Origin of the sequence: Maricaulis maris, from assembly GCF_049116555.1 — a bacterium.
Taxonomy (GTDB): Bacteria; Pseudomonadota; Alphaproteobacteria; order Caulobacterales; family Maricaulaceae; genus Maricaulis; species Maricaulis maris_C.
In genome coordinates this window covers 1-57,671 of sequence record NZ_JAGDYT010000001.1, presented here as the reverse complement: position 1 = coordinate 57,671, position 57,671 = coordinate 1, and the positions used below count along the sequence as shown (strand labels likewise).

The following is a 57,671-nucleotide window of genomic DNA, read 5'->3' as shown; positions in this document are numbered from 1 at the left end:
AGGCCACCCGCCTTGAGCGCCCGTGCGAGGGGCGCGGCCTTTTCAACATCACCCACGGTCAGAACCGGGATGACGCTGGCAGCGCGGACGAGAGTTTCAAGCGTGATGGGGGTCATGACAGACGATTGCCCTGTTCTGCCAGCGCTGCGGCACCGCGCAGGGCGGCCCCGTCCGACTGGATGAGACGAATTGGAATATCGGAGACATATCGCGTCATCGGGCCACGGCCCAGAAAGCGCGACTTGAAGGCGCTAGCCTCGAGGAGGCTGCGAATACGGGGCAGGATACCGCCACCGAGATAAATCCCGGCGCGCGAACCCGTCAGAACAGCGACATCACCGGTATAGCCCCCCAGCGCCGCACAGAAGAATTCCACCACCTGGGCGCCCATCGATTCCGGATCGGCGAGTGCTTCACGGGTGATGTCTTCCGGACGATAGCCCGGCCAGTTTTCGCCTTCGATCTGGCACAGGGCACGATGGATATTGACCAGACCGCGACCCGACAGGATGCGCTCCCAGGACACAAATCCGTATTCGCGCGCCAGGACACGACCGACTTCAATTTCCAGATCCGTGCGCGGCGCAAAACCCGCATGTCCGCCCTCGGTTGCGATGACCTTGACCGCATCCCCGTCCGGAACCAGCAAGCCCAGACCCAGTCCGGTGCCCGGACCGAGGACGGCAATCGGCGTACCATCGACGGGTCGTCCGTCGGAAATCTCGACAATGTCGGCGGTCGGTGTCAGCGGTGCGCCGCGGGCCTGGGCCTCGAAATCATTGACCGCCATCAGGGTCGCCATACCCAGCTCTCCGCCCAGCTCCTCCGGCCGGAAGCTCCAGGTCGCATTGGTCAGCTGGACACGGCCGGCACGGATTGGCGAGGCGACCGCGAAACAGGCTCGGTCCGGACGATCGCCATCGCAACTTTCCAGATAGGCCATGGCGGCATCGCGCAGATGCTCGAAATCCTCATTCTTGAGACGACGCACCTGGTCGAGCTCAAACCCCTGCGTCACGTTTCCGCGCGCAATGGCGAAACGGGCATTCGTGCCGCCGATATCGGCGACCAGATAGCGCGGTTCATTGCTCATTGCCGGCACGTTTCGTCCCCGAAGTCTTTGTTTTCGCCCTTGTGCCCGGATCAAGGGGCGACACGTTCAGCGTCACTATAACGTCTATACACGACACATGTTACCCCTAACATACCCCTTGTCATCAGCCTTGCTGGCGGCGCACCCTTTTCAGCCCGCGCGGAACAGGCCAGACAGGTGAGAAGAGACGGGAGGTGCGACATGACTGAGCTTGCAGGCAAGACAATCGCCATCACGGGCGCTTCCAGCGGGCTGGGCCGCCATTTCGCAGGCCTGCTGGCCGGAAAAGGGGCGAAACTGGCCCTGATGGCGCGACGGACCGAACGGCTTGATACTGAAGTGGCAAAGCTGCGCGAGAAAGGGGCCGAGGCGATCGCCCTGTCGCTTGATGTGACCGATGTCGCTGCGATAGGCCCTGCGCTTGATGAGGTTGAGGCGAGGCTGGGGCCGCTCTCAGTCATGATCAACAATGCCGGTATTGGCGGTGAAGGCATGGCGCTGGACATCACGCCGGAGCACTTCGACCAGACCTTCGCGGTCAATACGCGCGCGGTCTATTTCGGCGCCCGCGAAGCGGCCAAGCGCATGCTCGCCAACGGCTCAGCCGCCGCCCAGGATGCCCGCATCATCAATATCGCCTCGATTGCCGGCCTGACGGTGCTGCCAGGCCTGACGGCCTATTGCGCGTCGAAAGCTGCGGTCATCTCGATGACCAAGGGCCTGGCCCGCGAGTGGGCGCGCCAGCATGTTGCCGTCAATGCGATCTGCCCGGGCTATATCGAGACCGAGATCAATGCCCACTGGTTCGCGACCGAGGGCGGCCAGAAGCAGATTGCTCGCCTGCCACGCAAGCGCTTGATGGACATCACCGCGCTCGACGACGCCCTCCTCATGCTGGCGGGCCCGACCGCCGGTCAGATCACCGGAACCGCCATCACGATTGATGACGGTCAGGTGCTCTGACCGACGTGGTCGCACTGTCGCCTACTCAAACACTTTCAGCAGATCTCCCGTTGAACCGCCTTCCTTGATCTCGCGCAGGCGCGCATAGACCAGGCCGGAAGCGATAAGACCGATTGGAAGGACCACGGCCTGAAGTGCCGAGGAGAGGATATTCATCCATACGGGCGTGACAGGGTCCGAGGCCTCCTGCACGACATTCGGGTCGACGGCAAAACTCACGATCGCGATCAGGATTCCGGCGCCAAACATGACGGCGATATTGATCAGGGCGAGCAGAATGATGAGGCCGATAATGGCCCAGCGATATCCCTTGGTCAGCGTCTCGCTGCGCCCCAGAGCCGAGAAGCCCGCGCCTTCGAATACGATCGCAGGGATATAGACATAAATGATCGCGACGACATAAAGCCCCGGCACGATCAGAAAGAGGAAGGCAATCCCCGACGCAAGGCCGGCCAGGACGCCCAGCACAAGCATGGGCAGCAGTCCGAAAACAGCGGCCTTGATCGCGGCGCCGATCTGGGCACCCAGCTGCGTGTGGAGCGAGATCGACATGCGAACGATCACGGCCTGCAACAAGATGAAGAAGACCATCGACGCAGCGAGATAGGTCAGGAATGGCGCGACCACGGATGCCGCGTCCCCACTCATCCCAGCCTCCGCGACTGCCGTCTGGAACGGCGTGACAATGAGACTCGAGTAGATCAGATAGGGAATGAATACGACGCCGAAGAAGAGCGGGAAATTCTTGAAGTACAGGTCAAACGCACCGCCTATGATGCGCCCGACGCCGAGCTCGGCCTTCATGGCCGGTGTAGGATTGGTGTCAGTCATGTGCCCCCCTTGTGGCGTTGAAGGTGATGGCGACGCTGAACGCTAGTCGTCATCACGGTGATGCTTGTCATCACGCACGTCCCCGAACATGCGCTTTTGCTCCAGAAATGCCCGCTGCGCCGTATAGAAGGCGTGCAGGAATTCGCGGGCCCTGCTGTCCGGAACCGGTTCCTCATAGCCGATCTTGCGCCGGATCTGGGCCGCGACCTGAACCAGGCTGTCCACCCGACGCACGTTGGAGCTACGCGTTTCGGACCGGGTTCGCAGCAGGCTCTCCAAGGTCTGCAGTTCAAACCGACCATAATGCTCCATCTGTGCGGGCGTGAAGTCAAAATCCAACCTCGGCGCGGAGTCCGACAAGTCCGGCAGAAGAACGGATTTCGGCCGCGCCGTGACATAGGTGTTGGCGATGAGATCACCGAGACGTTGACGCTTGGCATTGGTCAGCGGGATGATCAGAACAATCACGATCCAGAGCAGAAGAACCAGATTCCAGAATGTGCCGACGCTGCCGGAGACCAGCAACATGGTGCCCGGCATGAAAATCTCGACTTCCTTCATCAGGTTCCGCGCGACGACGGCATGCGTTGTCAGGCCCCGGCCGTCCGCCCCAAGAACCCGGAGACCCGTGGCGCGTTTCCCGACGGTCTGACCATTCCAGAACAGCTCGGTGAGGATGTAATAGGGCGCACGGATCATCAGCATCAGGATGGCCGCAAGGGACGAGACAAGCGGCTCAATCGAGAACGGCAGAACCGCGAGCAGAAGTATGATCGAGATCATCACCACGACGGTGATGAGAATATCCAGCAATTGAGCGCCGAACCGGGCCGCGAGGCCCGCCACTTCAAAGCGGATAGGCACCCCTTCCGGCGGGATCAGTTCAAACCAGCGCCGGGAGTTTTCCAGTTTGCGAGCCAGTTCGGCCGGTGTCTGCCGACGGGCCATCAGCGCGCCCTCCGACCGGCGAGGATGAACCAGGCGAGCCACATCAAGCCAATCCCCCAGCCGATCACAATGCGCAAGGTCGTATCGGTGACCAGCTGCCGTGCAAAGCCTTCCAGAAGACCCGCCACGAACAACATCAATGCCGCCACCAAGGCCAGTTTGACCGCATCCTTCGAGGCTGCCCGCAGCGAGTCCTTGCGGGTCAGCCCGCCCGGAAAGAGAACAGCGAGACCGAGCCGAAAGCCACCCGCCGCAGCGAGCGCCAGCGCGCTGAGCTCGGTCACCCCATGAATCGACAGCCAGCCAAACAATTCCGTGCCCAGGCCGCGATCGGCATAGAGAGCCCAGAAAGCTCCGAGGATAAGACCGTTATAGATCGTCAGGAGCAGGCTCGGGACACAGGCAAAAACCCCCAGCGCAAAGGAGAAGAGAGCGACCCGCGTATTGTGCGAGAAGAGGAAGGCGGCAAAGGCCCCTAGCTGGGCCAGGAGGTTACCCTCGGTATCGAACAGGACTGCGCGCAGGGTTTCCGTGCTGGCCCCTGGCCCACGCTCGCCGGCCAGTTCCGCCGGGACGAATGTGTAATACCAGGCCGGATCCTGATTGAAGAGCAAGGCTGCCACCCAGCTGCCGAGGAAGAGCGCGGCAAAGGCCATCAGGATGGCCCAGCCAGACCGGCGCACGGCCGCGGACGCGGAGCCGCCGAAGAAGCGACCGATGACACCGGACAGGCGTTCCTGCGGCGCATAAACCGCCAGAAAGGCACGCGCCACGAGCGACTCCAGGTAAATGAGCAGGCTCTTGTCGAGCGATATGTCGCGCGCAACCGACAATGATGTGGTCGCCTTGCGGTAGAGCTCCGCGAGTGATCGGGATTCCTGGAAATCGAGCTGACCGGTACCGCCGGACTCCACACGTTTGACCAAGGTCTCGAGCGCAAGCCAGTCGGCCTCTCGTTCAGCCCGGAAGCGGGTCGAGCGGATCGGTTGGCTGTCACTCATGCGACCTCCCTCGCCTTGAGGTCGAGATAAGTCGAGACCAGGCGTGGCGTGAGCTGGTCAGGTCGGACATCCAGCACCATCACGCCGAGCTGACCGAGACGCTCGATCACAATCCGGCGATCGCGCAGCAAGTCCGCGGCCGACACGGCTTCCGCGGCGGCGTCAAGCGACGGCACCGGTACGCGCGCCATGTCCTCGGTCTCGGGATCGCGCAAGGCGATGAAAATAACCAGATGGTCGCGCGACAGGCGCCCGAGATGCTCGACCATGAGTTCAGACGTGGTGGTGTCGACAAAGTCCGAGAAGATGATCACCAGGCTGCGCCGGCGCAGCCGAGTCTGAAGCGTGGCCAGGGCCAGAGTCGGATTGCTTTCCGCGCTCTCATAGCTCAACCCGGCCAGCGCCCGGCGCAGCTTGGGGAAAATCTGGCGCCCTGGCTCCGGCGGCATCCAGCTGTGCGGCCTTGCGTGATAGGTATAGAGGCCGACCTGATCACCCCCGACCGCGGCAGCCCAGGCCGTCGCAAGTGCGGCATTGATGGCATGGTCGATCTTGGGCAGTCCGGCGATTGTCTCTCGCATCAGATAGCCATGGTCGAGCGCGATAATGATGTTGTGATTGCGTTCAGCCCGCGTCTCCTTGGAAAGCATGCGGCGCTGGCGGGCCGAGCGTTTCCAGTCCACCCGCCGCAGACTGTCGCCGGGAACGTATTCGCGCAGCTGGTGGAATTCGGAACCCTCGCCCTCGGCGAAGGACTCCTTCTGACCATGCAGGCTGGCGTGTACGGCCAGGTCAATCTGGCCCTGGGTCACCGGCCGTATATCCGGCATCACCGTGACGGAATGGCTCAGCGCTGCACGGGGAATGAAGTCAAACAGCCCGAAGCGCGAGGGCCAGTTCAGCCAGACATATCCGAGGGCCCATTCGCCGCGAACGCAACCCTCCAGCGTCAGCTCCAGGATCGCCTCACCGGCTTCAGCACTGAGATCCGCCGGGCCGCGAATGCCCTCCGGCCAGTCGAAGTGCGCGATCAGTCCGCGCGGGGCGTCCGGCTTGATAAACAGGCGAAAGCCCGCGCTCTGCCCGGCAAAGATCGCCGAGGGCCCCTCAAGCTCGAGACGGCGTCGACGGCGCACACTGCCGGCCAGATCGAGCACGAGGATCGAGCCGAGCACCAGCCACGGCATGGCCAGCAGACTGCCGTCATCGGTCGAGAATGGGAGCAGGACAAGCGTCACACCCAGGGCGATCAGGGCCGCCCACAGCAATCGCCGAGTGGGTCGCATCAGCGCGGCACCTCGATCCGGGTCAGAATGGCGCCGAGAACATCATCCGGTGTCCGGCCCTCGATCTCGGCCGTCGGGCCAAGCTGGATACGATGGCGCAGCGCCGGCAGGACCAGGGACTGGACATCATCGGGGATGGCATAGTCCCGGCCGGCCAGGGCCGCACTCGCACGCACTGCCGCGGCGACGGCATCGGCGGCGCGGGTCGAGGCACCCTCGCGGACATCGCCGTCGACGCGCGTCGCACGGACAATATCGAGGATGTAGGCAAGGATTTTCTCGTCCAGCCGGATGGCGTCGATCAGGGCGTGTGCCCCTTCGATATCCGCTGCCGTGATCACCGATTCGATGGCGGCGGTCCGGGCATCGAAATCAAGCGGCTGCAGCGCGTGACGGCGCAGGATTTCCAACTCGTCCTCGCGTTCAGGGAAATCAAGGACCAGCTTGAACATGAATCGGTCATTCTGCGCTTCCGGAAGCGGGTAGGTCCCCTGCTGTTCGATCGGATTCTGGGTGGCGATGACGTGAAAATGCCCGCCCAGCGCGTGATCCGTGCCGTCAATCGTGACCGTCCGCTCATTCATCGCCTGCAACAGGGCCGCCTGGGTCTTGGGCGGCGCGCGGTTGATCTCGTCAGCCAGCAGGATGTCGGTGAAGACCGGCCCCTTCACCAGCCGGAATGTATTGGAGCTGAAATCGAACAGATTGGCGCCCAGGACATCGCCCGGCATCAGGTCCGGCGTGAACTGGACACGCCCGAAATCGAGCGAAAGAGCCGACGCAAAACTGCGCGCGAGGAGGGTCTTCGCCGTTCCCGGCGGCCCTTCCAGGAGCACGTGGCCGCGCGCGAAGACGGCGACCAGCAACTGGTCAATAACCCGGTCCTGGCCATGGATCGTCTTACGGATTTCCGAGCGTAGCGTCTCGGCGCGCTCGGCGAATTGTTCAAGGGTGAGGGTCATGCGAGCTCCAGGGCGAGTTTGTAGACGTCTTCCACATCGGCGAGCGCGTCGACGGCGACTTCGGTCCGGATGCGATCCGGCAAGGCGTCGGCGCGGTCGAAAATATCGGTCAGGCGGTCAGCAAGGCCGGCATCCTTCAGCCGCAGCAGGGCAATCGCGTGCTCGAAGGCGCGACCGGCCTTGCGATCACGGCCGAGCCAGGCTTCAGCCAGCGCCTGGCGGCGACTGGCCACTAGGGTGCGGACCAGTGCACCATCGGCATGGGCATTGCGCATCAGACGGGCCTGCGCCTTCAGCGCGACCCGTCGGGCTGCGCCGTGGCCCTGCCCGAAAATGGACAGGAGCGGGCGCCCGCGAATGCCGGCACGCCACAGCAAAAGCGCCAGCAATCCGCCAGCGGCAAGCCAGAGCCAGGTGAAGGGCGGCTCGAACATGCGGGCGATGTCTGACCAACTGCGCTGATGCTCGTCCGGGCGCGCGACGAGGTAAATGGCGGTCGAATAGTCCAGCAGGACGTCCCCATCACCGGCAAGTTCACGGACCAGTTCGCGGGCGATCTCAGCGTTCTGCCCGTTCGCAAGGCCATGATTATTCATCAGGTCAGGATCGGAAAGGACCCAATATTCATGATCTTCCATCTGGCAATTGGCTAGCAGGGCACGGGTGGTATCACCGACAATCGGCGTACACCCTTCCGGCAATTCCATCCATTGCGGCGCGCGCAGACGGGCGAAGCCGGGCAGAAAGTCGGCCAAGGACACATCCGACCAATCCGTGTCGAGAACGGGCAGGACATCCGGCGCTATAAAAACCGGGTTCGACTGGCCGCTGGACTCATCCACTTGATCCGCGCCCTCCGGTGGTGCGACCACGATCCGCTCTGCCGACGGGTCGGACCCATCCGGTTCGGCGCTCTCGGGCACGGAGCCAGGTTGATGGATCAGGAATTCGGGATGCGTCACGCCCAGCCTGCGGACACCGCCCCGCCATTTGGGCAGAATCACCAGAGTCGGCAGGGTCGTGACTTTCGAGGAGACAACATATTCGGGAATGGGGCGCAGAGTGGGCGTCAGATAGGGCGCTTCCGGACCGAGCCCCATGCCCCCAAAGCCAGACCCCAGGTCAGGATCATAGAGCGGCAGGATGCGCAGCCCGACACGCTCGCCAGAGAGCGGGCCCTGCCCCATGAAGCGGCGTGTCTCGATCTCGTCCGCATTCAGCCAGGTAACAAGCCCGTCGAAACCGAGAGCGCTGCGCTCGATCGGCGGCACCCGGTCACGCTGGACCAAAATCCAGGCGGCCAGGACCGACAGGGCGGCCATCACGATAACGACCAGCCAGGTCAGGATATTACTGTCTCCGGTCCGCGAACTCATGAGGTTGCCGCCTTGGCCGCCAGAACCGTCCGTGCATCTTCGACCAGGCTGGCAAGCCCGCCCTCCTCGAGTGGCTGACCGGCATAGCGGACATGTTCCGCAATCCGGACCAGTCGGGCCACCCGCTCGTAATGCGCCCAATCCCGCGGAAGGCGGCGCAGGGCTTCGCGCGCGGTTTCGCTGCGGCGGAGCACCGAACCGGTCGCCTCGGCTGCCGCGCTCAGCACCAGGCGCTGCAAGGCTCCTAGCGCCCTGGCGGCATCTGTCAGGCGCGAGATCTCATCGAGCGTGAGGACCGGCAGATCAGCAGCAGCCATTGCCCGGCCCCCCTTGCCTTTGGCCGTGTAATCGCCTGCCTTCGGCGCCTGGCGCATCTCGACCCGAAGGCCCGCGCCATGCCGGACTGCGAGGTAGATCAGGAAAACAAGAACCCCGACGGCCAGCGCCACGAAGAGCCAGAAAATCAACCGCGCAAGGGTGAGCCAGGCAAGCAGATTACCACCGCGATCAGGGACGTCGGCGATATCGGCGAGGGCGCGCCAGTCATCCTCGGACTCCAGCGTTTCGACATCGATCTGAAGACCGCGTTGCGCCGCCATTTCGGTATAATCGCTTGGCGCGATCTCGGCCTCACCGGGCCGGTCATTTCTCATCAGGCCCGATAACCCGACCGCAAGGAGACTCCCGAGCACGAGAACCGCCACCAACCACATCCAGGGTCGCAGGGCAGACGCTTTTCGCGACGCCGGATCGGGGCGGGGCGAAGACGCCATCAAACTCAGACTCCGAAGGGTTGTACACAGCCACGAACGCAGCCGCAGGGCAGGTTAGACAGCACCGTCACGCCGAGCAAGTCTGGTTGGCCCGCAAAATTTCGGACAAGGCAGGCTCGGCGGCACTCGCGAACCCGAAGGCCGAAACCGGATTGTCGAGCTCGGCATAGCATTGTTCGAAACCGCCCGGTCCCCGCGCCGAAAGGACTGGAGCAAAATCCGTCTCACCCTCTCCCAGGGCTGCCATACTGCCATCCTCGGCGCGGTCCTTGATATGGCAGAGCGGAAACCGGTCCGGGTCGCGCGCCACCAAAACAGCCGGATCGGTGCCCGCCTGCAGTGCCCAATAGGTGTCAACCTCAAAAGCGACGAGGGAAGGATCACATCGTTCCAGGAGCACATCCCAGGGGGTAACCCGCCCGTCCATGTCCGGGTCATCAACAGGAAGAAACTCGAAATCATGATTGTGGTAGGCGCCGCGCAAGCCCGCCATATGGCAGGCCTCACCGAAGCGGTTCAGGCTGTCCGCCCAACCCTGCCAGTCCGCCAGGCTCGACCGGTCCTCGGGCGGGATCCAGCCGATGACAAGATACTGATGACCGGCGCGCGCCCCCTCGGCCACGACACGCCCGGGGTCGGCCCGACTTGCCCGCGCGTCGACATGCGCGCTGGGCGACACCAGTCCAGAAGCCGCCAATTGCGTCGCAATCTCGGCAGGAGCCTGGTCGAAATAGCCGGCAAACTCGACGGCGCCATAACCAAGCCCGGCGACCCGTTCCAGCGTGCGAGGCACTGAAATCGCCATCGCCTGACGAACAGAATAGAGCTGAAGACCGGTTCGCACAGGCGGGCAGGCCGCTCCGCCCGGCTGACATGCGGCCAGACCGAGCGCACCGGCCTGCAGCAGGATATCGCGCCGCGATAGCCGTCTTCTTGGTTGATCTGGCATGGCATCTCTCCCCATCACCATGTTTCACCAAGCGCAGGGCCGCCGGCAAGCGTGAATGGGGGCCTTCCCCCGCGCACCCGGTCAGGCGCGCGGTGTGATCAACATCCCGATCAGGATCAGCGCGGCGTGCTGACCGCGGGAATGCCCGTGAACGGCACGATCCCGAATTCGGGGTAGATTTCCGTCGGGTAGTAGAAAGTCCCGTTGGCAGATACCAGCGCGATCGTTTTCAACGCCTTGAAATCCTGGGTGGGATCACCCGGCACCAGGAAGAAGTCGGCCAACATGCCCGGCGCGATCGTGCCCAGCTCATCATCGACGCCCAGATACTCCGCCATGCCATGGCTGCCCCAGGCAATGATCTCGGCCGGGGTCATGCCGATATTCTGATAGAGCTCCAGCTCGCGATGGTAGGCGAAGGACCCGCCCAGATCGGTTCCCGGCACCATGAAGATACCCGCCTCGTGCATGCGACGCAGGGTCTCGGTGATCTGGTCAAAGGCGCCGCGATAATTGGCGTCATCTTCCGGCGTGGCGATATCGGCCCAGGCGCTACGGGCGCTGCGCTGGGTATCGACCGGCATGTTGTCGATATAGTCGACAACACCCGGCGACAGCTCACCATTGCGCGACAGCAGCAGCGCTTCATGGATGGCATAGGTCGGATCGACGGCCACGCCATTGGCGACCATGGCATCAATCGTTTCCTGCACGGCGGCGCTGTCGAGATCGAGACCCGGCAGACGGCGCAGGGCAGTCAGGCGCAGGAGCGAGCGGGTATCCTCGCCCTCCTCAAGGACCCAACCGAGCATGATCTGGTTGATATGGGTCATCTCATCATAGCCGGCAGCAATCATCGCATTGGCATTGGTGAAGGCGGGCACATGGCCAGCCACGCGCAAGCCGTTGGCATGCGCCGCCTCGATGACAGCCGGGATCCAGTCCGGATTCATCGAGTTGTAGACCTTGACCTGGATGTAATCGCCGCTTGCCGCATAGGTCTCGACAGCCGCGACAGCCTCGGCCTCGCTGCTGACCAGAATGCCATTGTTCGAGCTGAACGGGCTTTGCCCTTCGATAAAGCCGCTGCGATGCATGCGCGGCCCGGCAACTTCACCCGCCTCGATACGGTCGATCAGGGCGCCAAGAACTTCGTTATTATTGCCCATGTCCCGAACGCTGGTGACCCCAGCAGCGATATTGAGGAAGGCGCTGGTTTCACCCATGTGGCCGTGCATTTCGAACATGCCAGGAATGAGCGAGCCGCCTGCCCCGTCAATCTCGGTCTCGCCGTCACGGGTGGCAACATCAAGCGCGTCGATGGCAGTAATGCGCTCGCCCTCGACGACCACCGAAACCGGCTCGCCAAGGCTCAGCGTCGACGGATCGAAGACGCGCACATTGCGAATACGGACAGGCCCGTCATAGTCGTGGGCCACACGGGACTGGATTTCGGCAAAACGACTGGCACCATAACCGGCGGCCAGGCCGCGCAGACGCTCATCCTCACCCTCATAACCGGCTTCCAGAATGGCAAAGCCAGGCGTGATCAGGCCAAAGAAAGCGCGATCATCCATCAGGAAATAGGTCGGGTTCACGCTCGTGCCGGAGAGACCGTAGGCGATCAGGTCGCGGCTCGCCTCGCCATTGGTGACCGTCACCGTATCGACTTCGGCCAGACGCAGCTCGCCACCGGGCAGGGCCGGAATGGTCATGTCGTCGCGATCCATCAAGGCCCGCGCGGCAATCGCCAGCCAATAGGGGCTGGCATCCTGAGGCACGTAGAAGGCGTCGCCATCGGGAATGGCCTGGTCGCTTCCGGTCGCATCACGCCAGCGCGCCTCGCTATCGGCATAGCTGAATTCTTCATCGATCGGATTGCCGAAGGTCGAGGCACCGGAAATCGTCCAGCTTGTCGGCAAGCCCTGCTCGTCCAGCGAGATTGTCTCGGTCACGGTCGGACCGCGGCCATTATTGCGATACTCGAATTCGACCCCGAAACCGTCCTCGGACGGGCTGATATCCAGCGCCCCGATCTCGGTTCCGCCGACGAGAACAGTGAAGTTCTGCGCCTCCGGTGCGGGCGCAGCAGACGCATCAGCGCTTGCCGGGTCGTCCTGAGGCGCAGGCTGGCTGCACGCCGCCAGCGTGGCCAAGGCCAGGCTGGCCCAGATCGGTTTCATGGATGCGGACATGTTTCTCTCTCCCGAGGCAAGTCTCCGAGCCGAGGGTTAGCACCGTTTTCGGAGCCTGTCTTCAGCACGGGCCCTGTCTCCGGCACGGGCTCCGGCACCGGCTCATGCGCCGGCGGCGGCATCCCCCGGCCCTTCGAACCAGCCCGGCTGGAGAGCGTGGCCAACACTGCCGATTCCACCTCGCCGGTTCATGGCGCCAGGATCTGAAATGAGGGCTCGCGGTAATTGATCCGCAATCCCGGCATTCGTCCGAGCACATTCCTGCCAGGGATAATGGCCGGTGTGCCGGCCAGATCAAAGACCTGGAAGATCGGACTCTCCGTGAAGCTGACGGGCGCGGAATCCACACGATACCCATTGAAATCATAGCCGCCGCGAAAGCTGATCAGTCGCTCGCTCGCTTGCTGCGTCATCCCGCGGGTGGACCGCTCGACCTCGACACCGTTCCGGCCGCCTCGAGTCCGGGAATTCGGTACATGTCCAGCTCCTGCACGCCGGCGGCACCCGGCTGAGCGAGCGCGAGCGTAACCGGCCCACCCGGACAGCCCCAATCAACTCGGAGAAAGGGCGGTTGAGCACAAACAACTGGTTTGAAATGCAAAAGACGACACAATAACGTCCGGAAATCACGAAATGGCGAACCGGGCCGCCTGTCGACACCGGACCTCGCATCGACGACCCGCTCCCTGACCACAGGACATGTCCGTGCCCGAATCCACAACCAATCCCGCGGCTCCGCCCTCAATCGGCCTAGGCCAGCGCATGGGTTACGGAATAGGCGATTTCGCCTTCGTCGCGCTTTGGCAGGCTTGCGCGCTCTTCCTGCTCTACTTCTATACCGACGTGCTGGGCCTGCCGCCCATGCTGGCGGGTCTGATCTATCTGGTCGGTATGGCCTGGGACGCAGTGTCTGACCCGATCGTGTCGACATGGTCGGAACGACGCGCCCATCGCGGAGCGGGATACGGACGCCAGATACTGGTCGCTGCACTGCCGGCAGGCATCGCCTTTGCCCTGGTCTTCACCAATCCCTTCAATGACATGTTGGCCATGACGGGTTGGGCCCTGTTCACTCACCTTCTCTTCCGCACCGCCTTCACCTTCGCCAGCATGCCGTACAACGCGCTGCCGGCACGTTTGACCACGGACGGTGATGAACGCAGCGCCCTGTCAGCCATCCGCGTCATATTCGCCGCCCTGGGTGGGCTGATGACCGCCATACTCCTGCCGGTCCTGGTCGCCGGCGCAGGCGAGGATGCCGTCCGCACGGGACATGCCTTGGCCGCCATTGCCCTGGGCGCCCTGTCGGCGCTGGTACTCGGCATTTGTGCCATCACCATGCGCAAGGCACCGCCCCTGCCCGCCGAAGCAAAGCCGCACAGGGGGACCGCCGGATTGGCCGGATTATGGTTGGCGACACGCGATAACCGCCCCCTGCAGGGCTTGTTGACCCTCATGGCTTTGGCAACTGTCGGCTACGGCCTTTTCACGCAATCTCTCATCTACCTCGTCAATCATGTTCTGGTACGGCCAGATCTGGAGATGGTGGCGCTCGCAACACCGGTTCTGGTGATCATGCTCGCGGCCCCGGTCTGGATGATGATCGCCGCCCGGACCTCCAAGCGACACGCGCTCATCGGTGGTCTTGCAATGGCAGCGACCGGCTACGTCATCCTCGCGCTGACGCCGTCCTCGCAGGCAGTCATGGCGATTGTGGCGATCGCGATCAGCGGGGTCGGCAATGCCGCTATCCCGGTGATGTTCTGGTCCATGCTCGCGGATGTTGTCGACTTCGGACACGCCAAGTCCGGTCGACGTGTCGAGACACGAATTTTCGGCCTGACGACCTTCGTTCAAAAGGCGGCGGCCGGCTTTGCCGCCCTGTGCGCGGGCGGCGTACTGGCGCTTAGCCAGTACACGCCCGAAGCGATGTCGCCGGAAGCATTGACGGCGATACGCGCCCTTTCCAGCTGGCTCCCTGCGGTCCTGACCATCGCCATGATCGGCGTCATCTGGCGCTACCCGCTTGATCGGTCTGCCCATCATGACGCCCTTGAGCGGATCGCAGCGGCGGCCACCCGTACGGGCGGTTGAGCGGCTGCGGGCGCGATGGCAGATTACGGGCAAGGTGGCCGCTCGGAGCCGCCAGCACCGCCTGGAGCCCAAGCCCGGATGACCGACGCTGGCACCTCAACGTCAGATGACGGCCCGGAAGCCTCCGGGCTGAGCGCTGACCTCCAGGACATACGCCTCGATCAGGCGCGGCTTCTCCTGGCCCGGACGCGCATGTCCTGCCTGATCATTGGCGGTGTCATTCTTTACCTCACCGTTCTCATCGTGCTGACCGGAGATTTCCGCTTTGCGGCGGGCTGGCTTGCGGCGGCGGGGGGCATGGTCGGTGTGGTCTTTGCCTATCCGCGCCTGGTTGCGCCCGGCGGCGTCAATCTGACCAATTACCGCCGCTACCTGACCGGCCATATTTTCATCTCCGGACTAACGGGCCTGGTCTGGGCGAGCTTCGCCATCGCCTTTCTGGACGACACGTCGCTGCTCAACCTTTTCATTGCCATCAACATGGTGTTCGCGATCACTGTCGGCGGCATGATGCCAAGCGCGGAGTACCGACCCACATTCATCGCGCTGGCCAGCGCCACCCTGCTTCCCTTCACCAGCTACTGGTTGGTGACAGTGGAAGGGCCACTCCGGCTGATCGGCGTCGGATTGCTGATTTACTACGGCTTTGGCCTGCTGGTTAGCGCGCGGGCAGAAATCCAGACGCAGACCCTGCTGGCGGCCGAACGAAATCGCGAACTGACGCGACGACTTCAAGAGCAGAATGCGCTTGTTGAGCGGGTCAGCGCGGAGAAGTCCCGCTTCCTCGCTGCCACCAGCCATGATCTCGCCCAGCCTCTCCAGGCGCAGGGTTTCTTCATCGGCGCGATGCGCAGAACGTTGCGTCAAGCCGAACAGCTGGAACTGCTCGACAAGATCGAAGCGTGTTGGAGCAGTCAGCAGCAATTGCTTCAGGCGCTGGTTGAAACCGCGCGTCTGGATAGTGGCGCCATCGTCGCGAAACCACGGCCCTTCGCGCTGGAGACAATCCTGCAGGGTCTGGAACAGGAATTCGCGGAGCCGGCCCGTGGACACGCCCTCACACTGGAAACCCGGATCGAGGCCGCCATTGTCGACAATGATCCCCTTCTGTTGGCGCGAATCCTGCGGAACCTGCTCTCGAATGCCGTGAAATTCACCCCGCCCGGGGGCCAAATCCGGCTTGTCTCGCGCCGTGATGGCGCGGACATGCTCATTGAAGTCAGCGATAACGGGCCGGGCATCCCCTCCGATGAGGTGGACCGGGTATTCGACGAATACGTCCAACTGGCCGCACCGGTCGATGGTGGCGAGAGCGGGCTCGGGCTCGGACTGCCAATCGTGCGTCAACTCGCCAGCAAGTTGGGCGCGGAGCTGGAATTCCACTCGGCCAGCGGTGAAGGCACGCGCGCGCGTCTCCGGATTGCTCGTGCGCCAGCCGACCTGGTGCTGGCCGAAAACCCTGCCCGGCTGGACCGTGTGACCGGGACGCCGCTGGTTGTTCTGGTCGAGGACGATGCGGCAATCCGGGACTCCCTCGCCATCGTTTTGACGGACTGGAGTTGCCGCGTCGTTGCGGCGGAGTCGGGCGAGGAAGCCGTGAATCTGCTGTCATGGGCGACATCAGAACCTGCGCTGCTGATTGTAGACAAGCGCCTGGCCAACGGGGAAGACGGGTTGGAAACCATTACCGCCCTTCGCGCTGAACTGGCTGCGGACACACCAGCCATTTTGCTGACCGGCGACATCTATCAGTTCGAGAAACTGGCGGGCCTTGCGGATGTCACCGTCATCACCAAACCTGCAGATCCCGTACGCGTCCAAAGTGTGCTTCTCGAGATACTGGCGCGGGCCCCCAGTCTCGAGTAAGCCGCGCCGGGATCAGATCAGGCCGAGGGCCTGGGCCTTGCGAACGCAGGCGGTGCGAGTGTGAGTTCCCAGCGCCTCGAATACCGCCCGCAAATGGGACTTCACCGTATTCTCGCTGATATCCAGCTTCGCAGCGATCGCCTTGTTGGTCTCTCCCTTGCCGATCAGATGGAGAATTTCCGTCTGGCGTGGCGCGAGGGTCGGGACGCCGCCAACCAAGGCCGCCAGGTCAGGGTCATGGGCATCCGTCAGATCCGATTCACGCCCGTCCTGCTCGATGAAGCATGTCTTGCCGGCAAGCAGGGCATCTGCCGCCTCAACGAGAACCGCCGTGTCGGCGGACTTGTGCACGAATCCGCGCGCGCCCAGGGAACGCATTTCGGCGATTGGCGGTTCTGATCCGATGCCGGAAAGGACGAGAACCGGCGCGCGGAACCGGCGATCGCGCATCGCGGCGAGCACTGCCAACCCATTCATGCTGCGCATCACCAGATCGAGAATGACCAGGTCAAAGCTCTGACCGGCTTCGAGGTCCTCGAGAAAGGCAACAGGTGCATCATAGGTGCACACATCGTAGTCCGGGCGCAGTGAGCCCAGCAGGACGGCAAACCCGTCCACGAACATGCGATGATCATCAATCAGCGCGATCCGGCAGCCGCGCGCACTCATGCTCCCGACCCGGAGCGGCAGGCGCAGCACGTCACGATGTTGGTAGCCCTCTTCCCCATGACGGCAAGCTAAGTGAGGCCGCTCATCGGCTCAAGCGCTTGTTGCCGGGCCTGGCACACGCCGCCGCTATTCCTGAAACCCGAACATTTCCATAAGCTCGGCGCGCGTAAACCGCTCCGGTTCCGGCGCTGAACCGGGCATGCGTCGCCCGGTAGCCCGCTCATAGATGCCCGGCTCGATTTCGACATAGAAGGGCCGGTCCTGGGCCCCCATCTCCTGCAGGTGCGCGAGATACTCATCCAGGCTGGTAAAGCCACGGCCTTGAGCATGCGGCAGGTCGTAAACCGGATCAGGCATGTTTTCGGGGGCCCCCGTGGTATTCGGCCCTGTGACGGGCGCGCAGGCGATTAGCGTCAGAGCCGCAACAAGAACCAGGAATGTCGGCACCGTATGGGTCTCCTCGGATCGCGTCAGGCCCCATGCTGAATATCTAACAAACTCATCCGTCATTGGCACTCAAAACTTGGTGCGTTCGGCAACCGAATGATAGTAGTCTTTCCCAAATATTGCGGCAGGGTCCCACCGACCCTGCCGGCACATGCTTAAAGGGAGGAACCGGGATGTGCGTTCTGTGCAGGCATTCGAGCGGGCGGGGCACCACGACCGAGGACGGCACGAATCCACTTCATGGCGCGATTGACGGCGCGGGCTTTGCCGCCGCCTTCGCCATGAATGCATTCTCGGATCGGGGTTTCTCGATCGAGAAGGGTTCGCCGCCACCGCTCGTTCCCGGCCTCGACACACCCATGGCGGACACGATTGCAGGTGATGCCAGCACGACAGCCACGCTCACAGTCGGCAACACGTTGAATAGCGCAATCGATACCTCGGGCGATCATGACTGGGTGGCGATCGACCTGGTTGCCGGTGAGAGCTATGCCTTTGCGTTGACCGGCGTTGGACCCTTCGGTCTAAGCGACCCGAAGCTGCATCTGCGTGATTCCGACGGCAATATTCTTACCACGAATGATGATGGCGGGCCGGGACTGAACTCCCTGATCAATTTCACCGCAACCGAGACCGGCACCTATTATCTGGACGCCCATGCCTACTCTACCGAAACCGGCAATTACACACTCGGCGCCGAAGAGGTCGAGCCCCCGAGCCTTCTGGATTCTCTGGATTGGGGCACCCAAGTCGCCGGTTCATCCTTGACGGTCTATTTCGCCACGACCGGTGAGACCTATGACGGCGAAACTGCCAGCTCCAACTGGAGCGCTGCCGAAAAGGCGGCCGCCATGGCTGCCTTTGGCGTGTTCGCCGATGTCGCCAACATCACGTTCGCCGAAACGGGCAACCAGGGCAGCGCCACCTTCACGCTCGTGAAGTCAGATCTGGGCAGCGACACGCTTGGCTATTTCAACCCGCCGGGGACCGTCAATGCAGGGGTCGGCGTATTCAATGATTCCCATAGCACATGGACCAATGCCAGCCTGCAACCCGGGGGCTATGCCTTTGTCACAATGATCCACGAAATTGGACACGGGCTTGGCCTCGCTCACCCTCATGACACAGGCGGCGTATCCGTCGTCATGAACGGCGTCACGGGTTCGTTCAACAGCTATGGCGACAACGACCTGAACCAGGGCATATTCACGACCATGTCCTATAATGACGGCTGGGCGACGGGTCCCAATGGACTCAGCGGCGGCAATAATTTCGGTTGGCAAGGCACGCTCGGCCCGCTCGACATCGCTCTGATCCAGGAAAAATACGGCATCAACGCAAGCCACAATGCCGGCTCGACCGTCTATCAGCTCTTCACCGGAAACAGTGCCGGCACAATGTACCAGGCCATCTGGGACACGGGCGGCGACGACACGATTGCCTATTCCGGCAGCGCTGCTGCCGTGATCGACCTGCGCGCGGCCAGCATCACCTACGCTGCTGGCGGAGGCGGTTTCGTCTCCTACGTCACCGGGGTGATCGGCGGCTTCACCATCGCTGAGGGCGTTGTGATCGAAAACGCAACGGGCGGCAGCGGAAACGACACGCTGACCGGCAATGACAGCGATAATGTGTTCACCGGCAATGCGGGCAACGACACCATCAACGGCCGTGGCGGCTCGGATACCGCGATCTATTCCGGGGCTGAGACCGACTACAATGTCACCGTAAATGGTGGCACCACCACCGTGGTTGATTTGCGCGCCGGATCACCGGACGGAACCGACACGCTGACCAATATAGAGACCATTACCTTCCAAGGCGGTAGTGGCGGCGGTGGCGGCGGCGGCAATCCGCTGGAGGGGGATGACGGCGACGACCGTATTCTGGGCACCAATAGCGACGATGTGATCACCGGCAATGGCGGCAATGATGTCCTGCGCGGCCTCGGTGGCAACGACACCATTTATGGCGGTGACGGCGCGGATAACCTGCGTGGCGACGACGGCGACGACCTCCTGTATGGCGGCAATGATCGTGACCGCATGGTCGGCGGGGATGGCAATGACATCCTGCGTGGACAGGGCGGCGACGACGCGATGAAGGGCGAGGCCGGGAATGACCGGGTCTTCGGCGATGACGGCAATGACCTCGTTATCGGCGGCACAGGTAATGACATCCTGCGCGGCGACGGAGGGGATGACCGCCTGTTCGGCCAGAATGACAATGACCGCATGACCGGTGGTGCCGGCAATGACACGCTGAACGGCGGAAATGGGATCGATAGTGCCTATTTCTCGGGCGATTATGCTGATTACGCCGTGCGCTACTTGGCCAATGGTCGCGTCCGCATAACTGACCAGAGAACGGACAGCCCGGACGGTTCTGACGTTCTGATCGACATGGAAACACTGCGCTTCGCGGACGGAACGGTCGAGATTGATGGCGGCGCCTTCACCTTCACACCGTCGTCCGCCGAACCCGTGTCCCTGCTGGCCGCTGCGGCGCGCCAGATGCCGGGCATGTCCTGGACACAGCTCAGCGAGCAGGACGGCAATTCGATCGGCCGTCTGACGGGCTCGGACCTGGCCGATCTCGATTTCGGCAACGGCACCATCGTGCACTTTTCCGAGGCCGACGCAGCGGACAAGGTGCTCACACCGCTGGTGAGCGATGTCATTCCTGCCTCGGAAGGCATCGAGGCGATCCGTATGGCCGGGCCAGTGACCCGACCACCGGAGCTCTCACTGCTCGACGGGTTCGACCCTTGGCAGGAGATGCCCATTCCGACCTGCCTTGCCGACGACTCACCTGAAGGTCTCTAGACTGGCCGGGAGTCGGCTGACCGACTCCCAGCCACCCCTGGTCCAGCAAGGCCTGTCGATTGATCCCATCGGCGATTTGGGAAGTGCGGCATAACACGTCATAATGCCCGGTAACAAAAAACAGTTTTCGGGGAGTCCGGCGTCAGATTATGCCCATGTTGATCGATACGATCGATGATGCCTCCGCCCGTGCCGCTTGTGCACGCGCGGCCAACCGCCCTGATGCGCTGATCGAAATCCTGCACGATGTCCAGCGCACCTCCGGCTTCGTCGGCGACCGCGCCATTGCCACCATCGCCGACGCGCTCAATCTGAGCCGCGCCGAGGTCTTGGGCGTGCTCAGCTTCTACCATGATTTCCGCCGCCAGCCCGGCCCCCGCCATATACTCAAGCTCTGCCGCGCCGAGGCGTGTCAGGCAGTGGGAGGCGAAGCCCTTGCCAACCGGCTGGAAGCGGCGCTCGCGTCCGCAGCAGACAGGATTGAGATCCGCTCGGTCTATTGCCTTGGCAATTGTGCCCTCGGACCTGCCGCACTTCTGGATGACCGGCCGATCGGGCGCCTTGATCCAGACGCCCTGATCGATGAATTGACGGCCAATGGCGCCCTGCCGGGAGACGTGGAATGATCGGATTGCCCGACCGCATCTATATTCCGGGCGACTCGGCCGCCCGCTCGGTCGGCGCAGACGCGGTTGCGGACGCTTTTGCGGCGGCCCTGCCCGACAATTGCGAGATCGTGCGCAATGGTTCACGGGGCCTGTTCTGGCTTGAGCCATTGGTCGAGATCGAACGCGATGGCGTGCGCCTGGGCTTCGGTCCGGTCACACCGGACGATGTCGCCGACCTGGTGAACATCGGTTTTCCTGACACCGGCCACAAGCTGGCCCTTGGTCCGGTCGAGGACATCCCGCAACTCGCCCGGCAGCAGAGGCTGATTTTTGTGCGCTGCGGACTGGCCGACCCGTTGGACCTCGAGGCCTATGCGAAGGGTGGCGGGCTGAGTGGGCTGGAAACCGCCCGCGGGCTTTCACCGGATGCCATCATCGAACAGGTCCGGACATCGGGCCTGCGCGGCCGCGGCGGGGCCGGCTTCCCCGCCGGGATCAAATGGGAAACCGCGCGCAAATCGTCGGGCGAGCGCAAATATCTGTGCTGCAATGCCGATGAGGGCGATAGCGGCACCTATGCAGACCGTTTGCTCATGGAGGGTGATCCCTTCACCCTGATCGAAGGCATGTGCATCGCGGCGCGTGCGATTGGTGCCTGCCACGGTCTGGTCTATCTGCGCTCGGAATACCCCGACGCCATCCGCACGCTCAAACAAGCGATCACACTGTGGCGCGAGGCCGGCCACTTTCGGGACCTGGTCGATGGCGCCGATGTCGACATCGAAGTCCGCACCGGCGCCGGTGCCTATATCTGCGGCGAAGAGTCCTCAATGCTCAACAGCCTCGAGGGCAAGCGCGGAGAGGTTCGAGCCAAACCCCCCATCCCGGCGATTTCCGGCCTGTTCGGCCAACCGACCATCGTCAACAATGTCCTCACGCTGGGCAGCGTGCCCTGGGTTCTCGCGCATGGTGGCGAGGCCTATCGCGATTTCGGCACGGGTCGATCACGCGGAACGCAGGCCTTTCAACTGGCTGGTGATATCGCGAGGGGGGCGCTCATCGAACTCGCTTTCGGTGTCTCCCTGCGCAGCCTCATTGAGGACTTTGGGGGCGGCACCCGGTCCGGCCGTCCGTTGCGCGCCGTCCAGGTGGGCGGCCCGCTCGGGGCTTATCTGCGCGAAGCCGATCTCGACGTCGCCATGGATTACGAAGCCCTGGCGGAGATTGGCGGCATGCTGGGACATGGCGGCATCGTCGTGTTCAACGACCGCGTCGACATGGCGCGCCAGGCCCGGTTTGCGATGGAGTTCTGCGCCATCGAGTCCTGCGGAAAGTGTACGCCTTGCCGGGTCGGTGCCACGCGCGGCCGCGAGACGCTGGACAGGATTATCGCCGGCGATGAGATCGAGGCCAATCTCGATCTCCTGCAGGATTTGTGTGAGCTGATGACTGACGGCTCGCTGTGCGCGATGGGCGGCCTGACGCCCATGCCTGTGCGCAGTGCGATAGAGCGCTTTCCCGAAGACTTCACCCGTCTGGCCGCCGAGTAGGACCCCGCCATGCCCCTGGACAAGGAGATCGATTTCGGAACCCCGGCGCCGCGCGGGAGCGAGACAACCGTCACGCTCGAAATCGACGGTTTCGAGACCACGGCTCCCGAAGGCACGAGTATCATGCGGGCCGCGATGTCACTGGGCACGCAAATCCCCAAACTCTGCGCGACCGACTCCCTGAATGCCTACGGGTCCTGCCGACTCTGTCTGGTCGAGATCGAGGGCAAGCGCGGCACGCCCGCCTCCTGCACCACCCCGGTGGAGGCGGGCATGAAAGTGGCCACTCAAACCGACCGCCTCGCCCGCCTGCGTCGCGGGGTGATGGAGCTCTACATATCCGACCACCCGCTTGACTGTCTGACCTGTTCCGACAATGGCGATTGCGAGCTTCAGGACATGGCGGGCGCGGTCGGCCTGCGCGATGTCCGCTACGGGTTTGCCGGTGAGAATCATGGCGGGCAGGCCAAGGACATCTCCAACCCCTATTTCGACTTCGAACCGTCCAAATGCATTGTCTGTTCGCGTTGCGTGCGTGCGTGTGACGAAGTTCAGGGAACCCTCGCCCTGACGGTTGAGGGCCGGGGTTTCGACTCGCATATCGCGGTTGGCGGACCTGATTTTTTCAACTCTGAATGCGTCTCCTGCGGGGCCTGCGTCCAGGCCTGCCCCACGGCCACGCTGCAAGAGAAAGCCGTTGTCGAACATGGCGTGCCGGATCGGTCCGTGAAGACGACCTGCGCCTATTGCGGCGTCGGCTGCTCTTTCAAGGCCGAGCTGAAAGGAGACCAGGTCATCCGCATGGTGCCGGACAAGGACGGCAAGGCCAATCATGGCCATTCCTGCGTCAAGGGCCGCTTCGCCTGGGGTTATGCCTCCCATGCCGACCGCATCACCAAGCCGATGATCCGCGACTCGCTCGATCAGCCCTGGCGCGAAGTCGGCTGGGATGAGGCAATCGGCTTTGCCGCAGATCGGTTCAAGGCGGTTCAGGCCGAACACGGCCGCAAGTCGATCGGGGCCATCTCGTCCTCACGCTGCACGATCGAGGAAGTCTGGCTGGTCCAGAAAATGGTCCGAACCGCCTTCTCCAACAATAATATCGATACCTGTGCCCGGGTCTGCCATTCACCCACCGGCTACGGCTTGAAACAGACTTACGGAACCTCAGCTGGCACCCAGGATTTCGACAGCGTCGAAGACGCCGATGTGATCCTGCTTATCGGCGCCAATCCGACCGACGCCCACCCGGTTTTCGCCTCGCAAATGAAGCGTCGGCTGCGTGCTGGAGCCAAACTCATCGTGGCCGATCCACGCGCCATCGACCTGGTGCGCACGCCCCATGTCGCGGCGGCGCATCATCTGGCGCTTCAGCCCGGCACCAATGTCGCCCTGGTCAACGCCTTTGCCCATGTCGCGGCCATGGAAGGCCTGCTGGACGATCGCTTTATTGCTGAACGCTGCGAAGTCGATTCGTTCGATGATTGGCTCGCCTTCATCAAGGACAAGACCAATTCACCGGAAAGTGCGGCGTCAATCACCGGCGTCCCGGCCGATGATATCCGGGCTGCCGCACGCCTGTATGCCAAGGGTGGCGCGGCGGCGATCTATTACGGACTCGGTGTCACAGAGCACAGCCAGGGCTCGACCATGGTCATGGGCATGGCCAACCTCGCCATGGCCACCGGCAATATCGGGCGACGCGGGGTCGGCGTGAACCCGTTGCGCGGCCAGAACAACGTCCAGGGATCCTGCGATATGGGCTCCTTCCCGCACGAGTTTCCCGGCTATCGCCATGTCAGCGATGACGCCACACGCGCCATTTTCGAAGCCGCCTGGGCACACAAGCAAGACGCAGAGCCCGGCCTGCGCATTCCCAATATGTTCGACGAAGCCTGCGCTGGAAATTTCCGTGGACTCTATGTCCAGGGCGAGGACATTGCCCAGTCCGATCCAAATACCCAGCATGTCGAAGCGGCGCTGACAGCGCTCGATATTCTCGTTGTCCAGGACCTCTTCCTGAATGAGACGGCCCGCTTCGCCCATGTCTTTCTGCCCGGCACGTCCTTCCTCGAGAAGGATGGTTGTTTCATCAATGCCGAACGCCGCATCAATCGGGTTCGCCCGGCGGTCCGCAACAAGACCGGCATGGATGAGTGGGCCGTGACGCAGGCGCTGACCGAAGCGATGGGCTATGCGGTGAAGTCCTTTGCCACAAGCGCGGAGATCATGGACGAGATCGCTGCCCTGACCCCGACATTTGCCGACGTGTCCCACGCCCGCCTGGATCGCGAGGGCAGCGTGCAATGGCCGTGCAATGAGGACGCGCCACAGGGCACGCCGATCATGCATGTCGACGGATTTGTGCGCGGCAAGGGGAATTTCGTGGTCACCGAATTTGTCCCGACGACCGAACGCGCCAATCGCAAATTCCCGCTTATCCTGACCACGGGCCGCATTCTCAGCCAGTACAATGTCGGCGCCCAGTCGCGCCGCACGGAGAATTCGCGCTGGCATGACGAGGATGTGCTGGAATTGCACCCCAGCGATGCGGAGACACGCGGCATCCAGAACGCACAATGGGTGTCTGTCCGCTCCCGCAAGGGCGAGATCACATTGCGTGCCCGAATCTCCGAACGCATGGCGCCGGGCGTTGTCTACACGACCTTCCATCACCCGGAGACGGGCGCCAATGTGATCACGACCGAGAATGCCGACTGGGCGACCAGCTGCCCGGAATACAAGGTGACGGCCGTCGAAGTGAGCCCGGCCAATCATCGCTCGGCGTGGCAGGAAGCCCATGCCGAACAGACGGCGCCGAGCCGGAGAATCCAGCGAGATGATCGTGTCGAACCGGCCGAATAGCGGGCCTGTGATCACCGAACAGGGCGCCGCCGCAGCCGCGGCAACCGACATCGTCCTGGCCGATGGCGCCGAATGGGCTGTGCCCGAGGAAGTTCCGGTGGCCTTCGTCTACAACCGGCGCAATCACGCCGTCATGCTCGCCACGCCTGATAATCTTGCCGATTTCGCTATCGGGTTCTCGCTCGCGGAGGAGATCATCCGCCATCCCGGCGAAATCGAGGCCATCGAGATCGTGCATCGAGAGGTCGGAATTGACCTGCACATCTCGCTCAATGCAGACCGACTGGAACGCTTTGACCTCATACAGCGCCGCCGCACCTTGCCGGGCCGGGCCGGATGCGGCCTGTGTGGGCTGGACAACACTGAGAGCCTGACCAGACCATTGCCGCCGATCGCTGACCAAGCGGTCGAGCTCAGCCCGGAAGCGCTGGCCGTCGCCATGGCCGCCCTGCCTGACTGGCAGCCCCTCAACGCCCGGACCCGCTCGGTTCATGCCGCCGCTTGGGCGAATTCCAAGGGAGAGGTGCTGGCCGCCCGCGAGGATGTCGGTCGTCACAACGCCCTCGACAAATTGGTCGGTGCATTGGTCCGTGACGGACGGGACACGGCCGACGGCTTCGTGGTCATGTCCAGCCGCTGTTCCTATGAATTGGTGGAGAAGGCCGCGCGCGCCGGACTGCCGGCGATTGCGACCCTGTCCGCGCCCACCGCCTTTGCCATACGCAAAGCCCGGGAAGCCCGCATCGCGCTGTATGCGCGAAGCGGCGGACACTTCGTCCGGGTCCCATGAGGCGCACCGGCCTCATCCTCGCGGGCGGTCAGGCCCGACGCATGGGCGGCATCGACAAGGCGTCAGCGGTCCTGAACGGTCGGCCCCTCATCCAGCATGTCCTGGAGCGCCTGACACCGCAGGTCGACCAGGTCCTGATATCCGGTCGCTCGGATTATGGAAGCGGTCTGACGGTTCTGGCCGACAGGACTGACGGCCCCGCCGGGCCTGCCGCAGGCCTTCATGCCGCCGCGAAGCACCTGGCCGAGGTCCCGGATTGTGTTCTGATTACCGTCCCGGTAGACGCGCCATTTCTTGCTCCGGATCTGGTCGAACGCCTGTGTGCCGGACCGCTACCAGCCATCGCGCATGCAGGCGGGCGACTGCAACCGGCCTTCTCGGCCTGGAGACCGGCCGACGTCGCGGCCCAGCTGACGCACAGCCCGGCCGGCGCCGGTCTGGCCCTCATTCAATTGGCCCGGAACGCCAACGCCCGAACCGTCGCATTCGACGGTCCGGGCGCATTTCTCAATATCAATTCAGCCGAAGACCTGGCCGCGGCTGAAGCGGATGTGGGCTGATCTAGCCCGGCGCCGAGAAATGCGGCGCATCGAACTGATAAGCGGGTTGCGGCGGGGTTGAGGTGGACGACGTCACATCGAGCGAATAGCCCGTACCCGAACACACACCCGGCGCTTCCGGCATGGTACGGCGGAAAACCATCAGGGCGGAATGGTCATAGCCGGTCGTATCGACCGTACCGCCACGCCCCAGCGGGGTGACATCGACCACACCATCACGATGCCCCAGTGCGACCAGCTCAAGCCCGTCATCACCGCTCAACTCGAACCCAAAACGTCCGTCCATTTCGAGCGCGATATAGTTCGCTCCGAGCTGTTCCAGCCCGCCTTTGGACATCCAGCCACGCTCACTATCCATGCTGTGCTGGATGTACACCGTATCGGTGAACATCGGCGCGAGATCATATGCCATGGCGTAATTCTGGGCCCGCCAACGCTGGATCACGTCCGGAATGGTTGTCCCGACCCGCTCAAGTGAAGCCGACATGGTGTCGAAACCATCCAGCGTGACGCTGTTTTCCCACATCTCGACGATGAGCCCCTCGCCATAACTGTCGGCAATCGACTGCAACAGTGTCCATTGGGCGTAGTCAAACCCGCTCTCGCTCGTCGTCCAACAGACTTCCGGCGCGGCATAATCGGTCGCGACATAGTCCGTCGCGTCCTGGTCGCTGCCGACTGTGGTGGTCTCGGTCCAGGAGGCCGTCGCCTCATAGAGCCAGTCCAGACCCTCTTCGGAGTCATAGCCGAACTGGATGACGTGGTTGAATTCGTGCGTCGCCGTGGCCCGCATCAGGCTGTGAACCGACGCCGTCTTGCCCATGCCGACAAAGTCATTGTCGACCACAAAGACGGTCCGTGCCGCGGAGGTCTCGCGAACATCACCCGTATGCACATTGTCGAAAACAATCTGGACCGGATAGGTCACACCCATGGAGCCATCCGCATCGGCGACGAAGGCTGTATAGCGCCCGTCATCATCGCGGACCGGTTCGGCCCAACCAATGCGCGAGACCTGCTCATCCAGCATGGACTGTAGCGTGACCCCTACGGATTCGGCGTATTCCGTGGAGGACGCATCGACCCCTTCGAGCGTATAGTGAACCCGGAAATCTTCGGTTTCGATGACCAGTTCCGGACCGCTCAGGGCGACCCTGTTTTCCAGCAGGTCCTGCAATGTGTCGACGACGGTGGCGTCCACAAAGGACAGTTCGAGGCGATAGTCGCCGCTGCTCTCGCCACTGCGATAGCGTCGGAGCTCAAGCGTATAGCTGGCATCTTCCGGCGCCGTGAAGGCGATCGCGGAATTGAGCGAGCCATCGCCGCGATCATCATTGAGCGCAACCGGGAATCCGTCTTCGCCGACAAGGCGCAGCACGGTATCGAGATCGCCGCTGAGCGCCTCCGCCAGCACCATGACGGTCTGACCGGCTTCAAGCTCAAGCGGATAATCGAATTCGGTGTCGCGACCGGCGATCATGCCGGCTTGTTCGGCGAACACATCACGCTCGATCGAGTCGAAATCAAAGGGCACTTCCGCGTTCGGGTCGGTCGCAATGGACAGAACCAGATCACCCTCGCCCGCGTCCGCATAGGAGCCGAGAACCACGCGATAGTCGCCAGGCTGCTCGGCCTGGAAAACCAGTTGCGAGTTCAGACTGCCATCACCGCGATCATCATTCTGGGCGACCACCTCACCACGTGCGTCCAGCAGGGCCAGCGTCGTGTCGAGATCGGCTGTGAGGGCATAGGTGGTGACCACCAGGATGTCCTCGCCCGCAAGGCTGACCGGATAGCTGACCTCGCGGCGGCGGGCATCCAGCGTGACCCGCTCTTCAACCATGGTGCGGGACTCACTCGTCAGGCCGAAATCAAGCCCGCCGGCGATGCTCAGTTCGAAACCGCCTGTTGCGCCGCCATAACCGGTCACGACTGCGGAGTAATCGCCGCTCGCCTCGACAACGTAGATGATCTGGGACGTCAGGTCGCCCGGGCTGCGGTCGTCATTTTCTGCCACGGTACGCCCATCCGGCCCGACGAGCTCGAGAACGGTGTCGAGACGGTCCGCAGACGACGTCGACAAGGTGACGAGCTGTCCGGCCTCAAGCGAGATTTCGGTGACCGCTCGCGGCTCGACTTCCGTCACCTCTCCGGCGAATGTGCGGTCATCCACTTCTTGCGCCAGGGCGCCCCCAGCCAGACATACGAATGCACCCAAAACATAACCGACGCGCACAGACACCTCCCGAATATGGCTCACCGCCCCCAGAGCGATGCTTCTCGCCAGCTGTACCGGTATCTCCAAACCACCACAAGCAAGGCGCCATGCCCGCCAACAGCAGAAGACCCGCGTATCAGCCTTATCGCAGGCGGTAGCGCTGAACTTTCCCGGTCTGGGTTTTGGGCAAGGCGTCGAGGAACTCGATCGCGCGCGGGTATTTGTAAGGCGCGATTTCGGCTTTCACATGGGATTGAAGAGCTTCGACCATATCGGTGTCCCGGGCATGCCCCGGTGTCAGCACAACAAAGGCCTTGACGATCGTGCCGCGCTCCTCGTCGGGCGCCCCAACCACCGCACATTCGACGACGGCCTCATGGGTCAGAAGGGCCTGCTCCACCTCCGGCCCGGCGATGTTGTAGCCGGCCGCGACAATGAGATCATCAGCGCGCGAGAAATACCAGAAATAGCCATCCTCATCACGCCGATAGAGATCACCGGTTATGTTCCAGCCATCAACGACGTAGTCAGCCTGACGCGGGTCATCAAGATAGAGACAGCCGGTCGGCCCGCGCACGGCAAGGCGTCCGACCTCGCCGCGGGCGAGCTCCTGTCCGTTCTCATCAATGATGCGCGCCTCATAGCCTCGAACCGGCAAACCGGTCGCCCCCGGACGGATCGCATCGCCGGAAGCGCCAATGAAGATATGGATCATCTCCGTCGCCCCGATCCCGTCGATCAGGCGGATGCCAGTCTTGTCGAACATCGCGTCGGAAGTTGGCTTGGGGAGGGTCTCGCCGGCTGAAACAGCCTTGCGGACGGATCCCATGTCGTACGCGTCCCACAACCCCATCAGGGCCCGATAGCCCATGGGCGCCGTAAACAGTGTGGTGACACCAAAGCGCTCCACGGTTTCACAAAGCGCCTCGAATCCGGGCCGATCGGCCAGCGCCACGGCGTTCCCGGCACGCGCCGGAAAGACCACGAAAGCACCGAGCCCGAAGGTAAAGGCAAACGGTGGCGTGCCGGCATAGATTTCGTCCGGTTCGGGCGAGAGCGTGTATCGACCGAACGTGTCGGCCATCGCAAGGACACTTGAATGAAAATGGGCACAGACCTTGGGTTGTCCAGTCGTGCCCGAGGTGAAGGCCAGCAAGGCGACATCGTCCCGTGCCGTGTCCGCATTTGTGAAGCTGGTCGGTTTGCCGCCCATCGCGGCCGCCAACGTGCTGCCCGCACCCCAACATTCAATCCGGTTCAGGACGGGGTGCTCGGCCGCCGCTTCGCGAACCGGTTCAAGAAGGGCCGGATCACAGAGCGCAAAGGCGACCTGGCCCTTGCCGATCACCTTGCCCAGTTCGAGCGCGCGGAGCATGGGCATTGTGGTCACAGCAACAGCGCCGACCTTCATGACCGCATACCAGGCCAGCATCAGCTCGATCCCGTTCGGTCCGTGCAGCAGGACTCGATTGCCCGGCAAGACACCCATATCGTCGACCAGATAGTGAGCGAGCCGGTTCGCTTCCGCGAGCAATTTGGAATAGGTCAGGATCCGGTCACGGCTATAGACCGCCACCCGATCGCCCCAACCCTTTGCCACGGCACCATCCAGCAATTCAGCCCCGCAATTCAGCCGCGCCGGATAGTCCAGCTCCGCCGCTTCGAAGCGAAAATCCGGCCATTGCTCCCGCGGTGGCAGATGATCGCGTGCAAAGCCATCCACATGGCCTGATGTCTGTAATGTCATCACGTCCTCCCCGACGCGTTTGACGATGGTTCTACCGGACCCGCTCAGGCCCGGCGGTGCCGGATCAGTCCGGCAGCACGGCCGTTGTTTCGATCTCGACCTTGGCGCGCGGCTCGATCAGGCCCTGCACAATGACAAAAGCCATGGCCGGATAATTCCGTCCCATCCGCTCTTTCCAGATCGCGCCGAGCTCGCGCCCGGCGGACAGGTACTCGTCGCGATTGGTGACATAACCGGTCATGCGAACGACATGCTCGGGGCGGGCTCCGGCCTCGGCGAGGACAGCGAGCGTATTGTCGAGCACCTGACGGAACTGCACCGCAAAGTCATCCGAGACGATGTCCCCGCTCTCATCCCAGCCAATCTGGCCAGCGACATGGATTGTGCGGCCCCGCGCGAGTATCCCGTTGGAATAACCCTTGGGACGCGGCCAGCCGGGTGGTTGCAGGATCTGCATCAGATGATCTCCTCGAAAGACAGCATCCGCTCTCGCAAGGTCGGCGGAATTGCAATCGGCCTGTTGGCCGGTCCATCAATGAATACGAGCGTTGGGCGAGCGATCATGCGGACCTCGCCTCCGCATCGTGCGGTCAGGGTCAGCTTGATCGAGGAACGCCCCAGCCCACGCACGACCAGCGTGAAATCGAGCGTGTCGTCGAGACGACTTGGCGCCTTGAACTCAGCGTCCATATGGGCCAGCGGAACCCCATGCGGCCCGTTGACGATCATGGCATCAAAGCCATAGCCCAGACCTTCGTCGAACCAGTCCTCGATCATCCCGTTGATCATCTCGAAATAGCGGGGATAGAAGACGATTCCGGCCGGATCGACATCGGCGAAACGGACCCGGCGCGAGCGGTTGAAACTCATGACCCGGCCTCGGCCAGGTGAGCGCGCGCAATAACCAGTTTCTGGACTTCCGATGCCCCCTCATAGATCCGCAAGGCCCGGATTTCCCGGTACAGCGCTTCGGCAACATTGCCCTTCGTTACCCCGAGCCCGCCGAATATCTGGACTGCGGTATCGATGGCTTTCTGCGCCGCCTCCGTCGCATAGAGTTTGGCCATCGCCGCCTCGCGGGTAATGCGAGCCGCGCCGCCATCCTTGGTCCAGGCTGCGCGATAGACCAAAAGCGCGGCGGCATCGATATCGACCGCCATCTCGGCCAATTGCGTCTGGACACCGGGGAGGTCGGCGAGTGGCGCTCCGAAGAGCTCACGATCCCGAGCCCGTGCGGTGGCTTCGTCCAGCGCGCGCCGGGCAAACCCCAGCGCGGCCGCCCCCACGGTCGAGCGGAAAACATCCAGAGTCGACATGGCAATCCGGAAACCCGCCCCGCCCTCGCCCAGCCGATTGTCTGCCGGGACGCGGCAATTTTCGAAGCGGAGCCGGGCCAACGGGTGCGGCGCCATGGTCTCGATGCGTTCGGCGATGACCAGGCCCGGCGTGTTGGCCGGCACGATGATCGCACTGAGCCCCCGCGCGCCGTCCGCCTCGCCAGTCCGGGCGAAGACGACATAGAAATCAGCGATCCCGCCATTGGAAATAAAGGTCTTCTCGCCAGTGATGACATACTCAGCACCGTCTCGGCGCGCCTCGGTCGCGATTGCCGCCACATCCGAGCCAGCGGCCGGTTCGGTCAGGGCAAAGGCCGCACAAAGCTCACCCGACGCCACGCCCGGCAGCCAGGCCTGCTTCTGGGCCGGCGTCCCGAACAGCGTGATCGCACCCGCGCCCAGGCCCTGCATGGCAAAGACGAAATCTGCCAGACCGGAGCGATAGGCCAGGTGCTCACGGACAAGGCAGAGCGACCGGACATCCAGCGTTTCCTGTGAGCCACCATAAGCAGCCGGGACGGCCTGGCGGGTCAGCCCGGCCTCACCCAGTGCAGCACGGATCACGGCACAGTCAGCATCAATGTCGGCGTGCTCGGAGAAGCCGGTCGTGCCGAAACGAACCCGGGCCCAGTCCGACAGCTCTGCTGCGAGCGCGCGGTGGGCGTCGTCAAAAAAGGGCCAGGCCAGATAGCTGCTATCGGACATTCAATCCCCCTCGAAGACCGGCTTTTCGCGCGCGACGAAGGCTTGGTAGGCGCGCTCGAAATCGCGTGTCTGCATGCAAATGGCCTGGGCCTGGGCTTCGGCCTCGATCGCCGTGTGCAGGCCCATATCCCATTCGGTGTTGAGCTGGTTTTTGGTCATGGCGTTCGCGAAATTCGGCCCGGCTGCGATCCGGTTCGCCCACTCAGTCGCCGTTTCCATCAGAGCGCCAGCCTCGACGATCGCATTGTAGAAACCCCAGCGCTCGCCTTCCTCAGCCGACATGGAGCGACCAAAGAAGAGAAGCTCGCTCGCGCGTCCCTGACCGATCAAGCGGGGAAGAATCGCGCAGGCCCCCATATCGCAGCCGGCCAAGCCGACCCGATTGAACAGGAAGGCTGTCTTCGCGGCCGGTGTTGCCACGCGCAGATCCGACGCCATCGCCATGATCGCACCCGCGCCCACGCAAATCCCGTCGACCGCGGCGATTACCGGCTGCGGACAATCGCGCATCGCCTTGACCAGATCGCCTGTCATTCGGGTGAAATCGAGCAGACCGGCCATGTCTTTCTCGACCAGAGGGCCGATGATGTCGTGGACATCGCCGCCGGAGCAGAAATTCCCGCCAGCCCCGGTGACAATGACGGCCTGGACCGATTTGACGTAGACAAGATCGCGAAACAGGTCGCGCAGCTCGGCATAGCTTTCAAAGGTCAGCGGATTCTTGCGGTCCGGACGGTTGAGCGTGATCGTCGCCACGCCATCCTCGAATGACCAAAGGAAATGCACCGGCTTGAGGGTTTTGGGATCCAGCATGATCTATCCGTTCGTTTCGGTTTGAAGACTGCGCAGCAGCGCTTCGGAATGGTCGGCGAGGTGGGCGGCACTGTCGTGCGGCAGATCGGCAAGCAGCTCGGACAGCCAGCCGGCATGGGCCCGTGCCATGCGCGCAAAGGTGGCGCGTCCGCTTGCGGTCAGGGCGACGCGGAAACTGCGCCGGTCCTGCGGCTGGGCTTCGCGCGTCACCAGCCCGTCCGACAGCATGCGACTGATCAATCCGGTGACATTCCCATTGGTAACGAGAAGTCGATCAGAGAGCTCGCCCATCAGCAGACCCTCCGGCGCACGATCCAGGGCCGACAAGGCATCAAAGCGCGACAGGCTAACCCCGAACTCGCGCTGAAACCGACTGCGCAGCTCGCGCTCGATCAGGGAGATCGGGCGGTAAAGCCGCAGCCACAGCTTCACCGCCTGCCGGTCAACGCCGGTCGTCTCATCGACGGATTCCTCTTCGATGGTCGGGCCCATCTCAGATCGCCCCGCCGGAAATCGTGATGGCCTGGCCCGAGATCGAACCGGAACGGGGTGAGCACAACCAGGCCACGGTCTCGGCCACCTCGTCAGGCTGGATCAGCCGACCCTGCGGGTTCTCCTTGGCCAGCTCAGCCAGCGCCTGGTCCCGCGTACGGCCGGTTTTGGCCATGATATTGGCAATCGCATCCTCGACGATCTGCGTCTCGACAAAGCCGGGGCAGACCGCATTCACGGTCAGGCTTGTTTGCGCAAATTCCAGCGACAGCGACTTGGTCAGCCCGACAACCGCATGCTTGGACGCGACATAGGGCGCGACATAAGCTCCGCCGCGCAGACCCGCGATCGACGCAATATTGATGATGCGGCCATAGTGTGCCTTGAGCATCGGCCCAAGCACAGCCTGGGTGCATCGCACCAGGCCCTCAACATTCACCGCCTGGATACGGCGCCAGTCATCCATTGATGTTCTGGTGAAGGCGCTGGCCGCGGCGATGCCGGCATTATTGACCAGAATATCGACCGGACCGCAGGCCTCGAAGGCCCGGTCGACGCTTTGGTCATCGGTCACATCGCACCCTATTGCGCGGGCATTTGCCAGCGTCGAGGCCGCGGCTTCAAGGCGGTCAAGATTGCGCCCCATCAGCACCGTTTCGATACCCTCTTCAGTCAGGCGGCGGGCGCAAGCCAGCCCGATTCCGGTGCCGCCACCGGTAATGACAGCGCGTTTCCCGACAAGATCGCTCATGCCTGCTCCTCCATTTGCTGGGCCCGCTGCAGATTGCGCGACAACTGGTCGAAGCCGGCCAAGTATTGGCGCGGTACAGGGACGCCGCGGTCGGCGAGCTCGGCTGCCGCGCGCAACGTCCAATTCGGATCGAGCAGGTGCGGGCGAGCCAGCGCAACGAGATCGGCCCGTCCAGCCGCCAGGATGGAATTCACATGATCTGCTTCGAAGATATTGCCGACCGCCATCGTCGCACAGCCAAGGGTGTTGCGAATCCGGTCGGAGTAGGGGGTCTGGAACATGCGGCCATAGACCGGACGGGCCAGAGGCGTGGTTTGCCCGGCCGACACATCTATCAGATCAGCTCCGGCCGCCATGAAGGCCTGCGCGACCTGGACGCTCTCATCCGCTTCAATACCTTGGCCGGCGACCCAATCAGTCGCGGAGATGCGAACCGCCATCGGCTTCCCGGCGGGCCAGATCTCCCGCATCGCGGTAAACACCTCAAGCGGGTAACGAAGGCGGTTTTCCAAGGATCCGCCATAGGCATCCGCACGCTGATTGGAAAGCGGCGTGATGAAGGAGGACAGGAGATAGCCATGCGCACAGTGCAGTTCGATCATGTCGAACCCGGCCTCCAGCGCGCGCCTGGTCGCGCGGACAAAATCCGTGCGTATCCGGTCCATGTCAGCCCGGCTCATCTCGATCGGAACCTGATTGCCCGCATCCCACGGAATGGGCGACGGGCCATAGATCGGCCAGTTGCCGCTCTCAAGCGGCACATCATACCCATCCCAACCCAGTCGGGTGGAGCCCTTCCGACCCGCATGTGAAAGCTGGATCGCCATTCTTGCCTCGGTGTGCTCGTGCGCGAAATCAGTGATCTCGCGCCAAGCCGTCACATGGTCATCAGTGTAAAGGCCCGTGCAGCCCGGCGTGATCCGGGCATCAGCGCTGACATCCGTCATCTCTGTATAGACCAGCCCGGCGCCGCCCAGGCATCGCGCGCCGTAATGGACGCGGTGAAACGCACCCGGCGTGCCCTCTGTCGCCGAATACATGCACATCGGCGAGACAACGATCCGGTTCTCCAATTGCATGTCGCGGAGCTTGAAAGGTGCAAACATGGGAGCCCGACTGGACGCCCCGCCCCCACCCCCGCCGCCGGCGAACCAGGTCTCAACGCCTGACAGCCAGTCGGCATCGCGCAGACGCAAATTCTCATGGCTGATGCGCTGTGAACGGGTCAGCAGCGAGTAGGCAAACTGCTTCGGTGGGAAACCGGTATAGCGCTCGAGATTCTCAAACCATTCCGTCGAATTCCGGGCCGCGCTCTGCAGCTTGAGAACCTCGACCTTGCGCGCTTCCTGATAATCCATGAGCCCATCGGCGACCGGCCTGTCGACGCTGGTCAACACCTCGGCGAGCATGATCGCGTCCTCGAAAGCCAGCTTGGTCCCCGACCCGATCGAGAAATGCGCGGTGTGAGCCGCGTCGCCCAGAAGGACGAGCTTGTCGTGAACCCACGTCTCGCACAGCACGCGCGGGAAGTTCAGCCACGCCGACCCGCGCAGATGCCGTGCGTTCGACATCAGGCCTTCGCCGTCCAGCCAATGCGCAAAAAGCGCCTCGCAGGCCCGGCAGGTTTCGTCCTGGTCCATTTCGCCAAAGCCCAGCCCCTCCCAGGTTCCGGGCGAGCACTCGACGATAAATGTCGAGGTGCCATCGTCGAACTTGTAGGCGTGAGCCCAGACCCAGCCATGCTCGGTCTCGGTGAAGATAAACGTGAAGGCGTCGAAGACTTTCTGTGTGCCCAGCCAAATGAATTTGTTCTGGCGCACATCGATATCGGGTTTGAAATGGTCCGCATATCTGGAGCGGATTTTCGAGTTCAAGCCGTCGGATGCCACAATCATATCGGCATCGGCGAAGCGATCGAGGTCGACGCCGACCTCGCACTCGAAGTGGAGTCCGACACCAAGGTCGCGAGCCCGATCCTGGAGGATGTTCAGAAGGTGCTTGCGCCCAATACCGCAGAATCCGTGGCCGGTGGAGGTCTCGACCTCACCGCGGAAATGGACATCGATATCGTCCCAATGTGCGAGATTGTCAGCTATGGAACGGGCACTGACCGGGTCATTGCCCTCGAGATTCTCCATGGTCTGATCGGAGAAAACCACACCCCAGCCAAATGTGTCCCCAGGACGATTGCGCTCGTAGACATCAACCTGGCAATCCGGGTCGCGCAACTTCATCGAGATCGCAAAATAGAGGCCAGCCGGCCCCCCACCCAAACAGGCAATCTTCATCGCACACGGCTCCCCCGCTCTGGCGATTTATTTTAGACCTAAACTATATCGGCAAGCGAGGGGCTCGCGCAAGACAGGTCGACTGCCCCATCTTGCTGGCCGTGGCGCTTTACACACCAGCATTGATCACGGCGCATGATCATGCGGGCACGCCCGACGCGCGCACCCGGAGCTGGGCGCGAGGGCCGACCGGGACATCGAAAGGGCGAATGCGGGTCAGGAATGACAAAGGCCCCGGATTGCTTGCTTGTCAGCATGCATTCCGGAGCCTTGAATCTGTTGCGCGACGCTTTGGCGGCCGCGCCTATCAGCGAGACTTAATCGAGCTGTCCGACCCGATCCTCCAGCGCGTTGAGACGATCATTCGTCGAACGAAGATCGGTTTCCAGCTGCGCGATATAGAGGTGGGCATACTCGAGCTCACTCAACATGCCACCAACCTTGGTCGACAGATTGAACGGCCCGGATTCAGGAGTTGGACCGACATGCATGAGATAGCCGTTATCCATCATGAAATCGGCGTGCTCGCGGATCGAAGGTAGATCATAGTCTTCAGCGAAGACCGCATCGCAACCACCCGAGCAGGAACCGCCCGTGGTGATTTCTCCGAAAATCGTCAGATTGCCTGCGGAATCGAGGACGAATTCCCGCTCGCCGCTTCCACCCTTGGAAATACGGAATTCCGTATCGTTGGTCTGGCTCGAGATACGCCACCCTTCGCCGTCATTGCCTGCATCCATGGCCATTACGACCGAACCGGATGCGGACGCGAGGCGGAAAGCTGTGCCCGTGACCGAGTTCGCGCTACCGGATCCGGTGGTCCCGGTACGCGCCAGAAAATCAAGGCTGACTTGCGGATTGTTCCGGCCGATACCGACACGGCTGGAATCGCTGAGATACAGGGTATCCTGATCCGCACCCGGCTGAATCCGGAATGGCAGCGAGCTCCCGTTGGTGACATCACGAATAAAGAAATTCGCTTCATTCGCGGCGACGTCGAACGTTTGTGCGGTAAAGCCGCTGGACCCGTCCTGCTCCAGGCGCAGTGTCGGCGTATTTCCGCTACGGACATGAATATCCGTTACAGCATTCGCTAAACCGATACCGACATCACCCTGGGAGTCGACGTAAAGCGAGTTTGCCGGAGCCCCGGCGTCCACCCGGAATACCTGCCGCCCGGCGGTCGCGTCATCGATACTGAAGTAGGACCCGCCGCCATTGGCGCTATCATTGATCGTGATACGCCAATCATTGCGCGGAAAACTCGCCGAAACGCTGGTATCATCGAAATGGATGCGAACGTTGTTTTCCTTCAGGCGGATCGTATCGAATCCGAAGCTCTCTCCATTCACGCAATCATTGCCGACGCAAAGACTGAATTGAATGATGACATCATCAAGATGCTGGATATCGGCGTTGGACGGGCTCGGCACGATCGCCATAAGCGCCATCGACACGGCCGCAGCACTCGTTGCGGAAAGAAGATGCTTCATAGTCTAAGGCCCCCGGTGCCTGGATTACGTCTCTTGGTCTGCGTCATCAAAGACCAATACCTGGCCATTTTCGACGCGGAAACTTCCTGAAAAACTTACGCCTTCGCGCGGACGCTGGGCTGTGGGCTCGCGCCCGTTATAGCCAGCCGGTTCCCGGCTGGATCGCTCGGCCGCGTAAACCTGAGTCGCCGCAGTTATTTCAAAGCGATAGAGGCCGTCGGCAACCTCGCCAAAATCCGCAAGGCGGAAACTGGGGGCGCGGCGCTCGGAATAAACCTGGCCGTGATAACCATCCGGACCGCTCACGGACACGGTAATGTTGGAATAAGTCGGGTCGGCATCGAAATAAATGCGGCTTCCCGCATAGCGCGCTGACAAGCCGACATCCGCGGCCACAGATTGCGCCTGCGCAACAGCTCCGCCAACCGGCACCACGAGGAGCAGGCTGAGGATCATTGCAACTTGGACTAAGCGGCTTCGGCGCATGAACAATCTCCTGTCCGGGACGTTACACTGCTCGGCGAGCGCACACAATCATCATAAGCGAATTCCCCAACGCCCTGCGGGCAGCGACTGACTCAGTCTGATGACAGTCGTCGCGCCACCTCTCGCCGGGCCGTGTCGACCTGATCGCCGGTCATCTGAAGGGCCAGATTATCGCGCAGGAGATCGGCATCGGGATACCCGCGATAGGCCGCGAGGCTACACCATACATAGGCGGTCCGGTAATTCTGGGGCACGCCCCACCCGTTGGCGTGAAGCAGGCAGAGACTGAAATCCGCGCTGCCCAGACCTTGCCCCGCCGCCGCCTCGAACATGGATCGGGCTGACTGTAAATCCTGGCGAACTCCGCCACCCCGCATGAAGCGGTGGCCCTGAATATACAGGGCAATGACGTCGCTGGCCTCAACCGCGGTCAGCTCGGTCCGGTCCGGCGGCGCCGTCCAGTCGAGATCACGAAGACGGTCGTCGACCGGAAAACCGATGATCGACAACAGCTGATCCAGGCCACCGCCCTCGAGCATCCGCGCTCGCTCGAGAAGCTGGCGCGCCTGGGCCTCGTCCACGGGGGCGCCCTGGCCGCTCTCATACAGGACCGAGAGATTTCGCAATGCCTGCGGCAGGTCCTGATCGGCTGCCAGCCGGAACCATTGGAAGGCCACGTCATAGTCCCTGGGCACGCCGTCTCCACGAACATAGAGGAGACCCAGATTGTTCTGGGCTTGCGCATCGCCTGCTTCTGCGCCGGCAATGAACAGCACGCGAGCCCGATCGAGGTCTTGCTGAACGCCCTGACCGGTCATGTAAAGAATGCCCAGATTGGTCTGGGCCTCGACGAGACCCTGGTCCGCTGCCCGCCGATACCAGATGGCTGCCTCGGTGAGATCGGGAGATCCGCTCGAGTCCGACGACAGCGCCTGCGCATAGTCGAATTCAAATCGGGCATCACCGGTCTCGGCGGCCCGCAGCAGCCAGGCCAGACCAGCTCCGGCATCGGGCTCCACGCCCAGACCCATGACGAGCGAATGGCCAAGCGCATTCTGTGATCGCGGCACCCCCGATTCCGCCGACATCCGATCAAGCTCAACGGCGCGGACGAGATCCTGGGGCACGCCCAGCCCCTGGCGATACATATAGGCCAGCCATGAGCGGGCCTCGTCATCGCCACTCGCCGCGCGCGCCTCAGCCTGAAGACGGGCGCTGCCATAATCACTCTGCTCGAGCAGGGCCTCGATCGTATCGCCCGATTGAGCGACCGCCAGCGATGGAAGGCCGACGACAAAACCGAGGACGACGAGCCATTTCCTGTATGTTTGAACGAGCATCACGGTCCGACCTATTGCGACGGCTGCCAGTCAGCCGCCCGGTTCTGCGCCTCTGCCAATTGCTCGGGCGTCAGGAAACGGGCGAACACATCGCGCTCCCCGGCGGCTTCTGCCGCACCATTCGCAGCGGCCAGATTCGCCCAGACATGCGCTTGCACATAGTCCTGCGTCACGCCCTGCCCGGCCGCGAAGCGACGCGCCATGGCCAGCTGGGCTGACGGGGCACCCGCCTCTGCGGCCTGGCGGAAATAGTCGAGCGCCCGCGCATCATGCTGTGGAACGCCCTCGCCCGTCTCATACATGACGGCCAATGCGTTCAGCGCCGCCGCATCACCTGAATCGGCGCGCTCCTCGGTCCAGCGCAGGGACGCGCCATCACCGGCACGCGCCGCATCCAGCACCCAGACTTGTGCATTCGGAAACTGCTCGGCCCCGATTTGTCCGGAGGCGACCAACGCGCCGAGGCGGGCGCTGATGCCTGGCACACCTTCCCCGAGCACGTTCAAATACCATCGCACCGCCTCGGCTGTATCCGGCTCGGTGCCACGCCCCGTCTCGTAAAACAGACCGACCGCAGCTTGCGCGCGTACCATCCCGGCTTCGGCCGCCATCTGGTACCAATGCAGCGCGCGCGCATCGTCCCGCGCGACGCCCGTCCCGGTCGAATAGGCATAGCCGAGATTGGACTGTGCACGGACATCGCCCGCTTCCGCCGCTTCGGTGAGCAGCCGCAAGCCTCGCACCAGGTCGCGCTCGACGCCGGTCCCGGAAAAATAGTAGGAGCCCATCACAGCGGTCGCACCGATATCGCCGCGACGCGATGCTCGCTCGAGCCAGTCAATCTCTTCCGACGGCTCCGATGCCGCTTCGGCGCGCTCAAGATACAGGCCGATCAGCGCGTCCTCAGCGGCCGTCCACTCCTGGGCCGCGGCATCTTCAAGCAGCGCGATCGCGCGATCCAGATCGATCTCCACACCGCGACCTTCGCGGTACATCAGGCCCAGGCGATACTGCGCCAGAGGCAGGCCAGCCTCCGACAATTCAGTCAAGATCTCAGCGACTTCCGCATAGTCGGTGCGAGCAAATGCGGCCTCGGCCTCCTCCATGCGCGCGGCCATTTGCGCCTCGGAAAGGTCGGAGTGCGACGACCATTGATACATCGCGAAGCCGATGACGGCGGCCAGGACCGCAACGCCGGCGCCAAGCAGAATTCTCATTCGCATCACTCTACACTCCTGCCATGCCTGCGACGGTGAACGCGATACGTCGCTCCCGCCTCCAACGGCTCATTGATTTGTGTGACTGTTCCATCCGCCCACCGGATCGATGCGCTGTCGATCTGCTCCAGATCACCCAGTCCGAAATGCGCGATCGGGGCGTCAAACGACATGAAGCCCCCGCCCAACTGGATTTCGCGGGTCTGCAGACCGGTGCCGAAACCGGCATGGCGAATTTCAATCCGCGCCCCGATCCCATCGCGATTGCCCCGCTCGTCGACCAGACGGAAGCTGATGGAAGAGCGGTCGGAATTGTTCAGGAAAGCGGTAACTGGCGCATTCACAGGGACGGCGATCACATCCAGATCGCCGTCATTGTCGATATCGGCCAGAGTCGCGGCCGCAGTTATCGCGAAATCACCGAGCCCATACGCCTCCGTCACCTCTTCAAACCGCTCACCTGCCCGGTTGCGCAGGAATATGTTCGACGGCGTCACCTCATTCGGAACCCAGGTCCCGTTGACGATATACATGTCCTGCCAGCCATCATTGTCAAAATCACCGTGTGAGACATCCCAGCTCCAGCCGCCAACTTCAACATGCATGGCCTGTGCAGTCTCTGCGTAAGCCTCCTGCCCGGCCCGCTCCAGCAGGACATTCCGTGACATGATCTGCGGCAGGGCTTCATCCTGCTCGCGAACGGTCATGGCGCGCGATGGCAGGAAATGAACGTCGCAAAGCGCCCGGATCGTGGTTTGGCCGACCGGGATAATCGCACACATTTCGGGATTATTATCCTGGATGGCCAGATCCTTGAGCATCATGCCGCGACACTCCGACCGGTACGGCTCCTCAAAGCCGGAACAACGCCGGGCATTGCTCGGATCCAGGCTGTTGCCGGACCTGTACCAGACTTTGATCGCCATATTGCGCTGGCAAATCTCGCGATCCAGATCGCGTTCGATTCCGTCGCAATATTGCTCGATTGGCTGCATTCTGAGCCTGTCCGACACACCATCAGCCCGGCCCGCGATTTGTGCGAAATACAGCGCCATCTGGCCTGTGTTACGCAAATCAAAGGATGAGACTGACATGGTCGTATTCGTCGTCATCGGGATCAAACCGTCCTGATGCGTCACGGCGGTGAACTGGCCGGCACCATCCCCGAAATAGGCATAATCCGGCACTTCAAAATCATTCCCGACCAGCAGGTCGGTCGAGCCATCCGCATCCAGGTCAGAGAACAGGATTGACAGGGTCTCGCCGGGAATGCCCGGGAGATCACGGAAATCCTGCCCGCTCAGTGCGCCGCCATCATTCAGGATGATGCGATTTCGCGATTCCTCGCCGGGGATGCGCCGGTACCAGCCGGCCGCCCAATTGCCGAGCGCGATATCGAGGTCTCCATCCCGGTCCACATCGGCAAAACTGGCTGCCAGGGTCAAGATGGCATCATCGCGGTTGGCGACCGGCCGCAATCGGTCGTCCGCGAAATGCCCGCCCTCATTCGGCAAAATGAAGTTGCCCTCGCGGAATGTCGTCAGGAACAGATCGAGGAAGCCATCATTGTCGACATCCATCAAAGCCGCGTTGAAGATGGGGAGCGACCGAAGGTTCGACGCATCCACCGCGCCCCCCGAAAAGCCCCCGGCGCCGTCATTGCGGTAGATATAAAGCCCCACCCGTGTCGACGCGAAAACCAGGTCGATATCCCCGTCGCGATCAATATCGCCGGACGCCACACTTCGCCCTTCCCAGAAGGGCGGCCACATATCACCCATCGAGAACTCGACGGCATGGTCGATACCCAGCTGCCACGCTTCCATGCGGGTGAAAGGTGCATCGCCATAAGCGGCATCCTCGCCATAGGGCAGACGCTCGAGTTCAATATCATCCTCTGCCGCTGTCTGAAGCGCCGCCAGACCGGGCGGATCTTGGACGGGAAGACTCATGGTCCGGTTGACGGCCTCGGGCGCAGACGCCACGACCTCATCGGCGCTGGTCAGCAATTCGATCGCGCGCCGCGTCTGGTAATCGTGATAGGCGTCAATGACCACGCCACTCCCGACACCCAATACACAAACGGTCGCCGCAAGCAGGCCCGCCGCCCGCCAGCCGACCGACGTCGCGACAATCATGAAGGAGTAGACGCTGAAACTGCCGAGCGTGAAGACGAGCGTCATGATGAAACCATGACCAACCCCGCCATTGAGCAGCGCGCCGGACACGACCACGTCAAACCCGATCGGCACAGGCAGGAATGTACCCACCACGCCCGCGGCAAGCGCGCTGACCGGGCCAAATTCACGGCCATTGATCAGGTCGACTGGCAGGAGTGTGGCCGCGATCGCGCCAAGGAAGCCGGCGAGCAGCATGAGCGGCGCGGTCATGCGAAGGATGAACCAGAAATTCCGCGCAAAATCAGCAACGAACCCCGCCAGGGACGCCGTCAGGGTTTCGAGCTCGGGCTCGGGCAAATCCGGCGCTTGGGGCGCCGGCACGGGCTTCACCGAATGCAGGAGACGCTCTTGCGGCAGAACCCGGCAGATCAGCGGTACAGCCACCAGGATGACAGCGAGGCTGAGCACGAGTTTCGTGACCGCGATGTAGAAAGGCAGCAGCGAAAACGCCATCGTCAAGACGACGACGTTCAGGGTTGGCGAGGCGATCATGGCCGACAGCGTGGTCTCGGCCCGTGACCCGCCCTGAAACAGGCCCCGGGCGATCGGCGCGGCGCAGTTCACGCACACGCCCAGGGGCGCCCCGATCACCATGCCGTAGAAGGAATTGGCGAATCTTCCCTTGAAGTTACGCCGCCGGAAATAGCCCAACAGGGTGAGAAAGGCGGCACCGAAGAGCCACCCGAACATCATGCCCTTCTTGTTCGTATTGATCCAGTTGACGGTTGAAACGCCGACACGCTCAACCACCGAATCTGCCGGATCCAGCGCGATCAGAGCCTCGAATCCGAGCGGGTCCTCGAGCTGGATTGCCCCGCCCATCATGGCCTTCTCGTCCAGCGACGGGTAGCGGGATGTCGTCCAGAAAAACGTCGCGAGCGCAGCCATCACGAGGGCCGCCATTGCGAGGCGCTTCCATTGATCCATACGGATCAGTCCAGACGCCATCATCAGATTCCCCCCCCCGACGGACAATTGAGGTTCTGTAACCTATCCTCGCCAAACGCAACCCAGAGGAAGGGGCGGTCCGAGGCCGTTTCGAACTCTGCGAGGCCGACCAATTCGTGCCGACGACCGGCACCGTCAATGACCGAAGCGCGCAGCGAGACCCGCATGCCGTCAATCCGGGTATCCGGGCCGAAACTCGCTGAATCACGCGCGGGTGCCAGTGTGCCTCCCAATACGGTCAGATAGGTCGCCGCGCAGGCATATTGCCGGGGCGTGAGGCCGAGCACATGGCGCAACTCTTCGACCGAGGCAAAGCCGCGATTTTGCGGCGCATCCTCTGGACGGGCGGCGTACGCCGCACGCTCGGCACCGCGCGCGCGCACATCATCGTCCACATCACGCCAGTCCAGTATCCGGTCGGCGATTGTCTCCGCCGCAACCTGGCTCTCACCCAGACGGACGAATAGCGCGGTCAACTGCTCTTCATTCGCCATATTCAGATCGATCAAACGCTGACCCGGTCCGGCCTGAACCGAAACCACGTACTCGCCGAGCTGAACCTCGACCGGCAAGGCCGCGACATGGCTACGACCGATCTGGGCAATGTCATAGGCAACGACATCCAGTGCCGAGCGCAACGCCGCTTCACGCTCCAGACCGTCACGCTCGACCGCTGCAAGACGCAGGCGCGTATGCGTAATGGTCGTGATCGTGAGCAGAACCGCCGCCAGAAAGAGCGCTAGCCACAGAACAAAAATCAGGGCCGAACCGCGCTCGTGAACGCGCGACGCGCTGGCGACTGGATACGGTGTCAATTGTCGAAGAGGCCGGGCTGTCTGGCCTCCAGGGCTTCAAACTGGCGCCGCACATGCGTGAGGGCGCTACCGACATCATCATCGGTCCAGATGATGCGCGGCGTCAGGAAAATCACCAGCTCGCTGCGCTGACTGGTCATGGCGCGGTTGCGGAAAAGATTGCCGACGCCCGGAATGTCCCCGAGAAGGGGCGTGCGCGATTCATTGTCCGAGGTAGTTTCCCGGATCAACCCGCCCAGGGCGATTGTATTCGAGCTCCGCACCGAGACCGTACTGGAAAATTCGAGCTTCTGGATGGTCGGCGAGTCGATACCCGACGTTGTCGTCGGGCGCACACTCGAGACTTCCTGATTGACCTCGAGCACCACCATGCCGCTGGCATTGATGCGCGGCGTGACCTGCAGAATCACCCCCGTCTCCCGCAACTCGACGGACGACACGATCGGCGCATTGCTTTCGGTCACCGAGGTCGCGGTTTGGGTCACGATCGGCACCTCATCACCCACCTGGAGATGCGCTGTCTGATTGTTCTGGACCATGATGGAAGGCGCCGAGAGCACGGTCACATCCGTGATCGACCGCAACGCGCTGAGCGTCGCCGTCAGGTCGGTTCCGGAGAAGGCATAGTTGAATCCCGGGAAGACCGGAGCCGTGGAGCCTGTGTTGGAATCCGAGAATTGCAGACTTGATGTCTCGCTCGATCCCGCATTCTCGAAATACCAGCGAACACCGAAATCGAGGCCATCCTCCAGGCGAACTTCGGCGATTGTCGCTTCGATGAGCACCTGTGGCGGCATGACATCCATGCGCTGAACCAGATCGAGAATCTCGCGGTATTCCTGATCGGTCGCCCGGATGATCAGGGCGTTGTTGAGCTCGTCAGGAATAATGGTGAGCCGACTCTGCTCCTCACCCGGGGCACTGGAATCACCGTGCGCGTCGTCACCCTGGAAGCGCGGCTCGATCAATTGCCCGGTCCCGGTCTGGCCACCGGCAAAGGCGGCTGTGATTTGCGTGGCCAATGTGGAGGCGGGTGAGTTGCGGACCACATAGTACCGCAATCGCCGCTCCGAGCCTGCCGATGGCCGGTCCAATCGCTCGATCCAGACTTGCGCCTGCTCGAACTGGCTGCGGTCGCGCGCCGTCACCAGCAGCATGTTGAGGCGCGGCATGGCTATGGTCTGGATGGCATCAATCGACATGCCGGTTCCGGACAGCACGGTATCAACTTCACTCTTCGCCGTTTCGGCCGAGACATAGCGCAGCTCGAACATGCCGAAGACACGATCGGTCAGGAATGGACGATCAAAAAGAATGGCCGCTCTCCGGGCAGCATCGACATCCGGACCCGGTCCGGCCAGGACCAGCACGCCCAGCGCATCGTGCGGCACGACCTCCACCCTGTCCGACAGGAACGGGTCAATCAGCGACACAATCGCGCTTGGCGTCGTGTGGGTAACCGGCACGACACGACCGCCATAGCCCAGCTCCGACGAGAGCCCTGTCAGCCCCGGACGTGCCATATCCAGCCGGGTCAGGAGATACCCCTCCGCGCGCTCGGCAAGCACGAGATTGGATTCGCCCAGCACCGTCTCGAGTGCCGCGAGTGCGGCACGGGCCGGCGCTGGCTCGGAAGATGTCAGCGATATACGGCCGGAAACGCCATCGGCCACCATCACGGTCTGACCCAGCGCGTCGCCAACAATGGTTCGAACGACGTCAGCGACCGGCACGTCAACAAAGTTCAGACGCAAGGTCCGGCTGTCGAGATCCGAACGGTTGGGTGACTGGCTGAGGCGGGACCCGTCGCGGGCATCAAAATAGACCAAGCGGTCCTGCTCGATGGGACCGGGCACGTCCGCGTCGGACGCCGGCGGCTGCGCGCCCAGCGCACCGGTACCGGTCGACGCCAATTCAGATTCGTCAGCCGGCGGGTTCGCGGGAGGGAAGCGACCGGCGTGAACACCCGCGGCATCCGGCATGAGTTGCGCGCACGCCTGCAGGGTGAGCAAAAGCCCCCCGCAAACCAAACTGGATAAGACAAAACGCTGTGACACGAACCCATCCCCTCGCCGATCAAGCTGGCGGTGACCCTAGCGCTACAAAGAGTGCAGCTCTAGCAAAACAAACTGCATTAGCGTTGAGCGCGCGACAGCGTCACGCGATCCTCGTCTCGCTCGAAGATCGCTGCCTGTGGCGTCAACGATATCAGTGTATAATCTTCAAGGCGTCTTCCTAGCGAGATTGTGACCAGCCCGTCATCGCCGCGAAACAGACCCCAGCCGCCGGAATCCGCCTCCACAACCCCAACCAGTTCATACCGTGCCAGCGGCCGCTGCGGCGCGGCGAGCCGGACCGGTGGCGCCGAACGGGGTTGCAGGGCTTGTGATACCGACGCCCGCCAACCCTCGCTGCGCGTGTCTTCTTCGGCCGTCACCGCTTGCGCGGCACTTGGGCGAGCGAGCGACCGCAGGGGCCAGGCACTGGCCCAAAGCGCGCCCGATATCAGAAGAAGCGTCGCAGCCCCCGAGATCATGTTTGAGCCTGAACTCATTCCGGTGCACCGATCAGATAAGGCTGACGAAATTCGAGAATGATTTCGGCATCTCCGGGCACACCCGTCGCGACAAGGCTCATTTCGGCAACGCGCAGAGGCCGGAATCGGGGATCTTCAAGAATGGAGAGCACGACCTCAACTGGCGCGACACCCGCCCAGACAGCATGCAGTTCACCGACCCGCTCGGTGACAACGCTTTCGCCGACCCCGCTAGCCTGATCGGTCGCCACGCCGGCCGCTTCAAGGTCCGACAGAAATGCGCCGAAGCGCTCGCTGAATGCCTCACGACTGCGCGCCGGATCCGACAATTCGACGAGGGTCTCGGCCGTCAGCTGACGCGCCTGCATCCAACGCACGTGGACGGCATCCGCCTCGGCCAGACTCTCGGTCAGCTGGCCAACATCTGCTTGGAGCGCTTCGCTACGCGACCAGCCGGCGATCGCCTGATGCAATGAAGTCCATACGAACACCCCCACCAGGACCACAGGAAGAACCACCAGACTCCAGGCCAACACCGTCGACCAGGGACGGGAAAGGGTCAGCATGACCGCCCTCATGATCCGGACTCCGCATCCGTCGGACGACCCAAGGGAAGAAGGATGGAACCGCGCGCCGGATCCGCGGGCAGGACTCGCACGGCATCAGGGGATTGAAGGTCCAGGCGCGCGATCGCGTCGGGCATGTCCGGATCCGTCATCGCATCCGCCAGACCATCCAGTAAATCACCAAGGCCGACATAGGATTCCGCGAACAACAGAGCCGGCTCGACCTCCGCCCGCACTGACCGCTGACGGCGAAGATCTCGCGCCTCCTCGAGCAGGATGTCCCGCTGTGCCGCGATACGATCCGCCTGCCGCTCGAAGCGGTCCGACACGGCTGCAAGACAAATCAGGGCTGCCGCCACAGCAACCAGGACCCGCACAACTGGGCTCTGCCAGAGCCGGACGTCAGCGCCCGCTTTGGAATCGGCAAGAATGAGCGGCGACGCATCCGACCGGTCGGCGACAATCTGCCACTTGTCCGACCGTTCACGGGCCAGGCGCGCAGCCCTTTCGACCGTGGCCCGGTGCGCAACCGCGACATCCACAGTGATGCGCCCGGCAGTGCCCGGTCCGACGAGCGCATAGGCCAGCACGGCGCGCTGCGGCGGCAAGGGAGAGTGCTGCTGCAGCCGCGCGCGAAGGGCGGCATCACCGCGGCGTGAAATAATCGCATTCACATCAACCCGCGTGCGGAAGATCTCGGCATCGGGAAGAACAAGCTCGACGCGATCAGCCTTCGCCTTGCGGGCAGCAGCCCGGTCGTCGCTTCGGATCAACGTGCCGAGCCAGGAACGCAAAACCTGACCGATCGGGTGGAGTTGCCCTTCCGTCGACACGTCATACCGGTCAGCAATCACGCTCCGGCCAGCTTCCAGGACGGGGCGCGGGAGATCACGGCGGACTTCCTCAACCGCCCAGGCGGCAAGGCCGGCGATCGTTTCGCCAAGCGCCCGCCCACTCGCCTGCAAATCCATTAGCCGCCCCCCAAACACACGCCGAATCCTGAATCGTAGTCACAGTCGAAACGCGCCTGCGCCGGCACATCAATCTCAATTCGCCGGATTGTGCCATCTATCGGCGCCAAGTCCAAAACTATGAGCCGTGGCAAATGGTTATACTCCCACTGCGAGGTCCAGGCCAAAGCGTCTCGCGTTTCGGTCTCGCCGTAGTAGAAGAAACGGGCATCGCGCCCGACGCCGGCCAGTCTGGAGGTTTGAGGCTCGCCGGGAATTGGGCCGGATCCCGCCATCGCAATGATGACATCCTCACGCGCCAAGGTCACATTCAGGCGCGTCAGTTCTCCGCTCGCCGGCATGCGGACCCAGAGCGACAATCCCCGCTCTGACCCATAAACCGCGCCGTCGCCGGTCGCGTCAGGCATGGGCTGGATCTGAGCGACACTATCGCGCAGAAAGGCTTCAAGACGGCCCGTCGTTTCACGCGATACAACATGCTCACGTACGCGGGCCTCGGCGAGGCTGACTGCCCGGATCGCAGGGGCCAGAAGCACAGCGAGCAAGGCAAGCAGAGCAACCGCAACCAGCGCCTCGAAGAGCGTGAAACCGCTATCCCGGTTCATAGGCGCTCGCTTCAAGGGCGCGGGCCCTGCTGGTTTCAACATAGACAAAACGAAGCTGCCAGCCTGGCAGATTGGCGCGCTCGAGGACCACGCCCGTCAGCACGGCTCCGGTGCGCGGGTCGACGGGCCGATCGACCGGCGTGAACGCGATGCGCCAGTCGGGATATCGCTCGTAGAGCGCGCTGACCGGCAAGCCTGCGCGGAAACGGGCTTCGATGTTTCGGGCTTCCAGCATGGCTTGCTGGACCTGGTCCGCCTGGCGCGCTCCGCGGGCCAGGCCGGCCAGCCCCGCCATCGTCGCCGTCAGCACCCCCGCCGCAATCGCGAGCGCGACCAGGGCTTCAAGGATGGCATACCCGTCGCTATTACATCGATCGGTCGACATGGATTTGTCCCGAAATTGCGTCCAGGCGAACGACCCGCTCCACCGTTTCCAGCCGCAGGACTATTCTGGCTTCTTCACGGGATAGAGGGCGCCCGGCCATGTTCAGCGTGTCAGTTTCGCCCCACCCACTGCGACGGCGGCTTTGCCAACTGGCATCCAGTCCTGTCGGCCACTCGCGGTGGACCGAGACCGCGTCGATACGATAGCCGGTCTCGGTCACGGTGACGGGCACCGGAGACGCGGCACGTCTGGCCTGAAGCTGGGCTCGCCGCAAATCATCGGCCAGCAGGGCGGTCGCCTGATCCAGTCTGTCGGACGCGCTGTCTGGGCGAATGCGGCTAGCCACCAATCCTGTGGCGAGCGAAAGAACAACCAGCGCCGCCAGCATCTCGAAAAGAGAAAAGCCCCGATTGCGCCGCGACACCGTCATTGATCAGCTGCGGGATAGGTCACTATCCTCTCCTTCGCCACCCGGCTCTCCGTCCCGGCCCAGACTGCCAATGGTGAAACGCTCACCAGTTTCATCCAGCCCGTAGCTGTAAGCTCGCCCCCACGGATCCGTCAGTCCGGACGCGTTTCGCATGTAGGGACCTTGCCAGGCGGGCGCATCCTCTGGCGGTTCGACCAGAGCGGTGAGCCCGTCAGCCTCGCTCGGATACTGCCCCATATCGAGGTAGTAGAGTTCCAGTGATGTCTGTATCGAGGCAAGTTGCGCTGTCGCGACATTCACCTTGGAGCGGCCCGCATATCCGATCACGCGTGGCGCAACGATCGTCGCCAGTAGTGCGATAATGACCAGCACAACGAGGAGCTCGAACAAGGTGATGCCGGCCTCCTTGCGAGATCGGCGGCGCATGGTCTTCATTTTAGAAAACAGCGTCATTGAGACTGAGAACTCCCGACATAACCGCGGCGATGACACCAGCAACGCACGCACCAAGGATGACAATCAAAACCGGCCCGAGCAACTCCAGCGCCCGACTCAGACGCGATCGCGCCATGCGTTCATAGCGATCCGCGGTTCGCAGCAGGAACGTGTCCAGAGCACCGGTTTCCTCGCCAAGGCGGATTTGCCGGATCAGGTCGTGAGGCAGGACATTCTGCTCATCAAGGGCGCGCGACAAGGCTGTTCCGCCGCGGACCCGGTCCGCCGCCCTCGACATCCCGTCCCGCATTCCCGCATCCCCGACAGCGCCGCGAGCCACTCGCTCGGCCCGGTTCACGGGAAGACCTGCCTTCACCAGCACACCCAGAGTCCGCGCAAACGCCGCGGCATCCAGTTTCCACATGGCGGGCCCGATAATCGGCATGGCCCGGCGGATTCGGGTTGCGACGAGCGGGAATCGGGCCATCGCCGTCCGAGATAGCCAAGCCAGGCCGACCAGACCAACCGGAATCCAGACCGCATAGCTGCGCAAGAAAGCGCCAACCGCGATCACGAAACGTGTTTCTGCCGGCGGCGCGACAGCGGAATCCGCGAACACGATCTCGAACTGCGGTAGGACAATAAAGGCGAGGAAGACGAGGGTCAGATAGATCAGGCAGACCAGAACGGCTGGATAGGCCAGCTGACCGGCCAGGTCGCGTTTCAATGTCTGCTCCGCGCGCAAACGCACGGCGAGATCGTTCAATGACGCAGCCAATTGCCCCGATTCTTCGCCCGCTGCCGTCATGGCGATCAGAATGCGCGGCGGGTTGGCGGGATCGATTTTCAGGGACTCGCTGAGCGAATGGCCGCCACGGACACCGGCCTCAAGCCGCAGGATGAACTCCCGGAGACGCCCCCGAGTTTCGCCTTCAGCCAGGCTGGCGAGTGCATCATGAATCGACACGGCTGCTCCCAGGAGCTCCGCGAGATCTTCCGTAAAGTCCGCGATGTAGGGACTTGGAAGCCGGCCGGAACGCTCCGAGCGGCGGGATGAACTGACCTCCCGGACCTCCACGGCCACCACGCCCCGTGCCGCCAGAAGCTGGGTAGCGTGGCGGGAACTGCCGGCCAGGATATCGCCTCGCTCGACACCGCCGGACGCGTTTTCCGCGAGATAACGCCAAAGTCGTGGTTCAGACACCAGGCCGCTCCGTGTCAGCCTGACCTGTGTCTTCGAGCGCGCGCAGCAATTCTGCTCGCGTCGTCAGGCCCCTTTTGCACAAGGCCAGACCGTCTTGCCACATTGTTTGATAGCCGGCCCGTTTCAGCACAGGGTCGAGACCGGTTTCACGCGCGCCCTCCCGAATCGAAGCCCGGATCGCATCATCGACGCGGAAAGCCTCGGCCACAGGTAATCGACCCCGAAATCCGGTCTCCTCGCAGTGGCTGCATCCCGCCCCTGCACAGGTCGGACAGGTGCGCCGGACCAAACGCTGGCCAACGACACCGACCAGCGTTGCAGCCAACAGGAAATCCTCAATTCCCATGTCCTGCAGCCGGCTGATCGCCGATGGGGCGTCATTCGTGTGGAGTGTGGAAAGGACGAGATGGCCGGTCATGGCGGCCTGAATGGCGGTTCTGGCCGTTTCCGGATCGCGGATTTCCCCGACCATGACCACGTCCGGATCGTGACGGAGAAACGCCCGCAGAGCGTTCGCGAAGGTCAGGTCGATCGCCGGATTTGTCTGTGACTGGGCGACACCTGGCAATCGATACTCGATCGGGTCCTCGATTGTCAGGATCTTGCGCTCTCCATTCGCGAGGCGACGGAGGAAAGCGTAGAGCGACGTGGTCTTGCCCGAGCCGGTCGGCCCCGTCACGAGGATCAATCCGTGGGGCATGTTCAGCATGGCCTCCACAGGCTCGCTGACCGATTGCGACAGGCCGAGATTCTCAATGCCGCGGAGACTCGCTTCCGGGTCGAGCAGACGCAGGACAAGGCTCTCGCCATACTGACCGGGAACGACAGACACGCGAAGGTCGATCGTGCGCCCGGCGACCGGCATCGAGAAACGCCCGTCCTGCGGCCGCCGGCGCTCGGCAATGTCCAGTTCCGCCAGCACCTTCACACGCGAAATCACCGCAAGCGCCTGAGCGGTCGGCCAGGCAATATGATCCTTCAAGACGCCATCGACGCGTAATCGTATCTGCGCTTCGCGATGCTGGAGCTCGACATGAATATCGGACGCGCGCGCGTCCGTCGCGCGGGCCACGAGATTGTCGAGCCGGCGGACTACCGGGCCGGCAGTTGCCAAATCTCGCAAGCGCTCGGCATCGAGGCTGATATCAAGGACTTCCTCGCCCTCATCAGCCTCATCGCCAGGCTCGGCCGTCAGACGGTCGGAGCACAAGGTGTTGAAGAGTGAGTGAGTTACCACGACCGGGGCCAGGGACCGCCCGCTGGCAAAGCGGAGTCCATCGAGAGCGTCTCGGTTCATCGGGTCGACGAGGCCGACAACGCACGTGTCACCGCGCGTACCGAGTGGGATCACGCGTTCGGCGACAAGAAAATCGGGATTGAAATCTGAGAGGTCCACAGACGCATCGAAAACACCGATATCATCGATCGTCTCGGCATGAGCGAGCCCGGCCTCGGCAGCAAAAAAGGCCGCTAGGCTTGCCTCGCTGGCCAGCCCCGCTCGCGTCAGGATGGTGTCCAATGGCTCCCGGGCGCCGGCTTTCAATGCCGATGCATGCGCGGCCTCGGCACGGCTTACCACACCGGCCGCCACCAGTCGGTCGAGCCGACTCTGTTCGATGTCTTCGCGCGATTGAGTCATTTGGTCCCAGCTTAGGTCGCGCAAGCCTTCAAGGCGAGGGCCTCCGCCAGATCAAGGACCTGGCAGAGGCGAACGCGTCTTGGCCGTTTGAAGCGCGGCAGATGAGCTGACCGGTCAGTGCATCGAGAGCGGCAAGCGGATCCGAAGCATGGCGCTGTTGGCTTCAAAATCGCCTTCGCCCAGACCGATCATTGACACCTCGCCCGAGATCCGACCGCCATTCGCCATCTCCATGGTCAGACCCAACCGCGCGTCACCACGCAGATGACCGAGCGTTTGCAGGGTTCCGGCGGCGTTGAACACATCGGCATCATCATAGTCGTAGAGTGCCGTGACGTTGAGGTAAGGCTCAACATAGCCGCCCGCAGCGTTCTCGAAGCGGTATGCCACTTCCGGTCCGGCCGAGAGTCGCCCAATCGTAATCGTCTGACCGGGAATGACGATGCCAAGCGTATCCGTGTAAGCGTCCTGGCTCTCATGGAAGTAAGCCAGACCGACACCCGGTGTGACCCGCCATCCACCATGCAGAATATCACCGGCCAGATTCGCCTCGATCAACCAGCGGTCCGTCTCGAAGCTGTCTGTGTACGTACCGATCGGATTGACGGAGTTGTCCGACTGTCCCCAGGCCGCGCGCAGATCGAGATAGGTATGGTCCGATATCCGCGCGACCATATACGGACCGGCCATCCAGCCATTCCCTTCGACCGCACTATTCCAGTCGCCTGTCGTCATGTCCGTCTGGTCGTACTGGATCAACACACCAGCGAGAACATTCTCGGAGACCATGATGTCCGTCCCGACATGCACGATTGAGAAATCGGCATCTGAACCCAGCCCAGCCCTGTTGTCCGAGACGCTCGCGACGCTGGCCTGCATCCAGACATCCAAGCTGGACATGCCGGTCCGACCATTCAGCGAGAAACGCTCATCACCCGGCTGTTGCGGCTGGCTCGCCTCGACAGCCTGACGCAGGGCGCTCAGGCTCGTCGACATTTGGGCATTCAACCGACCGTCGCGGAAATCTGCAGCGAAACTGTTCGGCGTAGCCGAGCTCCGGTCGCTGCGCATCCGTCCGGCCAGACGCGGGCTGTTGGTCAGGATGAGATCGGCACGCGTGGCCATGAAGTTGCGGATCGCCGACAGGGTCACGCCGCGGATATAATCCTCATTCCGCCGGTTGGTGAAGGTGCAGACCATGTTCTCCTCGGCATCGAGGTCGATCGTGACCTGACCGCTCGCGAGATCATAGACATTGCCGCCGTCCAGATCGCCGGTGCAGGAAAGGGATGCGAGATCCCAGCCTTCCGACGCCAACTGGGTCAGGACGTAACTCCCGCGAAGCACATCATTGACGGTAGTACTGGCGCTGCCGCCGGTCGTCGTTACGGTCTGCCCGTCCAGCGCTGTGAGCGTTGAGGCGTAAGAGAAGCTTCCCTCACCCTCTTCCGGGGCGGTTGTGCTCGTGATGATTGTGAGATCACCGAGGCGCGGTTCGATTGCAATGTTCACCGGAATTTCCAGTGTTTCCAGAGTATTGGCCTTACTACCACCACCGCGTTGAGCGGGAGGGCTGACTTCGACAACCGTAATCGTTGCCGTGTAGGCGCCCGGGGCCAGATCCAGCACAGCCGACGTAAAGCTGACCGTGAATTCAAGGCTGCCGGTCGCAGGAATGGAGCCTGCGGTCGGGTCGATGGCGAGCCAAGGCTGGTCAGTCGACGCGGTGAAGTAGAAGGCTTCACCCCCAACGTTTTGCAGATCGAAACTGCTGGTGGTGCTGGTCGGATCATCGGCCAGCGTCGGCAGCTCGATTGTGACTACCGGAATGACGGTTTCATCGACATCCGGCTCGGCGACCTGCGTGAACTCACAAGACACCGTGTCCGTCGGACCCAATGTCACCGTTGCGCTGCCCGCGACAGCATCGAGGACAAATGTTCCGCCGGTGCAGCTGATCGCATCGAGATTGAAGCCATCGGTCGAGGCAGCCGTGAAGGTATAACTGCCCTCGGCCAAATCATTGAAGCTGGTCGCACCGGCCTGGCTGGTCGTAGCGACGGAGAAGTCGCCCAGATCACCACTGAAGTCGAAACTTCCATCAGTTCCCCCGGTGATGGCGACGGCGACCGACAAGGAGCCGCGGCGCATTTCGACACTCAGAAGGTCGGCCACCGGACTATCTGGCAAGGCGTTGCCCGCGGCATCCGCTGCGGCGGACACGGTCACATCGACATCCGCGGCCACCTGGCCGCCATCGGCGACGCTGTAGGTTGCCGTATAGACCGTATTGCCAGCAGAGAATGCGCCATTATCGAGCGACAGTGTTGCCGAGAGGTCCGTCGAGAATGTGAAGACCGGGGTCTGACTTGCATCCATGGCTTCGCTGAAAGTTGCCGTAAGCGTGACGCTTCCTCCAACATCCTCGATACGAATATCGACATCGGAGACAACGAGACTGTCCAGCTCCGGAAGGCTCAGATCAGCGTCCACCGCAAACTGAGTCGCGGCTACATTGCCGTTTCCGGCGGCATCCTGAGCCGAGTTTGCGGCCAGGTCGACCGTGACCGGTCCGCTTGCCGTCGGCGTGATGTCGAGGGTGTAGCTGCTCCCGGAGCCGGCCAGATTGGCCGCGCTGCCATTGCCGACGGTGAAGTCGGCCAGCACCAGACCGGTCACGCCCTCGGAGAAGTCGACAGACAGCGTGAAGGTCCCGACCTGATCGATAGCGGGGCCGTCGAGCGCGACGGTCGGAGCCGTTTCGTCATTCTCGATCGAGAACTGCGTCGCCGCTGTATTGCCATTACCGGCGCTGTCCTGGGCGGCGGCGGCGGCCACATCGACCGTCACCGTGCCATCAGCCGCCGGGGTGATCGTGGCGGTGTAGACCGTAGCACTGGTCGCCGAGAAGTTCGACGCCGCACCATTGCCAACCGAGAAATCGCCGATGGCGAAGCCCGTGACCGCTTCCGAGAAGGTCGCGGTGATTGTGAAGGCTCCGGAGACCGGATCGGCAGAGCCGGTCGATAGCGCGACTGTCGGTCCGGTTTCGTCATTCTCGATCGTGAACTGCGTCGCGGCGACATTCCCATTGCCAGCACCGTCCTGGGCAGCGGCGGCGGCCACATCGACCGTCACAGTGCCGTCGGCGGCCGGGGTGATTGTTGCGGTGTAGACAGTGGCACTGGTCGCCGAGAAGTTCGACGCTGCACCATTGCCAACCGAGAAGTCACCAATGGCGAAGCCGGTCACAGCCTCCGAGAAGGTCGCGGTGATTGTGAAGGCGCCAGAGACCGGATCGGCAGACCCAGTCGAGAGGGCTACGGTCGGTGACGTCCCGTCATTCTCGATCGAGAACTGCGTCGCCGCTGTATTCCCATTACCGGCGCTGTCTTGGGCGGCACCGCCCGCGACATCAA

At 62.8% G+C, this 57,671-nt stretch carries 49 protein-coding genes (1 of these 49 running past the window's edge); 9 read left to right on the top strand and 40 right to left on the bottom strand.

The window, feature by feature from the left end; translation table 11 throughout:
* Together eda and glk are read right to left on the bottom strand one after the other, a co-directional pair.
* On the bottom strand, positions 1–116 hold the 5' portion of the coding sequence (eda, locus tag JXQ94_RS00245) for a bifunctional 4-hydroxy-2-oxoglutarate aldolase/2-dehydro-3-deoxy-phosphogluconate aldolase (protein WP_421921827.1). Its footprint begins 517 nt before the window's first position; only the first 116 of its 633 coding nucleotides appear in the window; it begins with the start codon at positions 114–116; its stop codon lies beyond the left edge, outside the window.
* Complete coding sequence (gene glk / locus JXQ94_RS00240; protein WP_421921826.1) at positions 113–1,093, bottom strand: glucokinase; 981 nt, start codon at positions 1,091–1,093, stop codon at positions 113–115. The genes eda and glk overlap by 4 nt, the downstream gene beginning before the upstream one ends.
* Before the next feature lie 201 nt (positions 1,094–1,294).
* Here glk and JXQ94_RS00235 point away from each other — a divergent pair, with 201 nt between their 5' ends.
* Positions 1,295–2,056 (top strand): SDR family NAD(P)-dependent oxidoreductase, encoded by a 762-nt coding sequence (locus JXQ94_RS00235; protein WP_421921825.1) that lies wholly within the window; start codon positions 1,295–1,297, stop codon positions 2,054–2,056.
* Positions 2,057–2,077: 21 nt separating this feature from the next.
* Here JXQ94_RS00235 and JXQ94_RS00230 read toward each other — a convergent pair whose 3' ends face one another.
* The 10 genes from JXQ94_RS00230 to JXQ94_RS00185 form a co-directional block, all read right to left on the bottom strand.
* Positions 2,078–2,887, bottom strand: coding sequence for a hypothetical protein (locus JXQ94_RS00230; protein WP_421921824.1), 810 nt, complete (start codon positions 2,885–2,887; stop codon positions 2,078–2,080).
* 42 nt (positions 2,888–2,929) lie between these two features.
* Positions 2,930–3,835 carry an RDD family protein gene (locus JXQ94_RS00225; RefSeq protein WP_421921823.1) on the bottom strand — a complete coding sequence of 302 codons (906 nt, stop codon included), beginning with the start codon at positions 3,833–3,835 and terminating at the stop codon, positions 2,930–2,932.
* Positions 3,835–4,836: a stage II sporulation protein M gene (locus JXQ94_RS00220; protein WP_421921822.1), complete on the bottom strand. Its 1,002-nt coding sequence runs from the start codon at positions 4,834–4,836 to the stop codon at positions 3,835–3,837. Before JXQ94_RS00220 ends, JXQ94_RS00225 begins: the two co-directional genes overlap by 1 nt.
* Positions 4,833–6,122, bottom strand: a complete 1,290-nt coding sequence (locus tag JXQ94_RS00215) for a DUF58 domain-containing protein (protein ID WP_421921821.1) — start codon at positions 6,120–6,122, stop codon at positions 4,833–4,835. Before JXQ94_RS00215 ends, JXQ94_RS00220 begins: the two co-directional genes overlap by 4 nt.
* Positions 6,122–7,084, bottom strand: a complete 963-nt coding sequence (locus JXQ94_RS00210) for an AAA family ATPase (RefSeq protein ID WP_295695301.1) — start codon at positions 7,082–7,084, stop codon at positions 6,122–6,124. Before JXQ94_RS00210 ends, JXQ94_RS00215 begins: the two co-directional genes overlap by 1 nt.
* The gene (locus JXQ94_RS00205; RefSeq protein WP_421921820.1) at positions 7,081–8,460 is read right to left on the bottom strand and encodes a hypothetical protein; all 1,380 of its coding nucleotides are present in this window, start codon (positions 8,458–8,460) and stop codon (positions 7,081–7,083) included. Before JXQ94_RS00205 ends, JXQ94_RS00210 begins: the two co-directional genes overlap by 4 nt.
* The gene (locus tag JXQ94_RS00200; protein WP_421921819.1) at positions 8,457–9,113 is read right to left on the bottom strand and encodes a DUF4129 domain-containing protein; all 657 of its coding nucleotides are present in this window, start codon (positions 9,111–9,113) and stop codon (positions 8,457–8,459) included. The genes JXQ94_RS00205 and JXQ94_RS00200 overlap by 4 nt, the downstream gene beginning before the upstream one ends.
* Before the next feature lie 187 nt (positions 9,114–9,300).
* Entirely contained in the window at positions 9,301–10,182 is an 882-nt protein-coding gene (locus JXQ94_RS00195; RefSeq protein WP_421921818.1) for a sugar phosphate isomerase/epimerase family protein, read from the bottom strand.
* Between the two features lie 116 nt (positions 10,183–10,298).
* Entirely contained in the window at positions 10,299–12,377 is a 2,079-nt protein-coding gene (locus JXQ94_RS00190) for an amidohydrolase family protein (protein WP_421921817.1), read from the bottom strand.
* 188 nt (positions 12,378–12,565) lie between these two features.
* Positions 12,566–12,790, bottom strand: coding sequence for a hypothetical protein (locus JXQ94_RS00185; RefSeq protein WP_421921816.1), 225 nt, complete (start codon positions 12,788–12,790; stop codon positions 12,566–12,568).
* Positions 12,791–13,082: 292 nt separating this feature from the next.
* Here JXQ94_RS00185 and JXQ94_RS00180 point away from each other — a divergent pair, with 292 nt between their 5' ends.
* Positions 13,083–14,471, top strand: a complete 1,389-nt coding sequence (locus JXQ94_RS00180) for an MFS transporter (RefSeq protein WP_421921815.1) — start codon at positions 13,083–13,085, stop codon at positions 14,469–14,471.
* 78 nt (positions 14,472–14,549) lie between these two features.
* Positions 14,550–16,337: a hybrid sensor histidine kinase/response regulator gene (locus tag JXQ94_RS00175; RefSeq protein ID WP_421921814.1), complete on the top strand. Its 1,788-nt coding sequence runs from the start codon at positions 14,550–14,552 to the stop codon at positions 16,335–16,337.
* Between the two features lie 12 nt (positions 16,338–16,349).
* On the opposite strand, the gene JXQ94_RS00170 is transcribed toward JXQ94_RS00175, so the two are convergent.
* Together JXQ94_RS00170 and JXQ94_RS00165 are read right to left on the bottom strand one after the other, a co-directional pair.
* A complete protein-coding gene (locus JXQ94_RS00170; RefSeq protein ID WP_421921813.1) occupies positions 16,350–17,006 on the bottom strand; it encodes a response regulator transcription factor in 657 nt (218 codons plus the stop codon).
* A 126-nt stretch (positions 17,007–17,132) separates the two neighbouring features.
* The gene (locus tag JXQ94_RS00165; RefSeq protein WP_421921812.1) at positions 17,133–17,453 is read right to left on the bottom strand and encodes a hypothetical protein; all 321 of its coding nucleotides are present in this window, start codon (positions 17,451–17,453) and stop codon (positions 17,133–17,135) included.
* 173 nt (positions 17,454–17,626) lie between these two features.
* On the opposite strand from JXQ94_RS00165, the gene JXQ94_RS00160 reads away from it, so the two are divergent.
* The 6 genes from JXQ94_RS00160 to mobA all read left to right on the top strand — a co-directional run bounded on the left by JXQ94_RS00160 (position 17,627) and on the right by mobA (position 26,651).
* Entirely contained in the window at positions 17,627–20,278 is a 2,652-nt protein-coding gene (locus JXQ94_RS00160; RefSeq protein ID WP_421921811.1) for a M10 family metallopeptidase C-terminal domain-containing protein, read from the top strand.
* A gap of 149 nt (positions 20,279–20,427) precedes the next feature.
* Positions 20,428–20,904 (top strand): NAD(P)H-dependent oxidoreductase subunit E, encoded by a 477-nt coding sequence (locus JXQ94_RS00155; RefSeq protein ID WP_421921810.1) that lies wholly within the window; start codon positions 20,428–20,430, stop codon positions 20,902–20,904.
* Complete coding sequence (locus JXQ94_RS00150) at positions 20,901–22,436, top strand: NADH-ubiquinone oxidoreductase-F iron-sulfur binding region domain-containing protein (RefSeq protein ID WP_421921809.1); 1,536 nt, start codon at positions 20,901–20,903, stop codon at positions 22,434–22,436. The genes JXQ94_RS00155 and JXQ94_RS00150 overlap by 4 nt, the downstream gene beginning before the upstream one ends.
* A 9-nt stretch (positions 22,437–22,445) precedes the next feature.
* The gene (gene fdhF / locus JXQ94_RS00145; protein WP_421921808.1) at positions 22,446–25,301 is read left to right on the top strand and encodes a formate dehydrogenase subunit alpha; all 2,856 of its coding nucleotides are present in this window, start codon (positions 22,446–22,448) and stop codon (positions 25,299–25,301) included.
* Positions 25,276–26,091 carry a formate dehydrogenase accessory sulfurtransferase FdhD gene (gene fdhD / locus JXQ94_RS00140; protein ID WP_421921807.1) on the top strand — a complete coding sequence of 272 codons (816 nt, stop codon included), beginning with the start codon at positions 25,276–25,278 and terminating at the stop codon, positions 26,089–26,091. The genes fdhF and fdhD overlap by 26 nt, the downstream gene beginning before the upstream one ends.
* Complete coding sequence (gene mobA / locus JXQ94_RS00135) at positions 26,088–26,651, top strand: molybdenum cofactor guanylyltransferase (RefSeq protein ID WP_421921806.1); 564 nt, start codon at positions 26,088–26,090, stop codon at positions 26,649–26,651. Before fdhD ends, mobA begins: the two co-directional genes overlap by 4 nt.
* A gap of 1 nt (position 26,652) precedes the next feature.
* Here the strand turns inward: mobA and JXQ94_RS00130 are convergent, their stop codons facing one another.
* The 26 genes from JXQ94_RS00130 to JXQ94_RS00005 form a co-directional block, all read right to left on the bottom strand.
* The gene (locus tag JXQ94_RS00130; RefSeq protein ID WP_421921805.1) at positions 26,653–28,824 is read right to left on the bottom strand and encodes a DUF6055 domain-containing protein; all 2,172 of its coding nucleotides are present in this window, start codon (positions 28,822–28,824) and stop codon (positions 26,653–26,655) included.
* Between the two features lie 187 nt (positions 28,825–29,011).
* Positions 29,012–30,616: an AMP-binding protein gene (locus JXQ94_RS00125; protein ID WP_421921804.1), complete on the bottom strand. Its 1,605-nt coding sequence runs from the start codon at positions 30,614–30,616 to the stop codon at positions 29,012–29,014.
* Between the two features lie 64 nt (positions 30,617–30,680).
* Positions 30,681–31,073 carry a RidA family protein gene (locus JXQ94_RS00120; RefSeq protein ID WP_421921803.1) on the bottom strand — a complete coding sequence of 131 codons (393 nt, stop codon included), beginning with the start codon at positions 31,071–31,073 and terminating at the stop codon, positions 30,681–30,683.
* Positions 31,073–31,486: an acyl-CoA thioesterase gene (locus JXQ94_RS00115; protein WP_421921802.1), complete on the bottom strand. Its 414-nt coding sequence runs from the start codon at positions 31,484–31,486 to the stop codon at positions 31,073–31,075. The genes JXQ94_RS00120 and JXQ94_RS00115 overlap by 1 nt, the downstream gene beginning before the upstream one ends.
* Positions 31,483–32,658, bottom strand: coding sequence for an acyl-CoA dehydrogenase family protein (locus tag JXQ94_RS00110; protein WP_421921801.1), 1,176 nt, complete (start codon positions 32,656–32,658; stop codon positions 31,483–31,485). The genes JXQ94_RS00115 and JXQ94_RS00110 overlap by 4 nt, the downstream gene beginning before the upstream one ends.
* Entirely contained in the window at positions 32,659–33,471 is an 813-nt protein-coding gene (locus JXQ94_RS00105; protein ID WP_421921800.1) for an enoyl-CoA hydratase family protein, read from the bottom strand.
* A gap of 3 nt (positions 33,472–33,474) precedes the next feature.
* On the bottom strand, positions 33,475–33,963 hold the full coding sequence (locus JXQ94_RS00100; RefSeq protein ID WP_421921799.1) for a MarR family winged helix-turn-helix transcriptional regulator: 489 nt from the start codon (positions 33,961–33,963) through the stop codon (positions 33,475–33,477).
* Between the two features lies 1 nt (position 33,964).
* Positions 33,965–34,714, bottom strand: a complete 750-nt coding sequence (locus tag JXQ94_RS00095; protein WP_421921798.1) for an SDR family NAD(P)-dependent oxidoreductase — start codon at positions 34,712–34,714, stop codon at positions 33,965–33,967.
* Positions 34,711–37,002 carry a bifunctional salicylyl-CoA 5-hydroxylase/oxidoreductase gene (locus JXQ94_RS00090; protein WP_421921797.1) on the bottom strand — a complete coding sequence of 764 codons (2,292 nt, stop codon included), beginning with the start codon at positions 37,000–37,002 and terminating at the stop codon, positions 34,711–34,713. The genes JXQ94_RS00095 and JXQ94_RS00090 overlap by 4 nt, the downstream gene beginning before the upstream one ends.
* A 317-nt stretch (positions 37,003–37,319) precedes the next feature.
* Positions 37,320–38,495 (bottom strand): hypothetical protein, encoded by a 1,176-nt coding sequence (locus JXQ94_RS00085; RefSeq protein WP_421921796.1) that lies wholly within the window; start codon positions 38,493–38,495, stop codon positions 37,320–37,322.
* Positions 38,496–38,519: 24 nt separating this feature from the next.
* On the bottom strand, positions 38,520–39,029 hold the full coding sequence (locus JXQ94_RS00080) for a hypothetical protein (protein WP_421921795.1): 510 nt from the start codon (positions 39,027–39,029) through the stop codon (positions 38,520–38,522).
* 44 nt (positions 39,030–39,073) lie between these two features.
* The gene (locus tag JXQ94_RS00075) at positions 39,074–40,321 is read right to left on the bottom strand and encodes a tetratricopeptide repeat protein (RefSeq protein ID WP_421921794.1); all 1,248 of its coding nucleotides are present in this window, start codon (positions 40,319–40,321) and stop codon (positions 39,074–39,076) included.
* Between the two features lie 11 nt (positions 40,322–40,332).
* Positions 40,333–41,544 carry a tetratricopeptide repeat protein gene (locus tag JXQ94_RS00070; RefSeq protein ID WP_421921793.1) on the bottom strand — a complete coding sequence of 404 codons (1,212 nt, stop codon included), beginning with the start codon at positions 41,542–41,544 and terminating at the stop codon, positions 40,333–40,335.
* Positions 41,544–44,669 (bottom strand): FG-GAP-like repeat-containing protein, encoded by a 3,126-nt coding sequence (locus JXQ94_RS00065; RefSeq protein WP_421921792.1) that lies wholly within the window; start codon positions 44,667–44,669, stop codon positions 41,544–41,546. Before JXQ94_RS00065 ends, JXQ94_RS00070 begins: the two co-directional genes overlap by 1 nt.
* Positions 44,669–45,481 carry a hypothetical protein gene (locus JXQ94_RS00060; RefSeq protein WP_421921791.1) on the bottom strand — a complete coding sequence of 271 codons (813 nt, stop codon included), beginning with the start codon at positions 45,479–45,481 and terminating at the stop codon, positions 44,669–44,671. The genes JXQ94_RS00065 and JXQ94_RS00060 overlap by 1 nt, the downstream gene beginning before the upstream one ends.
* The gene (gspD, locus tag JXQ94_RS00055; protein WP_421921790.1) at positions 45,478–47,463 is read right to left on the bottom strand and encodes a type II secretion system secretin GspD; all 1,986 of its coding nucleotides are present in this window, start codon (positions 47,461–47,463) and stop codon (positions 45,478–45,480) included. Before gspD ends, JXQ94_RS00060 begins: the two co-directional genes overlap by 4 nt.
* Positions 47,464–47,615: 152 nt before the next feature.
* Positions 47,616–48,035, bottom strand: a complete 420-nt coding sequence (locus JXQ94_RS00050) for a hypothetical protein (RefSeq protein ID WP_421921789.1) — start codon at positions 48,033–48,035, stop codon at positions 47,616–47,618.
* Complete coding sequence (locus JXQ94_RS00045; protein ID WP_421921788.1) at positions 48,032–48,583, bottom strand: hypothetical protein; 552 nt, start codon at positions 48,581–48,583, stop codon at positions 48,032–48,034. Before JXQ94_RS00045 ends, JXQ94_RS00050 begins: the two co-directional genes overlap by 4 nt.
* Before the next feature lie 8 nt (positions 48,584–48,591).
* Positions 48,592–49,554, bottom strand: coding sequence for a hypothetical protein (locus tag JXQ94_RS00040; RefSeq protein WP_421921787.1), 963 nt, complete (start codon positions 49,552–49,554; stop codon positions 48,592–48,594).
* The gene (locus tag JXQ94_RS00035; RefSeq protein WP_421921786.1) at positions 49,554–50,159 is read right to left on the bottom strand and encodes a prepilin-type N-terminal cleavage/methylation domain-containing protein; all 606 of its coding nucleotides are present in this window, start codon (positions 50,157–50,159) and stop codon (positions 49,554–49,556) included. The genes JXQ94_RS00040 and JXQ94_RS00035 overlap by 1 nt, the downstream gene beginning before the upstream one ends.
* On the bottom strand, positions 50,146–50,544 hold the full coding sequence (locus JXQ94_RS00030; RefSeq protein WP_421921785.1) for a type IV pilus modification PilV family protein: 399 nt from the start codon (positions 50,542–50,544) through the stop codon (positions 50,146–50,148). The genes JXQ94_RS00035 and JXQ94_RS00030 overlap by 14 nt, the downstream gene beginning before the upstream one ends.
* Positions 50,525–50,974 (bottom strand): pilus assembly FimT family protein, encoded by a 450-nt coding sequence (locus tag JXQ94_RS00025; RefSeq protein WP_421921784.1) that lies wholly within the window; start codon positions 50,972–50,974, stop codon positions 50,525–50,527. The genes JXQ94_RS00030 and JXQ94_RS00025 overlap by 20 nt, the downstream gene beginning before the upstream one ends.
* Positions 50,975–50,977: 3 nt before the next feature.
* The gene (gene gspG / locus JXQ94_RS00020; protein ID WP_421921783.1) at positions 50,978–51,400 is read right to left on the bottom strand and encodes a type II secretion system major pseudopilin GspG; all 423 of its coding nucleotides are present in this window, start codon (positions 51,398–51,400) and stop codon (positions 50,978–50,980) included.
* A 10-nt stretch (positions 51,401–51,410) separates the two neighbouring features.
* A complete protein-coding gene (locus JXQ94_RS00015; protein WP_421921782.1) occupies positions 51,411–52,613 on the bottom strand; it encodes a type II secretion system F family protein in 1,203 nt (400 codons plus the stop codon).
* The gene (locus JXQ94_RS00010; protein ID WP_421921781.1) at positions 52,606–54,252 is read right to left on the bottom strand and encodes a GspE/PulE family protein; all 1,647 of its coding nucleotides are present in this window, start codon (positions 54,250–54,252) and stop codon (positions 52,606–52,608) included. Before JXQ94_RS00010 ends, JXQ94_RS00015 begins: the two co-directional genes overlap by 8 nt.
* 114 nt (positions 54,253–54,366) lie before the next feature.
* Positions 54,367–57,671, bottom strand: a 3,305-nt coding sequence (locus JXQ94_RS00005) for an Ig-like domain-containing protein (RefSeq protein ID WP_421921780.1), incomplete at its 5' end; no start/stop codon positions are given.

Coding starts and splice junctions, on each gene's coding strand:
- glk (WP_421921826.1), bottom strand. CDS start 1,093: ATGAGCAATGAACCGCGCTATCTGGTCGCCGATATCGGCGGCACGAAT.
- JXQ94_RS00235 (WP_421921825.1), top strand. CDS start 1,295: ATGACTGAGCTTGCAGGCAAGACAATCGCCATCACGGGCGCTTCCAGC.
- JXQ94_RS00230 (WP_421921824.1), bottom strand. CDS start 2,887: ATGACTGACACCAATCCTACACCGGCCATGAAGGCCGAGCTCGGCGTC.
- JXQ94_RS00225 (WP_421921823.1), bottom strand. CDS start 3,835: ATGGCCCGTCGGCAGACACCGGCCGAACTGGCTCGCAAACTGGAAAAC.
- JXQ94_RS00220 (WP_421921822.1), bottom strand. CDS start 4,836: ATGAGTGACAGCCAACCGATCCGCTCGACCCGCTTCCGGGCTGAACGA.
- JXQ94_RS00215 (WP_421921821.1), bottom strand. CDS start 6,122: ATGCGACCCACTCGGCGATTGCTGTGGGCGGCCCTGATCGCCCTGGGT.
- JXQ94_RS00210 (WP_295695301.1), bottom strand. CDS start 7,084: ATGACCCTCACCCTTGAACAATTCGCCGAGCGCGCCGAGACGCTACGC.
- JXQ94_RS00205 (WP_421921820.1), bottom strand. CDS start 8,460: ATGAGTTCGCGGACCGGAGACAGTAATATCCTGACCTGGCTGGTCGTT.
- JXQ94_RS00200 (WP_421921819.1), bottom strand. CDS start 9,113: ATGAGAAATGACCGGCCCGGTGAGGCCGAGATCGCGCCAAGCGATTAT.
- JXQ94_RS00195 (WP_421921818.1), bottom strand. CDS start 10,182: ATGCCAGATCAACCAAGAAGACGGCTATCGCGGCGCGATATCCTGCTG.
- JXQ94_RS00190 (WP_421921817.1), bottom strand. CDS start 12,377: ATGTCCGCATCCATGAAACCGATCTGGGCCAGCCTGGCCTTGGCCACG.
- JXQ94_RS00185 (WP_421921816.1), bottom strand. CDS start 12,790: ATGACGCAGCAAGCGAGCGAGCGACTGATCAGCTTTCGCGGCGGCTAT.
- JXQ94_RS00175 (WP_421921814.1), top strand. CDS start 14,550: ATGACCGACGCTGGCACCTCAACGTCAGATGACGGCCCGGAAGCCTCC.
- JXQ94_RS00170 (WP_421921813.1), bottom strand. CDS start 17,006: ATGAGTGCGCGCGGCTGCCGGATCGCGCTGATTGATGATCATCGCATG.
- JXQ94_RS00160 (WP_421921811.1), top strand. CDS start 17,627: ATGTGCGTTCTGTGCAGGCATTCGAGCGGGCGGGGCACCACGACCGAG.
- JXQ94_RS00155 (WP_421921810.1), top strand. CDS start 20,428: ATGCCCATGTTGATCGATACGATCGATGATGCCTCCGCCCGTGCCGCT.
- JXQ94_RS00150 (WP_421921809.1), top strand. CDS start 20,901: ATGATCGGATTGCCCGACCGCATCTATATTCCGGGCGACTCGGCCGCC.
- fdhF (WP_421921808.1), top strand. CDS start 22,446: ATGCCCCTGGACAAGGAGATCGATTTCGGAACCCCGGCGCCGCGCGGG.
- fdhD (WP_421921807.1), top strand. CDS start 25,276: ATGATCGTGTCGAACCGGCCGAATAGCGGGCCTGTGATCACCGAACAG.
- mobA (WP_421921806.1), top strand. CDS start 26,088: ATGAGGCGCACCGGCCTCATCCTCGCGGGCGGTCAGGCCCGACGCATG.
- JXQ94_RS00125 (WP_421921804.1), bottom strand. CDS start 30,616: ATGACATTACAGACATCAGGCCATGTGGATGGCTTTGCACGCGATCAT.
- JXQ94_RS00120 (WP_421921803.1), bottom strand. CDS start 31,073: ATGCAGATCCTGCAACCACCCGGCTGGCCGCGTCCCAAGGGTTATTCC.
- JXQ94_RS00115 (WP_421921802.1), bottom strand. CDS start 31,486: ATGAGTTTCAACCGCTCGCGCCGGGTCCGTTTCGCCGATGTCGATCCG.
- JXQ94_RS00110 (WP_421921801.1), bottom strand. CDS start 32,658: ATGTCCGATAGCAGCTATCTGGCCTGGCCCTTTTTTGACGACGCCCAC.
- JXQ94_RS00105 (WP_421921800.1), bottom strand. CDS start 33,471: ATGCTGGATCCCAAAACCCTCAAGCCGGTGCATTTCCTTTGGTCATTC.
- JXQ94_RS00100 (WP_421921799.1), bottom strand. CDS start 33,963: ATGGGCCCGACCATCGAAGAGGAATCCGTCGATGAGACGACCGGCGTT.
- JXQ94_RS00095 (WP_421921798.1), bottom strand. CDS start 34,714: ATGAGCGATCTTGTCGGGAAACGCGCTGTCATTACCGGTGGCGGCACC.
- JXQ94_RS00090 (WP_421921797.1), bottom strand. CDS start 37,002: ATGAAGATTGCCTGTTTGGGTGGGGGGCCGGCTGGCCTCTATTTTGCG.
- JXQ94_RS00085 (WP_421921796.1), bottom strand. CDS start 38,495: ATGAAGCATCTTCTTTCCGCAACGAGTGCTGCGGCCGTGTCGATGGCG.
- JXQ94_RS00075 (WP_421921794.1), bottom strand. CDS start 40,321: ATGCTCGTTCAAACATACAGGAAATGGCTCGTCGTCCTCGGTTTTGTC.
- JXQ94_RS00070 (WP_421921793.1), bottom strand. CDS start 41,544: ATGCGAATGAGAATTCTGCTTGGCGCCGGCGTTGCGGTCCTGGCCGCC.
- JXQ94_RS00065 (WP_421921792.1), bottom strand. CDS start 44,669: ATGATGGCGTCTGGACTGATCCGTATGGATCAATGGAAGCGCCTCGCA.
- gspD (WP_421921790.1), bottom strand. CDS start 47,463: ATGCCGGATGCCGCGGGTGTTCACGCCGGTCGCTTCCCTCCCGCGAAC.
- JXQ94_RS00050 (WP_421921789.1), bottom strand. CDS start 48,035: ATGAGTTCAGGCTCAAACATGATCTCGGGGGCTGCGACGCTTCTTCTG.
- JXQ94_RS00045 (WP_421921788.1), bottom strand. CDS start 48,583: ATGCTGACCCTTTCCCGTCCCTGGTCGACGGTGTTGGCCTGGAGTCTG.
- JXQ94_RS00040 (WP_421921787.1), bottom strand. CDS start 49,554: ATGGATTTGCAGGCGAGTGGGCGGGCGCTTGGCGAAACGATCGCCGGC.
- JXQ94_RS00035 (WP_421921786.1), bottom strand. CDS start 50,159: ATGAACCGGGATAGCGGTTTCACGCTCTTCGAGGCGCTGGTTGCGGTT.
- JXQ94_RS00030 (WP_421921785.1), bottom strand. CDS start 50,544: ATGTCGACCGATCGATGTAATAGCGACGGGTATGCCATCCTTGAAGCC.
- JXQ94_RS00025 (WP_421921784.1), bottom strand. CDS start 50,974: ATGACGGTGTCGCGGCGCAATCGGGGCTTTTCTCTTTTCGAGATGCTG.
- gspG (WP_421921783.1), bottom strand. CDS start 51,400: ATGCGCCGCCGATCTCGCAAGGAGGCCGGCATCACCTTGTTCGAGCTC.
- JXQ94_RS00010 (WP_421921781.1), bottom strand. CDS start 54,252: ATGACTCAATCGCGCGAAGACATCGAACAGAGTCGGCTCGACCGACTG.